This window comes from Pseudaminobacter sp. Soil_N_29 (assembly GCF_057656055.1).
Window position 1 is genome coordinate 117,256 of sequence record NZ_JBDGLC010000011.1, and the last position, 55,105, is coordinate 172,360.

Sequence of the window (55,105 nt, forward strand, 5' to 3'; positions counted from 1 at the left end):
CGAGCGGCAATACCGGTGTGCAGATGGGCGGCTGGTTCCGCAAGGAGATCAACACGGTTGCCGATCTTCAGGGCCTCAAGTTCCGCGTCGGCGGCTTCGCCGGCAAGGTTCTTGAGCGGCTTGGCGTGGTTCCCCAGCAGCTCGCCGGTGGCGACATCTACCCGGCGCTCGAGAAGGGCACCATCGACGCCGCGGAATTCGTCGGACCGTTCGACGATGAGAAGCTCGGCTTCGTGAAGGTCGCGCCCTATTACTACTACCCCGGCTGGTGGGAAGGCGGCCCGACGGTCCACAGCCTGTTCAACAAGGACAAGTTCAACGAGTTGCCGAAGCAGTACCAGTCGGTGCTGAAGGTGGCCGCCCAGGCGACCGACGCGAACATGCTCTCCGCCTATGACTACCTCAACACGGCGGCTCTGAAGCGTCTCGTCGCTGCCGGTGCGTTGCTTCGGCCGTTCAGCCAGGAAATTCTGGCGGCCTCCTTCGATGCGGCAAACCAGACCTATGCCGAGATCGAAGCCAACAACGCTCCGTTCAAGAAAATCTGGGATTCGATCAAGGATTTCCGGAAGGACTATTACCTCAACATGCAGGTTGCCGAATACAACTATGACACCTTCATGATGGTCCAGCAGCGCAACGGCAAGCTCTGAGCCATTGCCCAAAAGCAGATGAGGGGGAACCCGGAGCTTGCGCCCCGGGTTTTTTCTTGGCCACGGCTGTAGAGCCCGGCTCGACGGCCGGGCTTTGTCGTCTGGTCAGTTGAAGCTCGGCGGCTGCGACAGGTCGCTTACTGGCGCTTCCGGGGCAACCAGCGGCGCCGGACCAGGCGAAGCGCCTTCGCCGGGCGCGCCGAGTGGCGGCAGGCCGAGACCGCCTCCGTCCAAGCCGGGCATGGCTGGCATCTCGATCTTGACGTCGTCCGGGTTAATCGTCGGGCCCTTGTAGTGCATCACCATCTGCGGGAAGGCGATGACGAGGGCAACCATGAGAACCTGGATGCCCACGAAGGGAACCGCGCCCCAATAGATCTGGCCGGTGGTGACCGGCTCGATGCGCTTGCCGGTGATCTTGTCGAGATAGGGCACGCGCGCCGCCACCGAGCGCAGGTAGAACAGCGCAAAGCCGAAGGGCGGATGCATGAAGCTGGTCTGCATGTTGACGCCCAGCAGCACGCCGAACCAGATCAGGTCTATGCCGAGCTTGTCGGCCGCCGGGGCCAGCAGCGGCACGATGATGAAGGCCAGCTCGAAGAAATCGAGGAAGAAGGCCAACAGGAAGACCAGTATGTTGACGGCGACGAGGAAGCCCACCTCTCCGCCCGGCAGCGACGTCAGCAGATGCTCGACCCAGAGATGGCCGTTGACGCCATAGAAGGTGAGCGAAAAGACGCGCGCGCCGATGAGGATGAAGATGACGAAGGACGACAGCCGGGTGGTCGAGGCAAGCGCGTGGCGAACCACGTCGAGCGTGAGGCGCTTCTTGGCGGCCGCCAAGACGAGCGCGCCGACGGCGCCCATGGCGCCGCCTTCCGTCGGCGTGGCGATGCCGAGGAAGATGGTGCCCAGTACCAGGAAGATCAGCGCCAGCGGGGGAATCAGCACGATGATGACCTGTTGGGCGAGCCTGGACATCATGTTGAGCCCCATGGCCCGGTCTGCAATCGCCACGGTATAGATGAGGGTGATGCCGGCCACGGCGCCCCAGATGTCCGCGTCCACGCCGAGGCTGGGTGTCAGCGCGACGTGAGCCGCGTAGGCCACCGCGGTCGCGACCGCGAGTGCGACTGCAAGCGATGTGACGCCATGGCCGAGCGTGCGGGCTTCCAGAGGCAGCGCCGGCATCGACTTGGGCCGCATGATCGACATGACCACGACGTAGCAGATGTAGATGCCGGTCAGCACCAGGCCGGGGAGCAGCGCGCCCTTGTACATGTCGCCCACCGAACGGCCGAGCTGGTCGGCCAGCACGATCAGCACCAGCGACGGCGGGATGATCTGCGCCAGCGTGCCGGATGCTGCTATGACGCCGGAGGCGAGCCGCCGGTCATAGCCATAGCGCAGCATGATCGGCAGCGAGATCAGCCCCATGGCGATGACCGACGCCGCCACCACTCCGGTAGTGGCCGCCAGCAGCGCGCCGACGAAGATCACCGCATAGGCAAGGCCGCCACGGATCGGACCGAACAGCTGGCCGACGGTGTCGAGCAGATCCTCGGCCATGCCGGACCGCTCGAGGACTATGCCCATGAAAGTAAAGAACGGGATCGCCAGCAGCGTCTCGTTCGACAACACGCCCCAGAGCCGCTCCGGCATGGCGTAGAGCAGGGGCCAGGACAGGTTGATGCTGTTGTCCGAATAGGGGGCGAGCTCCACGCCGATGAAGAAGAACAAGAGCCCGTTGGCAGCCAGCGAAAAGGCGACCGGATAGCCAAGCAGCAGAAAAACGATGAGCGAGCAGAACATGATCGGCGCCATGTTCTCGGCGATGAGGTGCATCATGGGCGCACCTCCTCGGTGAGAGCCTTGCCTTCGAGCTCAGCCTGCTCGTGTGCGGAGATGAAGGGGTTCGGGTCGTCGATGTCGCCGCGCATCACGGCGATCTTCTTGATGATCTCGGAAACGCCCTGGAAACCAAGCTGCACGAAGCCGATCAGCAGCAGCGCCTTGGCCGGCCAGAGGATCAGGCCGCCGGCGCTGGAGGACATTTCTCCGGAGCGGACCGACAGGCTCACATAGGGCACGAAATAGCAGATCATCAGGATGGTGAACGGCATCAGGAAGAAGACGTGCCCGAGCAGATCGATCCAGTGCTGCACCCGGCGCGAGAACATGCCGTAGACCACGTCGATGCGAATGTGCTCGTTCTGCTTGAGCGTATAGGCGGCGGCGAGCAGGAAGGCTGCGCCGAAGAGGTACCATTGCAGCTCCAGCCAGGCATTGGACGAGATATTGAAGGTCTTGCGGATGATGGCGTTGGCGGCGCTGATCAGCACTGCCAAAAGGATGAGCCAGGCGACCCATCGACCTATGACTTCATTGACACGATCTATGGCTCTGGGGAGAGCAAGCAGCGCTGCCATGCGGTTCCTCCTCGGTGGTGCCGTTCGTTTCCCTCCCGACGGCTCCTTGTGCTCATCGGTAAGATGAGCGGCGGCTGCGCGTCAACAACGCGCGGCACAGTTTTCGGGTGGGGCCATGTCGGCTTTGCCGGGAAATCCGGCGTTTCAGGCTCCTACCGTTGAGGAAAACCCTGGAAATCTGGGCGGGAGGATTGCAGCGTGTCCCGGCCGGAAAAACGCAGCACCAGCATGGCCGACAGCAGCAGGAACATCCAGGCGTCGCGCCATTCAATGGGGAAATAGCCGCTCCACAGCGACTCGGCGATGCCGAAGCCGAGGGCGCCGAGCGCGGCGCGTACCGGAGAGCGATAGCCGCCGACAGCGGTGACGAACAGGACCTTCAGGCCGAAGACGAGGCCGCTGCCAAAGCCGATATTGCCGAAATGCAGCGCCGCCAGCATGCCGGCGAGCGCGGCAGTCAGCGCGCCGGCCAGCACCGCGCCGCGAAAGACGAGGCGGGTGTCGACGCCGCACATGGCAGCCGCGGCCGGATCGTCGGAGACGGCGCGCCAGTCGCGCCCGAAGCTCGAGCGACCGAGGACGAAGCCGGACGCTGCCAGCACGACGACGATGATGGCGCAGTCGAGCAGCTGGATGACAGTGAGCGTGGCCTTGTAGCCGCCACCTCCGGCGAAGACTACCGGCATGGAAAGCAGCGGCGGCAGCCAGAAATCATGCGTCTGGGCGGAAATGCGGGCAAGCTCGGTGAGGAACAGCAGCACGCCCAGCGTGGCCACCACGATGGCGTTGGGCGAGCTTTTCGCCAGCGGTTCGAATACGTTGCGCGACAGGACGAAGCCGATAAGCGCCGCATAGGCAAAGGTGGCGGTGATGGCGAAGGCGATCGTCATCGGCAGGGTCATCCACAGCACTTGCCAGCCGAAGACGGCGACGAGGATCATGGTCTGGCCGCCGAAGGCGAAGATCGCCCCGTGCGCAAGGTTGGTGCGGTGGAGCACGCCGTTGACCAGCACATAGCCGAAGGCCAGCAGCGCATAGAGCGCGCCCATGTGCAGGCCGTTCAGGAACTGCTGGAAGAAATAGAGCATGGGCAGCCCGTTCGCCGCACATCGGTGCGGCACGAGCGAAGGTTGCTTCGAAAAATCTAACTTGTCAAAGGTGATTTACCAGTTAGATTTTTGCCATGGCAGTTGCATGGACAAGGCATCGCTTTTCCGGCGGCGTACTGGCGCTCGACGCGGCCAATACGGTTGTGCTGCGTGGCGACCCCGAACGCTGTTTCGACCGCTTTGCGCAGGCTGCCGAGCTGCCCCGCTTCGCTGCGGCGGCAACCGGCTTCCGAGCCGACGAACTGGGTGCGCGGCAGCTCGTTGTCAGTGACGCCGAGGGAGTGCTGCACGAGGTGCTGGCCATCCGCGAGGCGACGGACCGGCTGTTCCGCCATGCGGCGTTGAGCGGCGGCGTGCAGACGGCCCACCTGCCTGAATTCCTGCGCGCCTGCGCCGACGGGCTGGCGGGGCACAAGGAGCATGTCGGAAAGCCGGAAAAGCCATTCGGCGAGCCGGGCAAGCCGCTGGCGCTTGAGGCAGCACTTGCCGTCTCGGCGCTGTCGCTGCTTTCGGCCGACAATCTGCGCCGGCTGCGGATCTGCCCCAACTGCAACTGGCTGTTTCTCGACCGCAGCCGCAATTCGAGCCGCCTGTGGTGCGACATGGCCGTGTGCGGCAACCGCCAGAAGGCCAGGCGCCATTACCGTCGCCGCAAGGAGGAGGTTTCCCATGTTTGAGCATGCGTGCATCCGCCCCGTTCTGGCCTCCATCCTGCTGGCGCCGTTGCTGCTGGGCGCATGCCGCGACACCGGCAAGCTGTTCGAGGTTTCGGGACGGCTGATGGTGTTCAACTACCGCGTCGCGACGGTGAACTATCTGGTGACGCTGAATCCGATCCAGCCCATCGGCGAGGGTCAGATTGCGGTGACGACCTTCGAAAACCCCGCCGGCGGCGCGCCGCTGTTGGTGCGCCAGAAGCTTTTTCCCGAGCACAAGAAGGTGACCATTGAGAGCCCGCCGCTGGAATGCGTGGTGAAGGACCGACCCTACAACGTGTCGATCCGCATCGAGGGGCAGGACGGCGCTTTGCTGCAGGAGATCGAGACCACCATGGTGTCCTCGCAGGACCAGAGCATGCTGCCCGACCGGCCGCTGGTTGTCGGGCCGGGCTACGAGCCCAACCCGGAACTGGCGGGCCATCTGGACGGCAGGCTGCCCGGCGGGCGCGGGGTGACCTGTCCGGGCGCGAGCTGATGGGAGGCTCTGAGAGTGAGCCTGTGATGGGACTTTTCCCTGTGCGTGTGCGCAAGCACGGTCGGGCGCGACCCTTGCGCTTTCACGCCGGAGGTGCTTCGCTTCAATGGACTTTCCGGGAGCGCAGCTCTGGTCCAGTCTGTCAAAACGCTGGCGCCCCGATTCGCCGGCCGCTTCCGCAAAGGAACGCCTGATGACGCTGCACGACGTCGCGCTCGATGACAAATTCGACCTTGGCAAGGAACGCGTCTTCCTTTCCGGGGCGCAGGCTGTGGTGCGGATGCTGCTGATGCAGCGCGAGCGCGACCGCCGTGCGGGGCTGAACACGGCAGGTTTCGTTTCGGGCTATCGCGGCTCGCCGCTGGGCGGGCTCGACATGCAGCTGTGGAAGGCGAGGTCGCAGCTCAAGCAGTCCGACATCGTCTTCGAACCCGGCCTCAACGAGGAACTCGCCGCCACCGCCTGCTGGGGCGCGCAGCAGGCCGAACTGCTGGGCGAGGGCACGCATGACGGGGTGTTTGCGCTCTGGTACGGCAAGGGGCCCGGGGTGGACCGCTCCGGGGACGTGTTCCGCCACGCGAATCTGGCCGGCTCGTCCAGACATGGCGGCGCGCTCGCCCTGATGGGCGACGACCACATGGCCGAATCCTCCACCAATGCGCACGCGACGGAATTCCTGTTCATCGACACCATGATGCCGATCCTCAACCCGGCCGGCGTGCAGGAACTGATCGACTACGGCCTCTACGGCTATGCCATGTCGCGCTTCTCGGGCACCTGGGCGGCCATCAAATGCGTCAAGGACAACATCGAATCGACGGCCTCGGTGGATGCCTCGCTCGACCGGCTGAACATCGTGCTGCCCGAGTTCGACATGCCTCCGGGCGGCCTCAACATCCGCAACGAGCTCGACCAGCTTGGCCAGGAGGCGCGCCTGCACGAATACAAGCGCGCGGCGGCCAGCGCCTTCATCCGCGCCAATAATCTCAATCGCATCGTCTATTCCGGCGGCTCCAAGGCCAGGCTCGGCATCATCACGGTGGGCAAGAGCTATCTCGATGTGCGCCAGGCGCTGGATGACATCGGCGTCGACGAGAAGCGCGCCAACGAGCTGGGTGTGCGGCTGTTCAAGGTAGGTTGCCCCTGGCCGCTCGATCTGGAGCACATCGCCGACTTCGTGCGCGGGCTGGAAACCGTGATCGTGGTGGAGGAAAAGCGCTCGCTGATCGAGGTGCAGGTGCGCGAAAACCTCTACAACACCGCCACCCAGCCCATCGTCATCGGCAAGAAGGACGAGCGCGGCGGCTGGCTGTTCCCGGCCAAGGGCGCGCTCGACCCCAACGACATCGCCATTGCACTGGGCGAGCGCATCCTGAAAGTGATCGGGCCTTCGGAGGAGATCGCCGCCCATGTCAGCCGGCTGCGCCAGTTCCAGGCGATGCTGGCTGACACGAAGGATGTGGGCGGGCGCACGCCGTTCTTCTGCTCGGGCTGCCCGCACAATTCCTCGACCAAGGTGCCGGAGGGCTCGCTCGCTGCCGCGGGCATCGGCTGTCATTTCATGGCGCTGTGGATGGACCGTTCGACGGTGGGCTTTACCGCCATGGGCGGCGAGGGCGCGCAGTGGATCGGCCAGGCGCCGTTTTCCAAGCGCCAGCACATCTTCCAGAATCTCGGCGACGGCACCTACAACCATTCCGGCACGCTGGCGATCCGCTTCGCGGTAGCGGCCGGCGCCAACATCACCTACAAGATCCTCTACAACGACGCCGTGGCCATGACCGGGGGCCAGCCGCATGAGGGCGGGCTGACGGTGGACATGATTGCCCGGCAGGTGCGCGCCGAGGGCATCGACCGCATCGCCGTGGTGACAGATGAGCCGGGCAAATATGCTGGCCGCGTCGAGTTCCCCGCCGGCGCGACCATCCACCACCGCGACGAGCTCGACCGGGTGCAGCGCGAGTTGCGCGAGGTCAAGGGCGTGTCGGTGCTGCTCTACGACCAGACTTGCGCGGCGGAAAAGCGCCGCCGCCGCAAGCGTGGCACCTTCCCCGATCCCGACAAGCGCGTCTTCATCAACGAACTGGTGTGCGAGGGCTGCGGCGACTGCGGCGTGCAGTCCAACTGCGTCTCCATCCAGCCGGTGGAGACCGAGTTCGGCCGCAAGCGCAAGATCGACCAGTCGAGCTGCAACAAAGATTTTTCCTGCGTCAACGGGTTCTGTCCGTCCTTCGTGACGGTGCATGGCGCGAAGATCCGCAAGGCCGAGGGCATCGCCGGAAAGTCCGACCCGCTGGCGGGCGTGCCGCAGCCGAAGCCGTTCCCGCTCGGAAACGGCTGGTCCTCGATCATCGACGGTGTCGGCGGCACCGGCGTGGTGACCGTTGGCGCGATCCTGGGCATGGCGGCGCATTTGGAGGGCAAGGGCTGCGGCATGATCGACATGGCCGGGCTCGCCCAGAAGGGCGGCTCGGTCTTCACCCATGTTCGCATTGCCGAAACGCCGGAAGCCATCAACGCCATCCGCGTTTCGGCCGGCAAGGCCGATTTGATCCTGGGCTGCGACCTGGTCGTCTCCGGCGCCAAGAAGGTGCTGGCGGCGGTGCGCGAGGGGCATACGATTTTCGTCGCCAACACGGCCGAGGTGATGCCGGGCGAATTCACCCGCTCGGCCGATTTTTCCTTGCCGACCGAGCGGCTGAAGAAGGCGATCCGGGACGCCGCGGGCGAGGCGCATGCGCATTTCTTCGACGCCACGCGCGCGGCCACCGCGCTGTTCGGCAATTCGCTCGGCGCCAACATGTTCCTGCTCGGCTTTGCCTATCAGAATGGCGGGCTGCCGCTTTCGGCAGACGCGATCGAAAAGGCAATCGAACTCAACGGACAGGCGGTGGCCATGAACGTCGCCGCCTTCCGCTGGGGCCGGCGTGCGGCGCACGAGCCGGAGTTTGTGCGCGGGCTGGTCGCCCAGCCGGTGAGCGCCGCGAGCGTGGAGCCGGCGCGGACGCTGGACGAGATCATCGCGCGGCGGGTGGATTTTCTCACCGCCTACCAGAACGCGGCTTACGCGAAGCGCTACCGCGACCGCATCGAGGCGTTGCGCGCGGCCGAAACCAAGGCTTCGCCTGGTTCCACCGTCGTCACCGAAGCGGCGGCAAAAAACCTGTTCAAGCTGATGGCGATCAAGGACGAATACGAGGTGGCGCGGCTCTACACCGACGGCTCCTTCGCGCGGCAGCTCTCGGCGCAATTCCAGGGCTACGACCGGTTGGAATTCCACCTTGCGCCGCCGATCCTCGGCCGCCGCGACGCCGACGGCAAGCCGCGCAAGTCGAGTTTTGGGCCGTGGATGATGACGGGCTTTCGGGTGCTCGCTGCCTTGAAACGGCTGCGCGGCACGGCGTTCGACGTTTTCGGCTACACCGCCGAGCGGCGCATGGAGCGCGAGCTGCTGGCGCAATATGAGGGCGACCTGGACCTGATCCGCGGCTCGCTGACGGCTGGCGGGATCGAGGCGGCGACAGCACTCGCCTCGGTGCCGGCGCTGATCCGCGGCTACGGCCATGTCAGGCAGGCGAGTACCGTGAAGGCGGCCGGCGAGAGGGCGCGGCTGCTCGAGCGCCTTGCCGGCGAGCCCGCCGAGCGCAGGCTGCAGGCGGCGGAGTGACAGGGGGAGACGAACCGGGTTTCGTAGAGTGATCGGTTTTTTTTCGCCCAGTTGTCTGGCGCGCGGGGAATAAGTCTTTCTTAAGGCGACTATGGCATTGCTAGGGTCCCGAGCATGGGTTGCAAGCGTGACCAGAAGACGAAAGAACGACATACCTGTTGACGTCTACATCCCATTTGTGGAGACCCTTTTTCGTGACGGTCTCACGCTTGGCATTGGCATTATTGCGCAGGCGCTTCTCGCCATCCTCGTTTATTTCAAGACGCAGGATGCCATTTATTTCGGGATAGCCATTGCCATCGTAACGATCGGCGTGCTGCGGCTAGCTTACGTTCAGAAATATCGTCGGGCGCCATCTCCGCAGGACGTGACAGAGGCGCGCAAACGCGAGAACGCCTATATTTTCTGGGGAGTCATGCACGCCTCAGCCCTGGGCTTCTTTTGTTTCGCCGGCATTTATCTCGCACATGACCAGTTCGCCGAGATTGCCTCGGTTTGCGTGACGCTTGGATCCGTCACCTCGATCGCAGGGCGCAACTACGGGTCGCCACGACTGGTCATGTTCCAGATCGTGGCTGCCACCTGGCCCATCTCGATGGGTTTTTTGCTTCGGGGTGACGCCTATCACATCACCTTGGGCTTGCTGTCGGCACCGTTCTTCTTCGCCATTCGGAAATTCGCGGAAATCGTCCGTGAGGTCCTGTTCGCCGCGCTGAATGAAAAGAAGAAGGCCAATCTGATCGCCCAACGCTTCAACCGCGCTCTCAACACCATGTCGCACGGCCTCGTCATGCTCGGGCCGAGCGGAAAAGTGGTGGTGGCCAACGCGGAAGCGGCGCATCTGATGTCGCTCCAGTCGCCTGACGCGCTGCTCGGGCGTTCCATCCATTCCCTGCTCATGCGCGGCGTGGCAGGCGGCATGTTGGATGCCAAGGAATGCCACTACATCGAAGGGCAGCTGACCAGAGCGCTGCGGGAAGGGCGGGACCGCAAGGTGCTGGTACCCTTCACCAACGGCCAGCACTACGAGTTTTCCGCCCGCGAGGGCAGTCAGGAACTCGGCGTCATCACATTTGAAGACGTCACGCAGCGCGTTGCGGCGGAGGAAAAGATCCGCACCATGGCGCGCTATGACAGCCTGACAGGCCTGCCGAACCGAGCCTATTTCAACGAGATCGTTGCCGAATGCATGGCCTCAGGCGACCGCCGGCGCCTGTGCGCGCTTGCCGTTCTCGACCTCGACGATTTCAAGAGCGTGAACGACACGCTGGGGCATCCGGTGGGCGATGGCCTGATCTATGCCGCGGCGGAACGCCTTGCAGCCATGGCAACGGACGAGATCAAGGTCAGCCGTTTCGGCGGCGACGAATTTATGATCTTCTTCAACCGGGTCGAGGACGAGACCCATTTGTCGGCAATGCTCGATCGCATGTTTGCCGGGATGCAGGGCGATGTGGACGTGGCTGGGCACGTGCTGCGCATCCAGGCCAGCGGTGGGGCAGTCCTCTCGAGCGTCGAGAGCGGCGACGTCGACGCCATGACCGTCAAGGCCGACCTTGCCCTCTACAAGGCCAAGGAACTGGGCAAGAACGGCTGGCGGCTGTTCGAGACGGCAATGGAAGCGGCGTTCCGCGACAAGCAGCTTCTGAAGGCCGATCTGCGCAGCGCCGTGGAGGCTGGCGCCCTGCGGGTCGTGTTCCAACCCATCGTGGCGATGCAGACGATGCGTATCGCGAGCTGCGAGGCGCTGTGCCGCTGGGATCATCCCACTCTCGGCCCGATCTCGCCGGCCGTTTTCATCACGCTGGCCGAAGAGATGGGTATCATCTCGGACATCAGCACCTTCGTGCTGCAGACGGCGTGCCAGGAATGCGCAAAGTGGCCGGAGCCGATCGGCGTTTCGGTCAATCTCTCGGCCAAGGACTTCCGCTCGGGCGACATTGTCGAGAAAGTGCGCGCGGCGCTGGTGCAGTCAGGTCTTTCCGCAAAGCGCCTCGAGGTCGAGGTGACGGAAACCGCGTTGTTGGACGACAAGTCGCTGACGCGCCAGTATATCGAAGGTATCAAGAAGCTCGGCGTGCGCATCGCGCTGGATGATTTCGGCACCGGCTATTCGAGCCTGAGCTACCTTCACAAACTGCCGCTGGACAAGGTCAAGATCGACCGCAGCTTCCTTGTCGACATGACGCGCAGCAAGCGCTCGCTGGAACTGATCAGGGGCATCGTCAACCTGTCGCGCTCCCTCGGCCTTACCGTCACCATAGAAGGGGTGGAAACCTTCGAGCAGCTGAAAATCCTTGCCGACACGATAAAGCCCGACCTCCTGCAAGGCTTCCTGTTCGGCTCGGCTTTGAGCGCCTCCGGCATTGAGACCATGTCCAACACGATCTGGCCATTCGCCAGCGACGTGGGTGTCAGCGGCCGTAGCGCACGCTGCTGAACGGGCCAGCCGAACTCCGATCCTTTGCCGGATTCGTTAACCTTAACAATTGGTAAACCGCTGGTTCTGCATTTTCAGCTTTACTTGACGGCGCCCCCGGCTACCTTGTCGCCAGCGGTGGGAAGACGGGGAAACAATCATGGTCACGCATCTTGCGAAGGCTGGCGGTGCCAGCTCCGGTGAAGCGGATTCGTCGCAGGTGTCGGCGTTCGCACGCAATGTTTCTGCGATGCTGGAGCGGACGGAATACCGCCGTTGCGACAAGGGCGAAGATCTGGAAGACATCTATCGTTTGCGCTATGCGGCTTACCGGCTGAACGATTTGGTGTCGGAGAACCCGGATCACATCGTCCACGACCCCTTCGACGAGCTTCCGAATTGCTACCGCTTCGGCGTGTATATCGATGGCCACCTCGTCAGCACGGTCCGTCTCCATCACGTTTCGGCGGAATGTTCGCAATCTCCGTCTACCTCGGTCTATCCGGACCTTCTGTTGCCGCGGATTGCGGCTGGCGACAGCTTCATCGACCCGAGCCGATTGGCGGCCGATAGGGAATGGTCGCGCATTTATCCGCAGATTCCTTATCTGACGCTGCGCCTTGCCGGGATGGCGTGCTTTCACTTCAACGCGCCATATTGTATTTCCATGATTAGGGAAGATCACACCGCCTTCTACAAGCGAATATATCAATCTCGCCCGATCGGCGAGGCGCGGCAGTATGGCGGCGTCATCAACTGCTTTGCGCTACTTTACCAGGCGGACGTCCTTGCAATTCAAGATGAGACGTTTGCGCGTTTCCCTTTCTTCCGGTCCACGCCGCTCGAGCAGCGCATGCTGTTCGGCAAGCCGGAAAGCGGCGAGCTGGCGCCGCTGACGGTGCTGCCGACCGCCAAATATTTCAGCGACGCAGCTTAGCGGAAGCTGGCGGGGCGTTTCGCGCGGAAACCTTTCCTACGCGCTTGTCGTTATGGCCCTGCAGCCTTGCAGGGCAATTTTCAGGCCCTCGGCTGTGCTTGGATCGAACCACGACTGCGAAAGGAACCGCCATGACGTTATCAACGCCGGCCGTCGCGCCGCTTGTCTCGCTGATCGCCGGCCTGCTCATTCTCATCATGCCGCGCCTGTTGAACTACATCGTCGCCATCTACCTCATCATTGTGGGCTTGCTCGGGCTGTTTCCGCATCTGGTCGGGTGAGGGCAAGCGTTGCGTCGAGGCGAGCAACGCACCCACCAACCGTTGCCCATCGAGAAATCCGAGACAAGGCCGAGGCGCGGCATCACGGCCATTGCCCAAGCCGTTGCTTTTCGCTATGTGCGCATGAAACGATTTCGGAGGGTTTTTTGATGGCAGACCACTTGACGACCGGTCCGGTCGAAACGGGTGCCCAGATGGACTATCGCGAGCACGAGCGTACCTACAGCGCTTTCCTCAGCATCGCAAAGTATGGCACGCTTGTCTGCATCGCCATTCTGATCGCGATGGCATTCGGCTTCTTCACCAGCGCCGGCTTCTTCTCTGCAACGGTTCTGTTCCTTATCGTCTGTGCCGTTGGCGGATATCTTCTCCGCTAATCCCTCCAGACCTTTGTCTTGAAGGTGTGGTCTTGCGCTCCGGCCGAGCTGCGCCTGGTGGTTTTCAGCCGAAAGGGCCATGCCGTGGCGCAAACGATCTTTGTTCCGAAGGAAGTTGATCCCAACGAGCCGCGGGTGGCGGCGTCGCCCGAAACGGTGAAACGCCTGACCGGGCTTGGCTTCGACGTGGTGGTCGAAGCCGGCGCCGGGCTTGGCTCCCGAATCGTCGACGCCGATTTCGAGGCGACCGGGGCGAAGATCGGCAAGGCCGCCGACGCGGCCAGGGCCGACGTGGTGCTGAAGGTGCGCCGTCCGACCGAGGCCGAGCTGAAGGGCTACAAGAAGGGCGCGGCGGTCATCGCCATCATGGACCCTTATGGCAACGACGCCGCGGTTGCGGCGCTGGCCAGGGCCGGGGTCACCGCTTTCGCCATGGAATTCATGCCGCGCATCACCCGCGCGCAGGTGATGGACGTGCTGTCCAGCCAGGCCAACCTCGCCGGCTACCAGGCGGTGATCGACGCAGCCGCCGAATACGACCGCGCGCTGCCGATGATGATGACGGCGGCGGGCACCGTGCCGGCGGCCAAGGTGTTCATCATGGGCGTGGGCGTGGCCGGCCTGCAGGCGATCGCCACGGCGCGCCGCCTCGGCGCCATCGTCACCGCCACCGACGTGCGCCCGGCTGCCAAGGAGCAGGTCGCCTCGCTCGGCGCCAAGTTCCTCGCGGTCGAGGACGAGGAGTTCAAGGCGGCCGAGACGGCCGGCGGCTACGCCAAGGAAATGTCCAAGGAATACCAGGCCAAGCAGGCGGCGCTGACCGCCGAGCACATCGCCAAGCAGGACATCGTCATCACCACGGCGCTCATTCCGGGCCGCCCGGCGCCGAAGCTGGTGTCGAAGGAGATGGTCGCCTCGATGAAGCCGGGCTCGGTGCTGGTCGACCTCGCCGTCGAGCGCGGCGGCAATGTCGAGGGCGCAGTGCCGGGCCAGGTCGTAACCACCGAAAACGGCGTCAAGATCGTCGGGCATCTCAACGTGCCGGGCCGCGTCGCGGCCTCGGCCTCGCTCCTCTACGCCAAGAACCTTTTTGCCTTCCTCGAAACGCTGGTCGACAAGGAGACAAAGCAGCTGGCAATCAACCGCGACGACGAGCTGGTCAAGGCCACCATGCTGACCGATGGCGGTGAGGTGGTGCACCCGGCCTTCGCGGCAGCCGCACAGGCAGCCGCAAGCGCGCCCGAGGCGGCTGAAAAACCGGCTGCCAAACCGGCGGCCAGGAAAACCGCCGCGAAAAAGCCTGCCGCCAAGACGTCGAAGGGGGATGCATGATGGACAAGACCGCGCTCGAACAGGCGCTCGACCAGCTCGACCAGGCGGTCGCGGCGGTGCGTCTCGGAGTTCAGGACCTGGTGAACGCGCAAGGTGCGGCGGAAGCCGCCGGCGCGGCGGCGCATGCCGCATCGGGCGGGGCCATCGACCCGTTCGTGTTCCGCTTTGCCATCTTCGTGCTGGCGATCTTCGTCGGCTACTACGTCGTCTGGTCGGTGACGCCGGCGCTGCACACGCCGCTGATGGCGGTGACCAACGCGATCTCCTCGGTGATCGTGGTGGGCGCGCTGCTGGCGGTCGGCATCGCCGCCTCGGGCCTGGCCACCGGCTTCGGCTTCGTCGCGCTGATGCTGGTGTCGGTCAACATCTTCGGCGGCTTCCTCGTCACCCAGCGCATGCTGGCCATGTACAAGAAGAAGGAAAAGTGACGTGAACGCCAACCTCGCTTCCTTCCTCTATCTGGTCTCCGGCATCCTGTTCATCCTGGCGCTGCGCGGCCTGTCGCACCCGACGACCAGCCGCCAGGGCAACATCTACGGCATGGTCGGCATGGCCATCGCCATTGCCACCACGCTGGCGCTGGCCACGCCCTCCGTCGGCGGCTTTGCGCTCATCGTCGTCGGTCTCGCCATCGGCGGCGGCATCGGCGCCGTGGTGGCGCGCCGCATCCCCATGACCTCGATGCCGCAGCTGGTGGCGGCCTTCCACAGCCTCGTCGGCATGGCCGCCGTGCTGGTGGCTGCCGCCGCCATGTATGCGCCCGAAAGCTTCGGCATCGGTTCGGTTGGCGCCATCCATGGTCAGGCCCTGGTCGAGATGAGCCTGGGCGTGGCCATCGGCGCCATCACCTTCACCGGCTCGGTCATCGCTTTCCTGAAGCTCGACGGGCGCATGTCGGGCAAGCCGATCATGCTGCCGGCACGCCATGTCATCAACATCGTGCTGGGCGCGACGCTTGCGGTGCTGATCGTGCTCCTGGTGGTCACGCAGAGCTATGCCGTGTTCTGGCTGATCGTGGCGCTGTCGCTGGCGCTGGGCGTGCTGCTGATCATCCCGATCGGCGGCGCCGACATGCCGGTGGTCGTGTCGATGCTCAACTCCTATTCCGGCTGGGCGGCTGCCGCGCTGGGCTTCACGCTGGGCAATCTGGCGCTGATCATCACCGGCGCGCTGGTCGGCTCGTCGGGTGCGATCCTGTCCTACATCATGTGCAAGGGCATGAACCGCTCCTTCATCTCGGTCATCCTCGGCGGCTTCGGCGGCGAGACGACGGCGGCGGCGGATGACGGCGTCGAGCGCACGGTCAAGCAGGGCTCGGCCGACGATGCCGCCTATCTGATGATGAACGCGCAGAAGGTCATCATCGTGCCGGGCTACGGCATGGCGGTGGCGCAGGCGCAGCACGCGCTGCGCGAGATGGCCGACAAGCTCAAGGCCAATGGCGTGGACGTGAAATACGCCATCCACCCGGTCGCCGGCCGCATGCCGGGCCACATGAACGTGCTGCTGGCCGAGGCCAACGTGCCCTATGACGAGGTGTTCGAGCTGGAGGACATCAACTCCGAGTTCGCCCAGGCCGACGTGGCCTATGTCATCGGCGCCAACGACGTGACCAACCCGTCGGCGCGCGACGACAAGAACTCGCCGATCTACGGCATGCCGATCCTCGACGTGGACAAGGCGCGCACCTGCCTGTTCGTGAAGCGCTCGCTCGGCTCCGGCTATGCCGGCATCGACAACACGCTGTTCTACAAGGACGGCACCATGATGCTGCTGGGCGATGCCAAGAAGATGACCGAGGAAATCGTCAAGGCGATGGAGCATTAGGTCGGAACTGGAATGGTTTCCGCTTAGATTCTGATTTAAGAAAGAGGGCCGTTTGTGACGGCCCTTTTTTTATTGGTGGTGCGAATCACGGCTTGCCCGATTTGTATATACATGATTGAAATTGGCTAAGCCGGCTCTCCAAGATCGGTAATCAGGCGGAACACGGGCCGTGAGCTCAAAGGATGGGAAATCGGACATGAAACGAATTGTTGCAGCGGCAGCCGCTTTCGGCTGCGTGATGGCGGGCGCGGTCTCGGCACAGGCCGGCGAGACGCTGGACCGCGTGATGAAGAACAAGCTGCTGGTGGAGGTGACGGACCAGGCCTACCAGCCGTTTTCGTTCATGAACGACAAGGGCGAGATGGACGGCTTCGACATCGACGTGTCGAAGGAATTCGCGAAGCGGCTGGGCGTCGACTACAAGGTCGAGACGCCGTCCTGGGCGATCATCACTGCCGGCAACTGGAAGGGCCGCTGGGACATCTGCATCTGCTCGATGACGCCGACTGCCGAGCGCGGCAAGGTGCTCGACTTCGTCAACGAGTATTACGCGGCACCTGCCGTGATCGTGGTCAACAGCGACAACACCGATATCAAGAGCGCAGCCGACCTGAGCGGCAAGAAGATTGGCTCCGAAGCCGGCTCCACCTTCGAGAAATACATCGACAAGCAGCTGGTGATCGAGACGCCGGACGGGCACAAGCAGGACATCGAATTCCCCTTCGATAACGTCACCGCGGTTCCGTACGATTCGGAAGACACCGCTTTCCAGGATCTGGCGCTGGGCAGCGGCAAGCGTCTCGACGCTGTCGTCTCCGGCTACCTGACCGCCAAGGAGCGTGTCGAGAATTCGGGCGGCAAGTTCAAGATCATTGACGGCGAGCTGTTCCACGAGCCGATCTGGGTTGCCGCCGAAAAGGGCGATCCGGAATGGAATGCCAAGATCAAGGAAATCTTCAAGGAAATGGAGGCCGACGGCACGCTGGCCAAGATTTCCGAGAAGTGGATCGGCAAAGACATCTCCAGCAAGCAGTAGCGGCGTGACAAACCAGACTACCGAGATTGCCGAGGGCGGGAAGTTGCTCCCGCCCGAGGTGGTCGACAAGCGGGGCCGCCTGTTCAAGGTTCAGGTGGCCGGTGTATGGACGGCGCTGTTTGCGCTGTTCGTGCTGTTCTTCCTGAGCTTCGGCCTCGACTTCCCCTTCATTGTCGATAAGTTCCCGATGCTGGCCGGTCTGCGGCTGACGAAGGACGGCTTCATCCAGGGAGCGGCGCTTACGCTCTTTGTTTGTTTCTTCGGCATCGCCGCGTCGATCGTGCTCGGGCTGCTCTCGGCGCTGGCCCGGCTTTCCAACAATGCCCTGTTCTATGGCCTGTCGACCTTCTACACCTCGTTCTTCCGCGGCACGCCGCTGCTGGTGCAGATCTTCCTGATCTATCTCGGGCTGCCGCAGATCGGCCCGGTGCCGGATGCCGTGCCGTCCGGCATCATCGCGCTGTCGCTGAACTACGGCGCCTATCTCAGCGAGATCTTCCGCTCCGGCATCCTGTCGGTGCCTGCCGGCCAACACGAGGCAGGCGCATCGCTCGGCCTGCACCGCAGGCAGATCATGTGGAAGATCGTGCTGCCGCAGGCTATGCGCATCGTGATCCCGCCGACGGGCTCGCAATTCATCGCCATGCTGAAGGACTCGTCCCTCATTTCGGTGATGGGCGTGTGGGAAATCATGTTCCTTGCCCAGTCCTTCGGCCGCGCCAGCTATCGCTACATCGAGATGCTGACCACGGCCGCGCTGATCTACTGGTTCCTCTCGTTCCTGTTCGAGATGGTGCAGGCCCGGTTGGAGGCCCATTATGGCAAGGGCTACAAGCGCTAGCTGCTTATGCGACGGCGGGCCTGCTTGCGCCCGCCGTCAGCCGCACGGCGGCAAGAACACCCACCAGCGCCAGCGGCACATAGGCCAGGAACAGCCACGTCGCGACATTTTGGGCTGTCTGCCCCGACAGGCCTTCGGAAAATCCGGCGGCATTGGCGATGATGCCGCAAGAGGCGGCACCCACGGCATAGCCGATGCGCTGCATGGTGGGCACCGCCGAGGAGGCGATGGTGCTGTCGCTGGGATCGGCCGCCGCCACGATGACGCGGGTGACGAATGGCCAGGCAATGCCGAAGCCGCCGCCCTGCAGCAGCGCGCACAGCAGGATAAGCGCGATCGAGCCAGCGGGCACCGCATGGGCGAAGCCGGCGATGCCGGCGGCGATCATGGCGGCGCCGCCGACGATGATCAGCCTCTCGTGGCGGGGCGGCGCATTGGCGACCAGGATGGACAGGACCGACCAGGCGATCGATTCCGCGGCGATGATGTAACCGGCCGTCAGAAGCGAAATGCCGTGCAGGCTGGTGAGCAGCAGCGGTCCGTAGACGGCAAAGGAGCAGGTGGCTACCGAAAACGTCGCCACCATGATCATGCCATTGCCGACCGGGGTGCGTCGGTCGAACGGCCGGCGGGGAAACAGCCGCGACAGGGGCTTGCGGGCATCGAGCACGAAGAATAGCGCAAGCCCGGCGAGGCCCGTTACCAGCAGGAGGGTCGAGCGCAGCATCTCTATGCGCACGCCGGCCAGCGCAATCATCACGACGCTGGCGGCCAGCGCGGCGAGCGCCACGAACGGGAAGGGCGGCAGCGCGCCGGAGATGGCCTGGCGCCGGGTGGCGGCGGGGCCGCGCAGAACGGCAAAGCACGCCAGCGCCATGCCGCCGCCGAGGAAGAAGAAGATGCCGAAGGCCCACCGCCAGGAGACCAACTGCGTGATCAGCGCGCCGACCAGCGGGCCGCTGAACGCCGCCACGCCCCAGATTGCCGACATGACGCCGAATAGCTGCGGCCAGATGCTGCGCGGGAAAAGCCGTTCCACCGAGACGAAGGCCAGCGCCACCAGCGCGCCGCCGCCCAGCCCCTCGACCAGGCGGCCGGCGAGGAACAGGGGCATGGTGTGGGCCATGGCGCACACGGCCGCGCCCGCGGCATAGAGCAGGGCGGCCACTGCCATGTTGCTGCGCAAAGGCACATAGGTGATAAGCCGCCCGGCGGCCGCGCCGGCCACGATGGCACCGACCTCGTAGATCGCCAGCGACCAGCCCACCAGCTCCACGCCGGAAAGTTCGCCGACCATGGCCGGCATGACGGTCGCCACCATGGTCTCGTTGGTGGCGTGCAGCATGATGCCCAGGCAGATGAACATGAAACGGGCGAGGTCGCCGCTCGCCCACAATGCCCGCCAGTCGGCCCGGTTGGTCCCTGCGTTCATGAATGCCCCTCCGAGGCTGGCTGGATGCGGTAGGCGCAGCGGCGCGCGCCCTCGAGTATGTAGTCGACGCGCTCCACGCTGACGTTCGGGCCCAGCACCTGCCGGAACAGGGCAAGCTCGGAGCGGCAGAAGTTGCGGCAGCTACTTGCTGCCGCGCAGATCGGGCAATGGTTTTCGGCAAGCAGCCACGCGCCGTCCGGCAGTTGCTCTGTCTCGGCCATGTAGCCTTCGCGGGCGCGGATGTGAGCGAGGGCGGCGACGCGGGCGCCGAGCCCTTCGCGGTCGGAGAGGGCGGCTTCATAGCGCTGCAGCATCTGGCGCTCGCGGTCGCCGATTAGCCGGTCGAGGCCCTCCTCGCCGAACAGCGCGCGGAGCGAATCGAGCATCTCGACGGTCAGCACTGCATGGCTGTCGGGGAAGCGCTTTTGGGCGAGCTCGGTCAAGCGCCAATAGCGCTCCGGGCGGCCGACACGCCCGGCGCGATCCTCAAAGGCGATCAGGCCGCCCTCCAGCAGCGAAGCGAGATGTTTTCGCGCGCCGGGCGGGGTGATTCCGAGTTCCTGCGCGATCGCGGCCGTGGCTTGCTCGCCGCGAAATTTCAGGAACCGCAGGATGCGGTCATCGCTTGGAGCACTGTCCGGCACGACGCCTCATACGATTAAGAAACCAAACGGTTCTTAAATCGAATGAGGCGCGATCGGCAATGCGGCCCGGCTACTGGATCAAGCGATCCGGCAGCTCTGGCGCAGACGTTCCCGGCGCCATTGTCGGCCACATGGGACCGACGTCGGCCTACTGAGCGCTGACCAACTGCAGCTTCGAGGCAGTGACGGCGGCGTTGACGCCGGTTTGCGCCTGCACGCTGAGCGGTTGCAGGGCAAAGCTGTTCCAAAGCCCGCCGACCAGCAGATTGGCGCCCCCGCCGATGCCGGTGCTGGCTTCGGCCGTTGCGCCGACATAATAGCCGGCTAGTTGTCCCGGCATATAGGCGTCCCAGGTGGGGGCGATGACCCACCAGACCAGCCCACCCCCAGCGGTCAGGCCCACGTCGACGCCAAGCTTGTCGATGCGGCCGCGGTAGGTTTCAACCGGAACGTTCCTGTCGATGCTTTGGAACGTGCAGATCATGTCCTTGCTCGAGCCTATGATGTAGGCCGCCCCACCGCCGATGGCGCAGCTGAGTGTGCCCACTCTGATACCGAGTGCCTGCGCGGGCGTGGTGAAGGTAGGAGCAGCTACGGTGGCGGCCAGCACGGCTGCCGCAATAAGGGAGGTATTCATCGAGTTGATCCCTTCGCTTTGTAAAAATCAATGATCGACAAAACCCGGCAGAATGCCGCCGATTGCGGGGATAACCGGCGACCGCGTGCAAGGTTCCGCGCCGGCGGCACCACGATGAAAAATCCGCGTAAATGCAAACGCCCGGCAGGGGGTCCGCCGGGCGCTCTGAATGGAATGGGCTTGCCGTGGGTGCCGGTCAGCCGCGTGTGCGGGCCAGGCCCTCGATGGCGGGCTTGTAGTTGGGGTCGAGCCGTGCCGCCTGCGAGTAGGAGCGGGCGGCCTTGGCCTTGTCGCCGCGACGCTCGTAGATCAGCGCCTGGTTGGCCCAGCTCTCGGCGATGTTGCCGTCGAGCTTGATGGCCATGTTGAAGTCGGCGAAGGCGTTCTCCTCGTCATTCGTGGCGAGGTAGGAAAGGCCGCGGCCGTTATAGGGCTCGGCCGCCTCGGGAGCCAGCGAGATCGCGGTCGAGAAATCCTCGATCGCGTAGGCGTGCTGCCTCTGCTGCTGATAGATCAGGCCGCGATTGTGGTAGGCGCGGGGGTCGGTGGTGTCGAGCTGGATCGCCTTCTGGAAGTCGTTGAAGGCTTCCTGGACGCGCCCCGCCTTGCGGTAGAGATTGCCGCGGCCGATATAGGCGGCGTCGTAATTGGGATTGAGCTGAACGGCGCGGTTGTAGTCGCTGAGAGCATTGGCCTGGTTGCCCATGAAGCGATGGATCAGGGCGCGGTTGGCATAGGCCTGGTAGAAATTCGGGCGCAGCTGGATGGCGGTGTCGAAGTCTTGCAGGGCTTCGCGATACTTGCCGCCGCGGCCATAGGCCGAGCCGCGCACATTGTAGGCTTCCGGATCCTGTGGGTTGCGCGCGATGACCGCCGAAAGCGAGGCGATGTTCTCGCTGGAGCTCTGCGCCGTGTCGATTTTCGTGAGTTCGCCGGCGGGGCCGCCGGTCTGGCAGGCGGCGAGTGCGAGGCCGGAAAGCACCACTGCGATCGTGGCTGGCCCGCGCCAGAACATCCTGCGGTCGCCGGTCACTGCTTGCATCGCGTCATCCCCCTTCCAGCCGCCGGAGGTGCGCTCCCCTGCGGCAAATCACTGTTCTCAGATTTCAACCAAAACAAAAAGGTGGCGGTGACAGCGTGTCACCCCACCTTCCGCTATCCTTGGAAAAGGACGAAAACTTGGCGAGATCAACGCGCCGGGCGGGCGGCCGGACGCGGCGCCATCGGCAGCAGGCCTTCGCGCTGGGCGCGCTTGCGGGCCAGCTTGCGGGCGCGGCGGACGGCTTCGGCCTTTTCACGGGCGCGCTTTTCGGAAGGCTTCTCGTAGTGGCCGCGCATCTTCATTTCGCGGAAGATGCCCTCACGCTGCATCTTTTTCTTGAGCGCGCGAAGCGCCTGATCAACGTTGTTGTCGCGGACGAGTACCTGCACGGGCGATCCTGTCTTTCGTTTGATTCAATAAAGCGGGGCACGCTACAACTGCTTTCGCAGCGGTCACCACCGCGAATTGGGGCGGCTGATAGCAGAATCAAGGGGGCATGTCGAGAGGGGTAGAGCAAAAGCCCCGAAAAGCCTGCCCAAAAAAGCGCATGCGGAGTGGACAAATCACTCGTCTGTCCACTATGGCCGAGCGGGCGGCAAGGTCAATCGGAATTCTCCGCGAGCCCCGCTGGCGGCTGCCGGCAACGCTGGGCCGCCGCATGGCCCAAAGCGGCATTCGCCGTCGCAAACAGCGCAAAGCTGGTACTGCCTTTTCGCTAGTGCTACACGTCGCCTCTGATTCAGAAACGCTCCCGTTCCGGCATTCACGAGATCAAGTCCATGCGGAAATATTCGGTATTTGCCATCGCGCGCGAAGCCATGCGCGGCCACAAGGGCTGGGAGGAGCAGTGGTCCTCGCCCGAGCCGAAGGCCGAATACGACGTCATCATCATCGGCGCCGGCGGCCACGGCCTGGCCACTGCCTACTACCTGGCCAAGGAGCACGGCATCACCAATGTGGCAGTGCTGGAGAAGGGTTGGCTCGGCGGCGGCAACACCGGCCGCAACACCACCATCATCCGTTCCAACTATCTCTATGATGAGTCGGCCGGCATCTATGACCACGCCGTGAAGCTGTGGGACGGGCTTTCCCAGGACCTCAACTACAACGTCATGTACTCGGCGCGTGGCGTCATGATGCTGGCGCACAATGTGCATGACGTGCAGACGCTCAAGCGCCATGTCCATGCCAACCGGCTGAACGGCGTCGACAACGAATATCTGACGCCCGAGCAGGCCAAGGAATTCTGCCCGCCGCTCAATATCTCCAAGGATGCGCGCTACCCGGTGATGGGCGCCACGCTGCAGCGGCGCGGCGGCACTGCCCGCCACGACGCGGTGGCCTGGGGCTATGCACGCGGCGCCTCGGCACGCGGCGTCCACATCATTCAAAATTGCGAGGTCACCGGCATCAAGCGCGCGGCCAACGGCGCGGTGACCGGCGTCGAGACCTCGCGCGGCTTCATCGGCGCCAAGAAGGTGGGCGTGGTGGCGGCCGGCCACACCTCCGTGCTGATGGACATGGCAGGCGTGCGCATGCCGCTGGAAAGCTATCCGCTGCAGGCGCTGGTGTCGGAACCGGTCAAGCCGGTGTTCCCCTGCGTGGTGATGTCGAACACGGTGCACGCCTATATCTCGCAGTCCGACAAGGGCGAGCTGGTGATCGGCGCCGGCACCGACCAGTACACTTCCTATTCTCAAACGGGTGGGCTCCACATCCTCAACCACACGCTCGACGCCATCTGCGAGATGTTCCCCATCTTCACGCGCATGAAGATGCTGCGCTCCTGGGGCGGCATCGTCGACGTGACGCCCGACCGCTCGCCGATCCTGGCCAAGACCCCGGTGCAGGGGCTCTACGTCAACTGCGGCTGGGGCACCGGCGGCTTCAAGGCGACGCCCGGCTCAGGCCATGTGTTTGCCCACACCATTGCGCGCGACGAGCCGCATCCGATCAATGCGCCGTTCACGCTGGAGCGCTTCCGCACCGGCCGTCTGATCGATGAGGCGGCAGCTGCCGCCGTGGCTCACTGAACACCAAGGGGGACAAAAATGCTTCTCATCCGCTGCCCCTATTGCGAGGAAGAGCGTCCGGAACTCGAGTTCCGCAACGCCGGCGAAGCGCATATCGCGCGCTCGTCCAACATGGCCGAGCTGAGCGACGAGGACTTCGAGAAGTTCTTCTTCATCCGCTCCAATCCGAAGGGCATCACCTTCGAGCGCTGGCGCCATGTGCATGGCTGCGCGCGCTTCTTCAACGCGGTGCGCGACACCGTGACCGACAAGTTCGTCATGACTTACAAGGCCGGAGAGCCCAAGCCGGACCTCGCCAAGATCATGCCGAGCGAGGCGCCGGCGGCCGAGGCCGCGCAGGACGACGCCCAGGAAGACAAAGTCAAGAAGCCGGCGGCGAAGAAAGCCACCGCAAAGAAGGGAGACGCGTGATGGCCGCCACGCACCGCATTGCAGGCCAGGGCCGGCTGACGCCGGCAAGGACCTTGCGTTTCATCTTCGATGGTCAGCATCTCTCGGGCGTTGCCGGCGACACGCTGGCCTCGGCCCTGCTTGCCAACGGCATTCATCTCGTCGGCCGCTCGTTCAAGTATCACCGCCCGCGCGGCATTCTCTCGGCCGGCGCCGAGGAGCCGAACGCGCTGGTCGGCATCGAGCGCGACGCCACCCGCAAGACGCCGAACGTGCGTGCCACGGTGCAAGAGCTTTATGACGGGCTCAACGCCACCTCGCAGAACCGCTGGCCGTCGCTGTCTTTCGACGTCGGCGCGGTGAACGACCTTGCCTCGCCGATGTTCTCGGCCGGCTTCTACTACAAGACCTTCATGTGGCCTAAAGCGGCCTGGAAGAGTTTTTATGAGCCCAAGATCCGCGCCGCGGCCGGTCTCGGCGTGGCGCCGGACCAGCCCGATTCCGACCACTACTCCTCGCGCTTCGAGCACTGTGAGGTGCTGGTGCTGGGCGGTGGTGCGGCCGGCATCGCGGCGGCCCTCGCAGCGGCCGAGACCGGCGTGCGCGTGATCCTGGCCGACGAGCAGGCCGAATTCGGCGGGAGCTTGCGCTTTGAAGCGGGTGCTGCGATCGACGGCACCGACGGCTGGAGCTGGGCGCAGGCTGCCGTGGCGAAGCTTGCAGCCATGGACAATGTGCGTCTGCTGTCGCGCACCACGGCCTTCGGCTACTACGCGCAGAACTTCGTCGGCCTCGTCGAGCGCGTGACCGACCATCTGGCAAATCCCGACCGCGACCTGCCGCGCGAGCGGCTGTGGCAGGTGCGCGCCAAGCGCGTGGTGCTGGCCACCGGCGCCATCGAGCGGCACATGGTGTTTGCCGACAACGACCGCCCGGGCGTGATGCTGGCTTCGGCCGCGCGCACCTATCTCAACCACTACGGCGTTGCGGTGGGCAAAAACGTCGGCGTCTACACTGCCAATGACAGCGCCTATGCGGCGGCCCTCGACCTGAAGAAGGCCGGCGTCAACATCGCCGCTATCGTCGACCTGCGCGACAACCCCTCCGGCCCGCTGGTGGAGGAGGCGCGCGCGCTGGGCATCGAGATCAACCATGGCCGCGCCGTCATCCGCACCGGCGGCCGCCTGCGCGTGTCGTCCATGACCATCCAGCCCAAGAACGGCGGTGGCGAGCGTACCATTCCCGTCGACGCGCTATTGATGTCGGCGGGCTGGACGCCCTCGGTGCACCTGTTCTCGCAGTCGCGCGGCAAGGTCGCTTTCGACGAGGAGACCAAGCGCTTCCTGCCCGGCGCCTACGCCCAGGACTGCGTGTCGGTCGGTGCCTGCAACGGCACCGATGGGCTCGCGGCCAGCGTCGACGAAGCCTATGCGGCTGGCGCGAAGGTGGCGAGGGAAGCCGGCGGCGCCGGCAGGGGCGCCAAGCCCAAGGTCGAGGCGAGCGAAAGTTGGTCGCGCGGCATGCTGGGCGCTGGCCCCGGTGCCGGCCCGGACACCACGGTGAAGGCCTTCGTCGACTTCCAGAACGACGTGACCGCCAAGGACATCCGCCTTGCGGTGCGCGAGGGCATGCACTCCATCGAGCACGTCAAGCGCTTCACCACCAACGGCATGGCGACCGACCAGGGCAAGACCTCCAACATGCACGGCCTGGCGATCGCCGCCGAGACGCTGGACAAGCCGATCCCGCAGGTGGGGCTCACCACCTTCCGCGCGCCCTATACGCCGGTGACCTTCGGCGCAATCGTCAACCACGGGCGCGGCGCGTTGTTCGACCCGACCCGCAAGACGCCGATGCATGGCTGGGCCGAGGCCCATGGCGCGGTGTTCGAGGATGTCGGCCAGTGGAAGCGCGCCTGGTATTTCCCGAAATCCGGCGAGGACATGCACGCGGCCGTCAACCGCGAATGCGTGACCGTGCGCAAGTCGGCCGGCCTGTTCGACGCCTCCACCCTCGGCAAGATCGAGGTGGTCGGCCCGGATGCGGCCAAGTTCATGGAACTGCTCTACACCAATCCGTGGGAGAAGCTCGAAGTCGGCCGCTGCCGCTACGGCATCATGCTGCGCGAGGACGGTTTCATCTATGACGACGGCGTGGTGGGCCGCCTGGCAACTGACCGCTTCCATGTGACCACCACGACCGGCGGCGCCGCCCGCGTGATGAACCACATGGAGGACTATCTCCAGACCGAGTTCCCGCATCTCGACGTGTGGCTGACCTCGATGTCCGAACAGTGGGCGGTGATCGCAGTGCAGGGCCCGAACTCGCGCAAGATCATCGAGCCGCTGGTCGAGGGCATCGACCTGTCGGACGAAGCGATGCCGCATATGTCGGTGCGCGAGGGCAAGATCTGCGGCGTGCCGACGAGGCTGTTCCGCATGTCGTTCACCGGCGAGCGCGGCTTCGAGGTCAATGTGCCGGCTGACTATGGCCAGGCGGTTTGGGAGGCGCTGTGGGCCGAAGGCCAGAAGCACGGCGCCTGCGCCTACGGCACCGAGGCAATGCACGTGCTGCGCGCCGAGAAGGGCTACATCATCGTCGGCCAGGATACCGACGGCACCGTGACGCCGAACGACGCCGGCCTCGACTGGGCGGTGGGCAAGAAGAAGACCGACTTTGTCGGCATTCGCGGCATGGCGCGGCCCGACCTCGTGGGCAAGGGCCGCAAGCAGCTTGTCGGGCTGAAGGCGAAGGACCCGAAGGAGGTGCTGGAGGAAGGCGCGCAAATCGTTGCCGACCCGAAGCAGCCGGTGCCGATGAAGATGATCGGCCATGTCACCTCCAGCTACTGGTCGGAAAACTGCGGCCGGGGCATCGCGCTGGCGCTGGTGACGGACGGACGCGACCGCATCGGCCAGACGCTCCACGTGCCGATGCCCGACCGCACCATCGAGGTGGAAGTGACCGGCACCGTGTTCTTCGACGAGAAGGGAGAGCGCCTCAATGGCTAATGCTGCGACCGCAACAACCGTGGCCATGGCCGCGCGCGCACCGGCACAGGCCGGCCGCGAGTTCTCCGCCAAGGGCGTCAAGCTGGCCGTTCTTGCGCCGGCCGAGCGCATTTCGCTGCGCGCGCCGGCAGCCTCCGTGGCCGCGCTTTCCAAGGCGCTCGGGCTGACGCTGCCCAAGGCGCCGAAGACGTCGGCTACCAAGGACGGCCGCACCGCGCTCTGGCTCGGCCCGGACGAATGGATGGTGATCGACGAGGCCGGCGGCGACCCGCTGGCGGATTGCGCCGGCGTCAAGCAGCTGCATTCGGCGGTCGGCATATCGCACCGCAACGTCGGCATCTCGGTGAGCGGGCCGGCGGCTGCTGCCTGCGTCAATGCCGGCTGCCCGCAGGACCTGTCGCTGGCGGCATTTCCGGTCGGGGCCTGCTCGCGCACCGTGCTCGGCAAGGTCGAGATCGTGCTGCTGCGCACGGCGGAAGATGCGTTCCGGGTGGAGTGCTGGCGTTCGTTCTCGGATTACGTCTTCGCCTTCCTGGCGCAGGCGGCGACCGACGCGGCCGCCTGAGGCGCGGAACCTTAGATACACGGCTGGCGTTTGTCCTCTGAAGCAAGGAGGGTAAGCGCCATGCCGAAACCAACCCAGCAACCGAGTCCCGAAGCCAAGAAATCTCCTGCCGTGCGCTCACTGGAAAAGGAGCAGCGCGCGCAAGAGGAGACGAAGGAAGAAAAGCTCGAGGAAGGCCTGGAAGACACGTTCCCGGCCAGCGATCCGGTTTCCGTCATTTCGACTTCTATTCCCGGCGGGCCGAAGCCTAAGAAATAGCCGGCCCATCTTCCCCGCGAAAAAAAGCATGAAAGCCCCGGCGCATCACTTGCGGCCGGGGCTTCTTGGTCCTCGCTGCGCCTAGTCGATGGCGTGGAGGTCGATGCCCTTTGTTTCCTTCACGAAGATCATGCCTATGATGAAGGTCATCGCCGCAACCACGATTGGATACCAGAGGCCGTAGTAGATATCGCCCTTGTAGGCGCTCATGGCGAAGACGGTCGCCGGCAGCAGGCCGCCGAACCAGCCATTGCCGATGTGGTAGGGCAGCGACATGCCGGTGTAGCGGATGCGGGTCGGGAACATCTCGACCAGGATCGCGGCGATGGGGCCGTAGACCATGGTGACATAGATCACGAGGATGAACAGGATGCCGATGATCATCGGCCAGTTCACCGCCGCAGGATTTGCAACCATCTTGAAGGCGCCGCTGGCGGGTATGGCGTAAACTGCCATTTCGGTCGCGCCGCCGGCTTCTTCGGGCGTCAGCGCCTTGCTGGCGATCAGATCGGCCACGGGCACCATCGTCTTCTCGCCGGCACGGATGGCAGCCGCGTCGAGCTTCAGTTCCGGATTGGCGGCCACGAAGGCGTCGAGCTTTGCCTCGGGCACCTTCGACGTCTCGCGCATCAGCGGATAGCCGGCGTCATGCAGGGCGGTGTTCACCCCCTTGGCGAAGGCCGCCTGCTTGGCCTTGGCCTGATCGCCGGCGGCGATCGCATCGTAGGATTCGATCGTCTCGTTGCCGATCCTGACCACGGCCGGAGTACCGGGGGCCGCAGTTGCAACCACGTCGTAAGGCACAGAGTTGTTGGTGAGGAACGCCGTGGCAATGTCGCAGGACGTGGTGAACTTTGCCGTGCCGGTGGGGTTGAACTGGAACTTGCAGTCGCCGGGTGCTGCGGTCACGTGCGCCTTCACATTCTGCTGAGCAGTGGCCAGAGCCGGGTTCGCGGCCCAGGTCATTGCCTTGAACAGCGGGAAATAGGTGACGACGGCCAGCGCCAGCCCGGCCATGATGATCGGCTTGCGGCCGATCTTGTCGGACAGCCAGCCGAAGACCACGAAGAAGATGGAGCCGATGGCTAGTGCGATCGCGATCATGACGTTGACCGAGAAGGCGTCGACCTTGAGCACGTTCTGCAGGAAGAACAGCGCGTAGAACTGGCCGCAATACCAGACCACGGCCTGGCCGGCGGTGAGGCCGAACAGCGCCAGCAGCGCGATTTTGGCGTTCTTCCACTGGCCGAAGGCTTCTTTCAGCGGCGCCTTGGAACCTCTACCCTCCTGCTTCATGCGCTTGAAGGCAGGGGACTCGCTCAGCGACAGGCGAATCCACACCGAGATGCCGAGCAGCACCACTGAAACGATGAACGGAATGCGCCAGCCCCAGGCCTTGAAGACGTCCGGCCCGAGCCAGCTTTGCACCACCAGGATGACGATGAGCGACAGGAACAGGCCGAGCGTGGCGGTGGTCTGGATCCATGAGGTGTAATAGCCGCGCCGGTCGTTGGGCGCGTGTTCGGCCACATAGGTCGCCGCCCCGCCATATTCGCCCCCGAGCGCCAGCCCCTGCAGCATGCGCAGCGCGATCAGGATGACCGGCGCGGCGAAGCCGATGGACGCCGAGCCCGGCAAGAGGCCGACCAGGAAGGTGGACGACCCCATGATCAGAATGGTGATGAGGAAGGTGTATTTACGGCCGACAAGGTCGCCGATGCGGCCGAACACCAGCGCGCCGAAGGGGCGCACCAGGAAGCCGGCGGCAAACGCCAGCAGCGCGAAGATGTTGCGCGTGGCCTCCGGATACTCGCTGAAGAAGGCGGCGCCGATGAAGACCGCCAGCGAGCCGTAGAGATAGAAGTCATACCATTCGAAGACGGTGCCCAGAGAGGAAGCGAAGATGACCTTCTTCTCCTCGCGGGTCATGCCGCGCGGGGACGATCCCGCACTCGCGGTGACAGCCATTGTGTGTCCTCCCGGACGGTTCACCGTGGCTGCTCCCCGCACGCAAGGGAGAGCGGCCTCGGGTTAGCAAGACGATTTTACGCCTGCCATGGGAGGAGGGATAGCAATGCTTTGGTTTTACAACCTCGATCTAATGACGGGAGCGCGCTGCGGGCACGAATGGCGGCAGCGATCACCCCTGCGCCGGGGCTGCATCGTCTTGGGGCGCCACGAAAGTAAGCGTCAGCCAGCGGGCCGTCAGCGCTGGCTTCTTCGAGTTTTCGATCTCGATGGTCACGTCGTGGCTGATCTGGATCCAGCCGGACGGGCGCACCTTCACGTCGGCGAGGAAGAAGCGGGTGCGGATACGCGAACCGGTCTTCACCGGCGCGACGAATTTGAGGTTTTCGAATCCCGCATTGATGCCCATGTCGCCGCCCTCGACGCGGGGGATGGTGTCGTAGGTCATGGCGGAGAGCAGCGACAGCGTCAGGAAACCGTGCGCAATGGTGCCGCCGAAGGGCGTTTCTCGCGCCGCGCGCTCCGGGTCGCAATGAATGAACTGATGGTCGTCGGTCGCATCGGCGAACTGGTCGATCATCGTCTGGGTGACCGTGCGCCAGGGTGAAACGCCGACCTCGGTGCCGACGCCGGACAGGAGCTGGTCGATGGTAATCGTCTTCAAGAAACTCGCCTCTTCAAGTCGGGGGCAGGGCGTTTCGTGCCCAAAGCGCAGCACAGATACAGTTTTGCGCCGTCATTGTCATCCGGGCGTGGGGAGCAGCCGGGTGTGGGCACGCACCGGACTTCGAAGAGCGACATCGCGGCGGCCTCGCCTTCGCGCCCGTCGCCCCTATTCTTTCCGCCACCCGGCAAATTCGCCTCCAAGGGAGCTTCGCCATGGCCATTCCTTCCGAAATGAATGCGCTGCTCGTGACCAATGACGGCTACGCGGCCACGCCCTCGGGCACGTTGCTCGAAGCGATGGAGCCCTACGTCGAGGCCGGCCGCATCGCGGTGCCGCAGCCGAGGGCGACGCAAGTGCTGATCAAGGTGGGGCTCGCCGCGATCAATCCGTCTGACGTGATGTTCATCAAGGGGCAGTACGGCCAGCCGCGCGTGAAGGGCAGGCCGGCGGGCTTCGAGGGCGTCGGCACGGTGGTGGCCACGGGCGAAGACCCGGCGGCGCAGCAGATGGCGGGCAAGCGCGTGGCGTTTGCCGCCGGCACCGGCAGTTGGGGCTCGTGGGCCGACTACGCGATGACCGACGCCGCCGCCTGCATCCCGCTGATCGACGGCGTGCGCGACGAGGACGGCGCGGCGCTGATCGTCAACCCGCTCACCGCGCTTGCCATGTTCGACATCGTGCGCGAGGAGGGCCAGAAGGCCTTCGTGCTCACCGCCGGCGCCAGCCAACTGTCGAAGCTGATCATGGGCGTGGCCAAGGACGAAAGGTTTCGCCCCATTGCGATCGTGCGGCGCGACGAGCAGATCCCGCTTCTGAAGGAAGCCGGGGCGGCGCATGTGCTCAACGCCACGGCGGCGGATTTCGTCGCGACGCTGGCGGCGGTGATGAAGGAGGAGCAGCCGCGCATCTTCCTCGACGCCGTGACCGGGCCGCTCGCGGGCGCGATCTTCGACGCCATGCCGAAGCGGGCGCGCTGGATCGTCTATGGCAGGATGGACCCGTCGACCACGCCCATTCCGCAGCCCGGCCAACTCATCTTCATGCTCAAGCGCATCGAGGGTTTTTGGCTGACCGACTGGATGCGCCGCATGCCGTTCGAGCGCAAGGCGCAGGCGGTGATGGAAGCGCAGAAACGTTTCGCCGATGGGCGCTGGTCGACCGACGTGACGGCTGTGGTGCCGCTTGCCGAGGCGATAAAGCGGGTGCCGGAGGAACTCGCCAAGCCGAACGGCAAGGTGTTCATCCGGCCGTGAAGGGTTTTCCCTCCCCCTTGAGGCGAGGGTGGACAACCGCCGAAGGCGATTGGACGGGTGGGGTCGTAGCTGTAGCGCGCGGCCTGAACCTACCCCCTCCCGCCTCGCTTCGCTAAGCACACTCCCCTCAAGGGAGGGAGGACGCTTACTCAGCCGGCTCGGTATTGGCGTAGGCGGCTTCCTGGAGCTCGCGCTTCAGGCGTGCCTCTTCCTCGACCTTCGGGGTGACGAAGCGGCCGAGAAGCAGATAGGCGACCGGGGTGAGGAACAGGGTCGAGGCCGTGGCGAGGCCGAGGCCGCCGACGATGACCCAGCCCAGCGCAATGCGCGCTTCCGCGCCGGCACCGGAGGCCAGCACCAGCGGCAGGCCGCCGAGCACGGTGCAGATCATGGTCATCATCACCGGGCGCAGGCGGATGTTGGCGGCCTGTTCGATCGCCTCGCGCACGCCCATGCCGCGGTCGCGCAACTGGTTGGCGAACTCCACGATCAGGATGCCGTTCTTGGCCATGATGCCGACGAGCATGACGAGGCCAATCTGGCTGTAGGCGTTGAGGCTGGTGCCGGTCAGCAGCAGGGCGAACACCGCGCAGGCGAGGCCGAGCGGGACGGTGGCCATGATGATGACGGCGCTGACGAAACTTTCGAACTGCGCCGCCAGCACCAAGAGGATGATGACCAGCGCAAAGCCGAACACGATCGTCATGCCGCTTGTGCTTTCGCCGAGCGTAGCGGCTTCCGCCAGCGGCACGAGTCGGCTGCCGGGCGGCAGCAGCGGCGCGGCGATCTGCTGGGCGCGTTTCAGCGCATCGCCCAGCGCGAAGTCGGGCGCGAGACTTGTGGTGATCGCCACCGAACGCATCTGCTGCTCGCGCGACAAGGACGGCGGCACGGCGCGCTCGGTGAGCCTGGCGATGGTGGCCATAGGCACGTAGCGGCCGTCGCCTGTCCTGACAAAGATGTTTTCCAGGTCGGTCGGATCGTTGATCGGGTTGGTGGTGGAAACCAGCTTCACGTCGAAGCTGCGATCGTCGATGAACACCTTGCCGATCTGGCGGCCGTCGAGCACAGCCTGGATAGCTTCGGAGAGGCCGCTGATGTCGATGCCGAGGTCGGAGGCGCGCTCGCGGTCGAGCTCGACCGAAAGCTGCGGCTGGGTGGCGTCGGTCGTCAGGCGCGGCTGCTGGAAGCCGGGCTCCTTTTCCATCTCGGCGATGATCTTTCCCGCCGCCGCGCCGAGGTCGGCATAGCTGTTGCCGACGATTGCGAATTGCAGACCGCTGCCGGCACCGCGAATGCCCAGGCTGTTGGGCGCGATGGGGAAGGCGCGCACGCCGGGCACCTGGGTGAGCAGGCCGCCGATCTGCGTTGCGATCTGCTGCTGCGTGCGCTCCCGCTTCTCCCACGGGGCCAGCGAGATGACCATGAAGCCGCTGTTGAACGAGCCGCCCTGGCCGGCGCTTGCGAAGGTGCTCTCGATCTCGCCTGAATCGCGCAGCGGCTGTAGCAGTTGCTCGATGCGGCTGACCTGCCGCGTGGTGTATTCGAGGCTGACACCCTGCGGCGCGGAGATGCGCAGCATTATCATGGAGCGGTCTTCCGGCGGCGTCAGTTCCTGGCGGATCAAGCCGAAGGCGCCATAGGCCGCGCCGGCGAAGAGTATAGAAGCGATTACTACCAGCGCCGGCGCATTGAGGCAGGCGGCGAGGCAGCGACGGTAGAGGCCGGCAAGCATGGTGCCGACGCGACCGGCAACGCCGCTCTGGGCATGTTCGCCGGAGTGGCCGGCAAGCATGCGCGAGGCAAGCATCGGGCACAGCGACAGTGCGACCACGGCCGACAGCGATACCGAGATGGCGAGCACGAAACCGAACTCGCGGAACAGGCCGCCGGTCTGGCCGGGCAGGAACGAGAGCGGGATGAACACCGCCGCAAGCGTCGCCGTGGTGGCGACCACCGCGAAGAACACTTCCTGCGTGCCGAGCACGGCTGCGGCACGCGGTCCGATGCCTTCGTTGCGGCGGCGCACGATGTTTTCCAGCACCACGATGGCATCGTCGACGACGAGGCCGGTGGCCAGCACCAGCGCCAGCAGGGTGAGGATGTTGATTGAGAAGCCGGCAAGATAGATCGCCGCGATCGTGCCGATCAGCGCCACCGGCATGGCCAGGCCCGGAATGAGCGTGGCGCGCCAGTCGAGCAGGAACAGGTAGATGATGAGCAGGACGATCGAGACTGAAAGGATCAGCGCGATCTGCACCTCGTGCACCGCGCCCTTGACGAAGCTGGCGTCGTCGCTGGTGACGCGGATGGACATGCCCTGCGGCAAGGTCTGCTGGATCTTTTCTGCCGCCGCGCGCACGCCGTCGGAAATGTCGAGCGTGTTGGACTGCGCCTGACGGATGATGCCAAGCCCGATGCCGGTCTTGCCGTCGGAGCGCAGCGAGGAGACGCCGATATCGGGTCCGAGCGTGACGCTGGCGACATCGCCAAGGCGCGTGTTTTCGCCGAGCACCAGGTTCTCGAATGCTTCCGGTGTTGTCACCGAGGCGGTGGTGCGCACGATGATGCTCTGGGCATTGGTGCTCAGCGCGCCCGAGGGCGTGTCGAGCGCGATCGAGCCCAGCGCGTTGCGGATGTCGGCAACGGTTAGGCCAACGCTGGCGAGCCTGGTCTGGTCGACGTCGATGCGGAAGATCTTTTCGCGGTCGCCGTAGACCTGCACATCGGCCACGCCCGGCACCGCGGAGAGGGCATCGACGATCTGGTCTTCCACCAGGATCGTCATGTCCTCCACCGACATGGTGTCGGAGGTGACCGCCAGCCGCATCACCGCGTCGGCATTGGCGTCGGCCTTGACGATGCGCGGGGTGTCGGCGTCGTCCGGCAACTGGTTGGCGACCCGCCCGACGGCATCGCGCATGTCGGAGGCGGCGACGTCAAGGTTGACACCGTCGCCGAACTCGACGGTGACGCGGCTGCGGCCGTAGGAGGAACTTGACGAGATCGACTTGACGCCGCTGACGCGTGAGACCGCGCCTTCGAGCACGGCAGTTAGTTCGCGGTCGATGGTTTCGGCCGCCGCACCCGAATAGTTGGTGGTGATGGTGATGACCGGCCGGTCGACGTCCGGCAGTTCGCGCACTTCCACGCCGAAGAAGGCGGCGAGGCCGGCGACGATGATGAGTACGTTGAGAACGAAGGCGAGGACCGGGCGGCGCACGAAAAGCGCCGTCGAGCCTTTTTCCTCGCCCCCCTTGTGCAATTCCGTCATGCCCCCTCTCCGGTTCACGAGCCGCTGCCGGCGGCGGAGGTGTCGGCGGGTGCGGAAGCCGGCGCGCGGGCGATGAGCAGTTCGGCGCCCTCGCGCACCACATGGATGCCTTCGGTCACCACCTCGTCGCCCGGCTTCAGGTCGGCTTCGACCAGCACGGCCTCGGAATTGCGCTGCACGACACGCACCGGCGTGCGCCGGGCCTTGCCGTCGCGGATTGCCCAGACGAAGGCGCCGTCCGTGCCCCACTGGATCGCCAGCGGATCGACCGAGGGGTAAGTGTCGCCGGGAAAGCCCATGGCGACCTGGAACGACATGCCGGCGCGCAGGGCATCATCGGAATTGTCGATGCGGGCCTGAACGCGCAGCGTGCGGCTTTTCTCGTCAAGGCGGCTGTCGACGGCGCTGACCGTGCCGGCAAAGGACCGGCCGGGGTTCGATATCGGCGTGGCTTCAAGCTTCTGGCCGACGGAGACTGCGCCGGCAAATCGTTCCGGCACCCAGAAGTCGATGACGATGGCCGTGCGGTCGTCGATGGTGGCGACAGTGGTCTGCTGCGTCACGTAATTTCCGGCCTCGATCGGCAGGATGCCGATGAAGCCCGAAATCGGGGCGACAATGGAGCGGCGCTCGAGCTTGAGCTCGGCGTCACGCTGGGCGAGTTCGGCATTGTGCAGTGCGACTTCGGCATCGGTGACCTGCACCAGGCTCGCAGTATTGGAGTTGCGCAGCGCCCGCGTGCGCTCGAGCTTGGCCTTGGCGTCTGAAACCGCCAGCCTGGTGCGCTCCACCGCGATTTCCTCGGCCTGGGAATCGAGCCGCGCGATGACCGTGCCGGCTTCGACCAGCGCACCCGAGGCGACGGCCACCTCCGTCATGCGCCCGGCCTCGTCCGGCGTGACCGCCACCGAGGCGTTTGCGCGGCCGGTGCCGATAGCCTGAAGCCTGTCGTTGATGGTGGCCGAAGCCACGGTCGCGCTCACCACGGCCGTCTGCGGCCCGCCGCGGCCGGCTCCGCGCGCGCCGCCGCCGGCGACCGCGCCATCGGCGCGTGGCGTGGCGGCGTCCGCCCACTCAATGCCCCAGCGCGCCAGCATTTCGGGCGCGCCCGGAAAGAAACGCACCCAGGCCGCCGCGGCAACGAGAAGGAGAACAAGGGCAAAAGCGATTTGTTTCCAGGCAGCCATCGGCACTCCAGGGGTCCCACACAACAATGTCTTTGGCGCCGCTCGCGCCTTCTCGGAAGGCGTGACGGCGAGGATTTTAGACGCAAAGCAGCGCAAAGTCAGTAGCGCGCCTTTATGACGGGTCGCTTGCCCCGGCGCACCTTAAATATCGGTAATTATTGGCGGTGCCTGGCCACGATCACGCGCGTAAGCCCTGCTTCGAGCGGCTTACCGGGCTCAGCGCAGTTCTTCCATCTCGCGGATGCGCCGGGCGCTTTCCGCTTCCAGCGCGCGCGTCAGCTCTCCGATCAGCGCCTCCGCAAACACGAATAGCGCCGCCGACGAATCCCAGGAAGAGGGCACCGCGGTTCGCCCGGCGATGACATAACGGGCGAAGCGGGCAATCGGCGACAGCCACTGGTCGGTGACGAGAACGATCTCGACGCCGCGGGCATGCGCCTTCTCGGCCAGCCGGATCAGGCTGTCCTGGTAACGGCGGATGTCGAAGATCAGCAGCACGTCGCGCTTGCCCATGTCGATCAGGCGGTCGCGCCATGTGCTTTCCTGGCCGGTGAGGTGGAACACATTGGGGCGCACGATGGTGAGGTGGGCGGTCATGTATTGCGCCACCGGGTCGGTGAAGCGGCCGCCGATCAGGAAGATCTTGGCGCGTGGGTTGGCCAGCCGGGCGACGATTTCGCCCATTTGCCTTTCCGACACGTGGCGGAAGGTTTCGCGGATGTTGGTCAGCGTGGCTTCCAGCACCGGCGAGGTCTTGCCGCGATCGGGCGCCGGCTCCAGCACCGTGCGCGACAGCGGCGACTGAAGCTGCGCGGCCAGCTCGTCCTGCAGGGCCGCCTGGAATTCCGGATAGTTGTGAAAGCCAAGCCGCGCCACGAAGCGCAGGATGGTGGGGGAGCTGACGCCCGCATGCTGCGAGAAATCCGCGACCGTCTTCAGGCCGATCAACGGATAGTTGGCGACCAGCGTCTGTGCCGCACGGCGTTCGCCGGCCGGCATGGTGTCCATGCGCTCGGAAATCAGTTCAGCGATGCTCGATGCCATGTCGCCCCCTTCGGCCCGGTCGGAGGGGTTTTCGCCCGCTCGCGCTCCGTTGGTGCAGCCGCTGCACAAACCCATTTGACAAAGTCCGGGAATATGTATGAAATCATCCACAAAGACGCAAAGAAATAAAATCCGTAACATACGATACGGCGTCTTGGGGGACTAAAAGCAATGGGAACTGCGCCGTCCGCAGTGCATGAAGCATCCGCTTCCGTCCGGGTTAGCCGGCGGCAGGGCGCCAGCCCCTATCTGCTGGTCTGCGATCATGCCTCGAATTTCATTCCGGCCCGATTCGGCACGCTCGGCCTCGACGAAGCCGACCTGACGCGTCACATCGCCTGGGATCCCGGCGCGCTGCCCGTGATCCGCCGCATGGCCGACGCGCTGGACGCGACGCTGGTGGAATCCTGCGTTTCGCGCCTCGTCATCGACTGCAACCGGCCGCTCGACGCGCCGGACCTGATCTCGCCTGTTAGCGAGGCGACGGCGGTGCCCGGCAATGCCGATCTTTCCGAGGCCGACCGGCAGGAGCGCATCGCCCTGTCCTGGCGGCCGTTTCACGATGCGATTGCCGATGTAGTTGCCGAGAGGCTGGCCGAGGGGCGCGAGACGCGGCTTGTCTCGGTCCATTCCTTCACGCCGGTCTACAAGGGCGTGGACCGCCCCTGGCACATCGGCATCATCCATGACGATGACGACAGGCTGGCCGGCCCGATGATCGGCGCGCTGCGCGGCGTGGTCGGCCTGGAGGTGGGCGTAAACGAGCCCTATTCGCCGGCCGACCGTGTCTATTTCACGCTGGAGCGGCACGGCCGCGCGCGCGGGCTCGCCTGCGCCATGATCGAGATCCGCAACGACGAAATCGGCGACGAGAGCGGCCAACGCAGATGGGCCGAGCTTCTGTCGGCCATCCTGGCCGGCGTCAATCCGGGCCAGCCGAATTTCGCCAACACGACAAGGTCCGCATGATGAGCGTAGCGACAGAAAGAGAGCCGGTCAGGAAGAGCCGGCTGGTCCAGGCGGTGAGACTTTACGTGCGGTATGTCGATGCCGTGAGCCACGGGGTGGGGCGCTTCGCCATGTATCTCATCTTCCCGATGGGCGCGATCCTGCTCTATTCGACCATCATGCGCGTGATCTTCGGCTATCCGATCAACTGGATCATGGAGATGTCGCAGTTCATGCTCTCGGCCTACTACCTGCTGGGCGGAGCCTATTCCCTGCAGCTCGACGCGCATGTCCGCATGGATCTGTTTTACGGCATGATGTCGCCGCGCCGGCGCGCCATCATGGATGCCTTCACCGTTCTGGCCGTGATCTTCTACCTCGTGGTCCTGTTCCGGGCCGGGGTTTCCTCGACCGAATATTCCATCACCTACAGCCAGAAGAACTACACCGCCTGGGCGCCGCTGCTGTGGCCTATCAAGGCCCTGATGACGTTCGGCATCTTTCTGATGCTGCTGCAAACCATCGCCACCTTCTTCAAGGACGTGGCCGAAGCACGTGGGAAGTCGCTGGCATGAGTTCCGAATTCATCACCATCTTCATGTTCGCGTCGATGCTGATCCTGATGGCCACCGGCCAGCGTGTGTTCGGCGTCATCGGCGCGGTCGGCGCGGCGGCCGCACTCTGGATGTGGGGTGACGGCGCTGCCGAAATGCCGTTCAACGCGGCCTTCCAGGTGCTCAACTGGTATCCGCTGATCACCGTGCCGTTTTTCGTCTTCATGGGCTACATGCTGTCGGAGTCGGGCATCGCCAACAATCTCTACCGCATGTTCCACGTCTGGTTCGGCCAGGTGCGCGGCGGCCTCGCGCTCGGCACAATGGGCCTGATGATCGTCATCTCGATGGTCAATGGCCTGTCGGTTGCCGGCATGGCCATCGGAGCCACGGTAGCGCTGCCGGAACTGCTGCGGCGCGGCTACGACAAGGTGATGATCACCGGCGTCATCCAGGGCGGGTCGTCGCTCGGCATCATGGGGCCGCCCAGCGTCGTGCTGATCCTCTACGCGATGATCGCGCGCCAGCCGGTGCTGCAATTGTGGCTGGCAGGCATCGGCCCCTTCATCCTGATGGCGGTTATCTTCACGGCCTACATCTATCTTCGCTGCCGCTTCCAGCCCGAAATGGGCCCGGCCTTGCCCGCCGCGGAACGCGAACAGATCACGACGCGCGAAAAGCTCGTGCTGCTGCGCGCCGGCCTGCTGCCCTTCGGCCTTTTCGCAGCCATCATGGGCCTGTTCCTCACCGGCACCACCAGCCTGGTCGAAACCTCGATGGTCGGTGCATTGCTGGCGCTGCTGTCGGCATGGTTCACCGGCAGGCTCAATCGCCGCGTCATGGAAGAAACCACGCGCAACACGCTGGCCGTTTCCGCCATGTTCCTCTGGATCATCCTGGGCGCGCTCTGCTTCAGCGCCGTCTATGACGGCCTGGGCGCAATCAAGGCGATTGAAAACCTGCTGCTGCACACCTGGGACCTGAGCCCCTGGGGCGTGCTGGCGATGATGCTGTTTTCCTTCATCATCCTGGGGATGTTCCTCGACGACACCGCCATGCTGGTCATCGTCGCACCGCTCTATATCCCGCTCGTCAAGGCGCTCGGGTTCGACCTGATCTGGTTCGGCATCCTCTACACCATCACCTGCCAGATCGCCTACATCGTGCCGCCCTTCGGCTACAACCTGTTCCTGATGCGGGCGATGGCCCCGCCTGAAATCACCATCGTCGACATCTATCGCTCGATCATCCCCTTCTTCTTCATGATGGTGCTGACCATGATCATCATCATGATCTTTCCCGACATCGCGATGTGGCTGCCTGATGTCTACATGGGGAAGAGATGAGATGCGGGATGCTTCGAGGTTTCCAGAATAAGAACGGGGGCTGGCGAATACAAACGCGCCCAACCCCGCCTCGTGGATGAGATTTTACTGTATCTGTTAACGGGAGGAATGAAATGTCGGACAACAAGCCTATCAGCAAGCGCGATTTCCTGCGCAAATCGATCTTGACCGGCGCCGGTGCGGTGGGCGCAACCACGCTCGCAACGCCCTATGTCAAGGCCCAGGCCCCGATCAAGTGGCGTCTGCAGACCTATGCCGGCCCGGCCCTGGCCGAGCATGTGTGCAAGCCGGCCATCGACGCCTTCAACAAGGCGGCCAATGGCGAAATGGTGATCGAGCTCTATACCTCCGACCAGCTGGTGCCGCAGGGCGAGCTGTTCCGCGCCGTGCAGGCCGGCACGATCGACGCCGCCCAGAGCGACGACGATTCCATGGCTTCGCCGGTGGATGTCGCCGTGTTCGGCGCCTACTTCCCCTTCGCCTCGCGCTACAGCCTCGACGTGCCGGTGCTGTGGAACTGGTACGGGCTGAAGGAGATCTGGGAAGAGGCCTATGGCGAAATCCCGGGCGTGACCTGGCTCAGCGCCGGTGCGTGGGACCCTTGCAACTTCGCCACCACCAAGCCGATCCGCTCGGTGGCGGACCTGAAGGGCCTGCGCGTCTTCACCTTCCCGACGGGTGGCCAGTTCATCTCGCGTCTCGGCGTCGTGCCCGTCACGCTGCCGTGGGAAGACATCGAGGTGGCGCTGCAGACCGGCGAGCTCGACGGCATCGCCTGGTGCGGCGCGACCGAGACCTACACGGTCGGCTGGGCGAACGTCACCAAGTACTACCTCACCAACAACATCTCGGGTGCCTGGTCGGGTTCGTTCTTCGCCAACACCGAGAAGTGGAATGCGGTTCCTGACCACCTGAAGGAACTGTTCCGGCTGGCGATGGATTCCTCGCACTACTACCGCCAGCACTGGTACTGGTGGGGCGAAGCCCACTACCGCACCACGGGCGGCAAGCTTGAACTGACGACCATTCCCGAGAACGAGTGGAAGGAAGTCGAGGACATGGCGCAGGCATTCTGGGACGAGGTCGCCGCCAAGAGCCCGCGCAACGCCAAGGTGGTCGAGATCCTCAAGAAATACCAGGAGACCATGCGCGGCGCAGGCGCACCCTATCGCTACGGCTGAGCAGAGCCAGTCTTGTGAAGTCGAACAGCCCGGCCGTGCGGCGGCCGGGCTCACCTGTTGAAACAGCGATGCGCCGACTGCGGCGGAGTGGAAAATGGCCGGAAATCTTACATTCGATCAGTTGAAGAAAGCGGTTGCCGACGGGGAGATCGACACGGTGCTGGTATGCGCCGTCGACATGCAGGGAAGGCTGATCGGCAAGCGGTTTCTGGCCAGCTTCTTCGTGCAGTCGGGCTATGAAGAGACGCACGCCTGCAACTATCTGCTGGCCGACGACATCGACATGGAGCCGGTGCCCGGCTACAAGGCGGCAAGCTGGTCGAAGGGCTATGGCGATTTCGTCATGAAGCCCGACATGTCGACGCTGCGCCGCGTTCCCTGGCTGGAGAAGACGGCGCTGGTGATCAGCGACGTGCAGTCCCATCACGGCCATGAAGACCTGCCGCATTCGCCGCGCGGCATACTGCGCAAGCAGCTGCGCCGGCTGGAGCAGCGCGGCTTCCTGGCCTATTTCGCCTCCGAGCTGGAATTCTATCTCTTTGACGAGACCTACAAGACCGCACGCGAAAAGCACTGGCGCAGCCTCGACACCGCCTCTCCCTATATCGGTGATTACCTGATCGGCATCACGACAAAGGAAGAGGGCTACATGCGCCGGCTGCGCAACGAAATGGAGGCGGCCGGAATTCCGATCGAGAACTCCAAGGGCGAGTGGGGCCCCGGCCAGGAAGAAATCAACTTCCGCTATGGCGAGGCGCTGGAAACCGCAGACCGGCATGTGATCCTGAAGAATGGCGCCAAGGAGATCGCCGACCAGATGGGCAAGTCGGTGTGCTTCATGGCCAAGTACAACTACGACCTGGCCGGCAATTCCAGCCACATTCACAACTCGCTGTGGAGCGCCGACGGCAAGACTCCGCTGTTCCTCGACAAGAACGGGCCCCATGGCCTGTCGGAACTCGGCCGGCAATGGTCGGCTGGTCAGCTCAAATATGCCAAGGAATATACCTACTTCCTGGCTCCCTACATCAACTCATACAAGCGCTTCCAGGCCGGCACCTTCGCGCCGACCAAGATCATGTGGAGCGATGACAACCGAACCGCGGGCTTCCGGCTGTGCGGCCAGGGCACCAAGGCCGTGCGCATGGAGTGCCGCATCGGCGGCGCCGATCTCAACCCCTACCTCGCCTTCGCGGCGCTGATCGCGGCGGGACTGGCTGGTATCGACGAGAGACTGGAACTGGAGAAGCCCTTCGTGGGCGACGCCTACCAGGCGGCCGAGCTGCCCGAGATTCCGAAGACCCTGCGCGGCGCTGCCGAAACGCTGGAGAAATCGACCATGCTGCGCGAGGCCTGGGGCGAAGATGCGATCGACCACTATGTGCACACCGCGCGCTGGGAGCAGATGGAATATGACCGCCGCATCACCGACTGGGAACTGCACAGGGGCTTCGAGCGGTATTAATGTCGGCGCGATCGCGGGCGCGGCGTGTGGCCCGCGCCCTGCCGGAACGACCAATTGCATTTCGCATGAAGAAGGACTGAAACCATGACCGAGACGGTCAAGCTCAAATCCCCCATCGACGGCTCGATCTATGCCGAGCGACCCGTCGCCAGCGACCAGGCGATCAACGCCGCGGTCGAGCGGGCCCGCGCCGCGCAGGCCGCCTGGGCGCAGACCTCCATCGCCGAGCGCGGCAAGTACATGCTCGCCTTCCTCGAGGCGCTGGTGGCGATGAGCGACGAGATCGTGCCGGAAATCGCCTGGCAGATGGGTCGCCCCACCCGCTACGGCGGCGAGTTCGGCGGCGTCAAGGATCGCACCAACTACATGGTCGAGATCGCCGAGCGGGCGCTCAAGCCGGTCATGGCGTCGGACCCGAAGGAGGGCTTCCGCCGCTATGTGAAGCGCGAGCCGCTTGGCGTGGTGATGGTCATCGCACCCTGGAACTATCCTTATCTCACGGCGGTCAACACCATCGTGCCGGCGCTGATGGCGGGCTCGACCGTCATTCTCAAGCACGCCGCGCAGACGCTGCTGGTGGGCGAGCGCTTCCAGCAGGCCTTCGACAAGATTGGTCTGCCCAAGGGCGTGTTCCAGAACATCGTGCTCAACCACGCCCAGACCGAGAAGCTGCTCGGCTCGGGCAAGATCGACCATGTCAACTTCACCGGCTCGGTGGCCGGCGGCAGGGCGATCGAGAAGGCGGCGGCCGGCACCTTCATGACCATGGGCCTCGAGCTCGGCGGCAAGGACCCGGCCTATGTGCTGCCCGACGCCAAGCTCGACCACGCCATCGCCAATCTGGTCGACGGCGCCTTCTACAATTCCGGCCAGTGCTGCTGCGGCATCGAGCGCATCTATGTGCACGAGAAGGTCTATGACGACTTCGTCGACGGTTTCGTTGCGCTGACCAAGGACTATGTGGTGGGCAACCCGCTCGACCAGGCCACCACCATGGGGCCGATGGCGCAGTCGCGCTTTGCCGACTTCATCCGCGAGCAGAAGGCGGAAGCCCTGCGCAAGGGTGCCTCCGCGCACGTCAACATGAAGGTCGACCAGGACGTCGCCGGGTCGCCCTATCTGGCGCCGGAAGTGCTGACCAATGTTGACCACCAGATGAGCGTGATGCGCGAGGAGAGCTTTGGCCCCATCGTCGGCATCATGAAGGTGCGCGGCGACGAGGATGCCATCGCGCTGATGAACGACAGCCCATACGGCCTGACCGCCTCGGTCTGGACCAGCGACATCGAGCATGCCGTCTCGATCGGCGACCGCGTCGAGACCGGCACGGTGTTCATGAACCGCTGCGACTATCTCGACCCGGCGCTGGTGTGGACGGGCGTGAAGGACACCGGCAAGGGCGCGGCGCTGTCGGCCATCGGCTACGACAACTTGACCCGTCCGAAGTCCTATCACCTGCGCGAGAAGATCTAGTTCGCGGCACAGAACATGTTTTTGACCCCCACTCCGTCTCGCTGCGCTCGACACCTCTGTCCCGGGGTGGACCGGCGAAGCCGGGACGGAGTGGGGGTGCTTCTAACTTTCGGAAAGCAAAAATGACCAATCTCGTTTCCAAATGGAATTATCCCACCACCGTCCGTTTCGGCGCCGGCCGCATCTCGGAACTGCCCGACGCGCTGGCCGCGACCGGCATCAAGCGGCCTCTATTCGTGACCGACCCGGGGCTGGCCAAGCTGCCGGTGGTGGCGTCCACGCTGAAGATCCTCGACGACGCCAAGATTCCTTACGGCGTCTTCTCCGACGTGAAGCCCAACCCGGTGGAATCCAACCTCACCGCCGGCATCGTGGTGTTCAAGGAAGGCAAGCATGACGGCGTCATCGCCTTCGGCGGCGGCTCGGCGCTGGACCTCGGCAAGCTGATCGCCTTCCAGGCCGGCCAGACCCGGCCGGTGTGGGATTTTGAGGACATCGGCGACTGGTGGGCGCGTGCGGACGCCGACGCCATCGCCCCGATCATCGCCGTGCCGACGACGGCCGGCACCGGCTCGGAAGTCGGCCGCGCCGGCGTGGTCACGCATGAGGCGACGCACACCAAGAAGGTGATCTTCCATCCCAAGATGCTGCCGGCGATCGTGATCGCCGATCCGGAACTGACTACCGGCATGCCGCCCTTCATCACCGCGGGCACCGGCATGGACGCGCTGGCGCACTGCCTGGAAGCCTATTGCGCGCCGGGCTACCACCCGATGGCCGATGGCATCGCGGTCGAGGGCATCCGGCTGGTGTTCGAGAACCTGCCCAAGGCCTTCGCCGACGGCAAGGACCTGACCGCGCGTGCGCACATGATGAGCGCTGCCGCCATGGGCGCCACGGCCTTCCAGAAGGGGCTGGGCGCTATCCATTCCATGTCGCACCCGATCGGCGCGCTCTACGACACCCACCACGGCATGACCAACGCCGTCTTCATGCCCTATGTGCTGGCCTTCAACCGCGACGCGATCGAGGACCGCATCGTGCGGCTGACCGGCTACCTGGGCATGGAGGGCGGCTTCGACGGCTTCGCAAGCGCAGTGCTGAAGCTGCGCGAGGAACTGAAGGTGCCGCACACCCTTCCGGAACTGATCAAGGGCCTCGACATGGACAAGGCGCGCAAGGACCTGATCGCCGACATGGCGGTGGTGGACCCGACGGCCGGCGGCAACCCGGTGAAGCTCACCAAGGAGGCCGCGCTGATGCTGCTGGACAACGCCATCGAAGGAACTCTCCAGGGTTAGAGGGGGAGGGGGCTGGCAATCGAAAAATCATTAGCCGGAAAAACAAATGGCACGATTGCCAGCCCCGTGGAAAAGTAGTTAGATTTTGGCGCTCGGGGGAGGAGACCGGGTGCAGGTTTCACAAAACTGTCATTGAGCGCAGATAACCGCATCGCAGGCGTCGCAGGGCGTCAGTTCAACGGAGAGAGACATGTTCAAGTTCACGGGGAAAATTCTTTCCCTCACCGCCGCGGCCCTCATGGTGACCACGGCCGTCGGCTCGGCGCAGTCGATGGACGAGTTGGTCAAGGCCGCCAAGGAAGAGGGACAGCTCACCACCATCGCGCTGCCGCATGACTGGTGCGGCTACGGCGAAGTGATCGCCGGCTTCAAGGCGAAGTATCCTGAAATCACCGTCAACGAGCTCAACCCCGACGCCGGTTCGAGCGACGAGGTCGAGGCCATCAAGGCCAACAAGGACAACAAGGGCCCGCAGGCTCCGGACGTCATCGACGTCGGTCTCTCCTACGGTCCGCAGGCCAAGGCCGACGGCCTGATCCAGCCCTACAAGGTCTCGACCTGGGATTCGATCCCCGACAGCGCCAAGGACGCCGACGGCTACTGGTACGGCGACTATTACGGCGTGCTTTCCTTCATGGTGAACAAGGATCTGGTGCAGAACGTGCCGGAAGATTGGGCCGACCTGCTGAAGGACGAATACGCCAACTCGGTCGCTCTCGCGGGCGATCCGCGCGCCTCGAACCAGGCCATCCAGGGCGTTTACGCGGCGGGTCTCGGTGCCGGCGGCACTGACGCCGCTTCGGCTGCCGAGAAGGGTCTCGCCTTCTTCAAGGAACTGAACGCCAAGGGCAACTTCGTGCCGGTCATCGGCAAGCCCGCCACGCTGGCCCAGGGTCAGACGCCGATCCTGATCAACTGGGACTACAACGCGCTTTCCGGCCGCGACAACCTGAACAACAACCCTCCGGTCGAGGTCATCGTTCCGAAGTCGGGCGTTGTTGCCGGCGTCTACGTGCAGGCGATCAGCGCCTACGCGCCGCATCCGAACGCCGCCAAGCTGTGGATGGAATATCTCTATTCCGACGAAGGTCAGCTCGGCTGGCTGAAGGGCTACTGCCACCCGATCCGCTTCAACGACCTTGCCAAGAACGGCAAGATCCCGCAGGAACTGCTTGACAAGCTGCCGCCGGCCGCTGCCTACGAGGCCGCGGTGTTCCCGACGCTTGACGACCAGGCCAAGGCGAAGGAAGCAATCACCAAGAACTGGGATTCGGTGGTCGGCGCCAACGTCCAGTAAGAAACTCAATTCCGGGCGGTCGACAGGCCGCCCGGAACCATTCCGGATTTCGGCCGCATGAGCGAAACCACCTACCCCGATCCAGCTGCTGCCCGGCAGGCCGTGCCGCCGGCGCGTGCGGAAGGCATGCGGCTTCCGTTGCACTGGCTGGGCGTCGCACCCTTTTTCATTTTCGCACTGATGTTCCTGATCCTGCCGACCTTCTATCTGGTCGTCGGTGCCTTCCAGAACGATCAGGGCGAATTCACCCTTGCCAACATGGCTGCGCTGTTCCAGCCCTCGATCCTGGCCGCCTACTGGATTTCGATCCGCATCAGCCTGGCCTCGGCCGTGCTCGGCGCTCTCGCCGGTCTTGCCATTGCCGTGGCCATCGTCCGTGGCGGCCTGCCGAAGTGGGTGCGCTCGACCACGATGACGTTCTCGGGCGTCGCCTCCAATTTTGCCGGCGTGCCGCTGGCTTTCGCCTTTCTCGCCACGCTCGGCCGGCTCGGCCTCGTCACCGTGCTGTTGCGCACCTGGTTCGACATCAACATCTATGCGCTCGGCTTTAATATCCTGTCCTTCGCCGGCCTGACGCTGACCTATCTGTTCTTCCAGATTCCGTTGATGGTCGTCATCATCACGCCGGCCATCGACGGGCTGAAGAAGGAATGGGGCGAGGCCGCCGCGACGCTTGGTGCCACCCAGTTCCAGTACTGGCGTATGGTGGTCATCCCCGTGCTGTGGCCGAGCTTCCTGGGCACCGTCATCCTGCTGTTCGCCAACGCCTTCGGCGCTATCGCGACGGCCTACGCGCTGACCGGCTCCTCGCTCAACATCGTGCCGATCCTGCTCTATGCGCAGATCCGCGGCGACGTGCTGCACAATCCGCATCTGGGCTACGCGCTGGCCTTCGGCATGATCTTCGTCACCGGCCTCGCCAACATCTTCTACATCTGGTTCCGCGTCCGCAGCGAGAGGTGGCTCAAATGAAGGCCGGCCGTTTCTGGGCATGGCTCACCTTCGCTCTCGGGGCCGCCTATTTCTTCATCCCGCTGATCGCGACGCTGGAGTTTTCGCTGCGCATGCGCCGCGGCGAATATTCCTTCGACGCCTATCGGGTGGTGCTTGGCGACGTGCGTTTCCAGGAAACCTTCCTGTACTCGACGGTGATCGCCTGCCTGACGATCGTCATCGGCGTGCTCCTGGTGGTGCCGACGGCCTACTGGATTCGGCTGCGCATGCCGTGGATCAGGCCGGTTGTCGAGTTCATCACGCTTTTGCCGCTGATCATCCCGGCAATCGTTATCGTCTTCGGCTACATCCGCATGTATGGCTCGAACTCGCCCTTGCCGTTCCTGGCGACCACGCGGGGCACCGACTTCCTGCTGATGATCGGCTATGCCACGCTGGCGCTGCCCTACATGTACCGCGCCGTCGATACCGGCCTGCGCACCATCGACGTGCGAACCCTGACGGAAGCCGCGCAGGTGCATGGCGCAGGCTGGACCACGATCATCGCCCGCATCATCCTGCCCAACGTGCTGATCGCGGTGCTCTCAGGCGCCTTCCTGACCTTCGCGATCGTGATCGGCGAGTTCACCATGGCGAGCCTGCTCAACAGGCCGGCCTTCGGTCCCTACCTGCAGAATATCGGCGCCAACCGCGCCTATGAGCCTGCGGCGCTGGCGGTGATCGCCTTCGCCATCACCTGGGGCTGCATGTCGGTGATCCAGGTATTGTCCCGCTTCGCGCCGAAATCGGCCAACAACCCGAATTGAACGAAAGAAACGACGCGATGTCCGAAACATTTCTCAGCATCCAGGGAGTTCGCAAGTCGTTCGGCCAGACCACCGTGGTCAAGGATTTCAACCTCGACGTGGCGCGCGGCGAGTTCGTTTCCTTTCTCGGCCCCTCAGGCTGCGGCAAGACCACCATGCTGCGCACGGTGGCCGGCTTCGAGGAGCCGACCGCCGGCCGTATCATGATCGGCGGCAAGGACGTCACCAAGCTGAAGCCCAACCAGCGCAATATCGGCATGGTGTTCCAGGCTTACGCGCTGTTCCCCAACCTGACGGTGGCGCAGAACATCGCCTTCGGGCTCAAGGTGGCCGGTGCGCCCAAGGCAGAGATCGAGCAGCGGGTGGAGGAGATGCTCGGCATCATCAAGCTGCCCGACTACGGCAGCCGCTATCCCTACCAGCTCTCCGGCGGCCAGCAGCAGCGCGTGGCGCTCGCCCGCGCGCTGGCGCCCAAGCCGAAACTGCTGCTGCTTGACGAGCCTCTGTCGGCGCTCGACGCCAAGGTGCGCATCTCGCTGCGCGAGGAAATCCGCGCGATCCAGAAGAAGCTCGACATCACCACCATCTTCGTGACCCACGACCAGGAAGAGGCGCTGTCGATGTCGGACCGCATCGTGGTCATGCATGACGGCAAGGTGGAGCAGGTCGGCACGCCGTTCGAGATCTACAACCGGCCGGCGACGCGCTTCGTCGCCAACTTCGTCGGCACGCTGAACGTGCTCGACGGAACCGTCATCGACCCCGCCACGGCCACCGTCAGGATCAACGATCGCGATATCTCGCTCGACAAGGGTTCGATCAACGGCGCCAAGGCGGGCGACGTGCTGTCGCTGGCGCTTCGGCCCGAAGCGATCGTTCTGGGCAAGCAGGAAGGGCGCGACACCAGCCTGGGCGGGCACATCGCCGACGTCAGCTTCCTCGGGTCGGTCATCCGCGTGCGTGTGGGGCTGGGCAAAAATGCCGTGTCTCTCGACACGTTCAACAGCCCCGCCAGCCCGCCGCCGGTGGTAGGCGAAAAGGCCGAGATCAGCTTCTCGTCGAGCGACTTGCTGGTTCTTCACTAACCTGCTGGTTCTTTACTAAGCGCAATCACGCCGGCCGGCCCAAAGGCACGGCCGGACATGATCGTAAGTGTGGATCGGTGATCAGTGGCCGCCGCCTCCACCACCGTGGCCGCCACTTCCGCCGGAATGGCCGCCGTGGCCACCGCCACCATAGCCGCCGCCTCCGCCACCACCATAGCCGCCACCGGCGTGGCCACCCATGCCATGGCTGCCATGGCCACCCATCCCGCCGTGGCCGCCCATGCCGTGGCTGCCGTGATGGCCGTGATTGTTTTTACCGTGGTCATGATGGCCATGATTGTGGCGGTTGCGTTCATGGCGGAAGCCAACGACATTGTTGCGAGGATTGAGAAGGTTATTTCCACCGCCCACCAGCGGTCCGTAGTAGCCGGGAGCGGTTATGCCATAAACATTGGAGCCGGTTGTACATCCAGCTACTAGGGCTAGTACACTCAACGATATTGAAGCGAGCAAAGAACGCATAGTCGTAATCTCCGTTCAGAGTATTCCGTGTGCGCTAAGCCTCCGCCAACTTCGCCTAAAGATGTGCCTGGGTTCGCTACTCGACCAGTAAATTTGAAGTCACTTTCCAGAGAGCCAGAGTTGTCTGGAAATTCCCTTCGGGCTTTGCATGGCCCGGAAGATCTCATCACCGCACGCACCGCAGAGATACGGCTGCCCCGGGTGAAAAGATGGCTCGTGGACTGCGGGGAAGGCCCCAGCCAGAAGGGCAGGGGCCGATATTCGAAACTATTCGTTGATTGTGTAGGAGCCGAGTTCGCACAGGTCCTGCGTGTCGGTGGTGGTGTCGAGCTCGGAATCTTCCGAGAACTCGAACTTCATGTCGTATGTGCAGACGGTGCGGCCGTCGGCGATTGTCACCGTGGCGCTTTCACCCGGGTTCAGCACCTCCTGGCCGAGGACATCTTCCTCCCAATCGTTCACGCCCGTGGGCGAGGTGTGGAACTGGGTCAAAACAGAGTTGGTGCCGTTGGTAAGCGTGAAAACAAGATCTTCCGCCTGCGCCACGCACGCGGAAGCCAAGCAGGCCGCGAACGTTGCAGCAGAAATGGTATGCAATCTAAACTTCATGATGCTTTTTCCTGCCCGAAATTGAGCAAGGCTGTGTAACAAGGCAAGGCACGGTTTGAAATAGGCGCGCATCCGCATCAGTCAGCTATTCTTCGGATAGGGGCGACGCGATACCTCTGCACTGCTCCGGCGCGAGTAGTTCAAGCCGCACCGCAGTTGTCTTGTTCAAACAGGAAGCTTCAGCCTAGGTGAGGCGGCCATTCCGATCAGGAAGGGTGGCGCGAGGGTGGCCGCCACCCGTCGCGCCGGAAAGACGAATGGGCCTATGGCCCCATGATCCTGTGAATCGGCCTACACGTTCTTCGCCGCCAGGAACATCAGCGCATAGGCCGCCTTGCGCCTGTCCCATCCGGCTGCTTCTGCTTTGTCGAGCAGTTGCAGAAGCACCGGCTCCAGCACCTGCTTGCATTCGGTCTCATATGCAAATTGGGTCGGCGGGTGGCGCGGCGGCGCGATCCCCGCGAAAGTTTCCGTTTTCGTCATGAAAGCACCTGGAACTGTGCCGCACCGGATGACGGTGCAGCTTTGCAATTCTCGCGCGAGTAGTGCCCGCCCGGAGGCGGGCACAGGATCATGCGTCAGAAGTCCATGCCGCCTCCGGCGGGCATTGCGGGCGCGGCCTCCTTTTTCGGCTTCTCGGCGATCATGGCCTCGGTGGTGACCAGCAGGCCCGCAACGGAGGCGGCGTCCTGCAATGCGGTGCGTACGACCTTTACCGGGTCGATCACGCCCTGCCCGTAGAGGTCGCCGAATTCGTCGGTCTGGGCGTTCCAGCCATAGCCGAACTCGTTCTTCTCGCGCAGCTTGCCGACAATGATGGAGCCTTCGGCCCCGGCATTCTCCGCAATCTGGCGCACCGGCGCCTCGATAGCGCGACGCACGATATCGACACCGTGCTTCTGGTCCGGATTTTCTACGTTCACGCCCTCAAGCGCGCTTGCGGCCCGCAGCAGCGCCACGCCACCGCCCGGCAGCACGCCTTCCTCCACCGCCGCGCGCGTGGCGTGCAGCGCGTCGTCCACACGGTCCTTCTTTTCCTTGACCTCGATCTCGGTCGCGCCGCCCACGCGGATCACGGCGACGCCGCCGGCGAGCTTGGCCAGGCGCTCCTGCAGCTTTTCGCGGTCGTAGTCGGAGGTGGTTTCCTCGATCTGGGCCTTGATCTGCGTGACACGGGCCTGGATTTCGCTCTTGGAGCCGGCGCCATCGATGATGGTGGTGTTTTCCTTCTCGATCACGACCTTCTTGGCGCGGCCGAGCATGTTGAGCGTGACGTTCTCGAGCTTGATGCCCAGATCCTCGCTGATCGCCGTGCCGCCGGTAAGGATGGCGATGTCCTCCAGCATGGCCTTGCGGCGGTCGCCGAAGCCGGGCGCCTTCACCGCCGCGACCTTCAGGCCGCCGCGCAGCTTGTTGACCACCAGCGTGGCAAGCGCCTCGCCCTCGACATCCTCGGCGATGATGAGCAGCGGCTTGCCCGACTGCACCACCGCTTCGAGCACCGGAAGCATGGCCTGCAGGTTGGAAAGCTTCTTCTCATGGATCAGCACATAGGGCTCATCCAGCTCGACGCGCATCTTGTCCTGGTTGGTGATGAAGTAGGGCGAGAGATAGCCACGGTCGAACTGCATGCCCTCGACCACCTCGAGTTCGGTGTCGGCGGTCTTGGCTTCCTCGACGGTGATCACGCCCTCATTGCCGACCTTCTGCATCGCTTCGGCCAGGAAGCGGCCGATCTCGGCATCGCCATTAGCCGAAATGGTGCCGACCTGGGCGATCTCGTCGTTGTTGGTCACCTTGCGGGCATTGGCCTTCAGCTCGGCCACCACGGCCTCGACCGCCTTGTCGATGCCGCGCTTCAGGTCCATCGGGTTCATGCCCGAGGCCACGGCCTTGGCGCCTTCCTTGACGATGGCCTGGGCGAGGACGGTCGCCGTCGTGGTGCCGTCGCCGGCCAGGTCGCTGGTCTTGGAGGCGACCTCGCGCACCATCTGCGCGCCCATGTTCTCGAACTTGTCCTCGAGTTCGATTTCCTTGGCGACGCTCACGCCGTCCTTGGTGATGCGCGGCGCGCCGAAAGACTTGTCGATGACGACGTTGCGGCCCTTGGGGCCAAGCGTCACCTTCACCGCATTGGCCAGGATGTCGACGCCGCGCAGCATCTTCTCGCGGGCTTCGGAATGGAACTTCACTTCCTTGGCAGCCATTGGATCACTCCTTCGATAGGCAGTTTCGTTGACTGGTGGCGCAAGAAGCCGTCAGGCGGCCTTCTTGGCTGTTGAGGCGGATTCGATCACGCCCATCACGTCGCTTTCCTTCATGATGAGAAGGTCCTCGCCATCGAGCTTGATCTCGGTGCCGGACCATTTGCCGAAGAGAATCCGGTCGCCGGCCTTTACGTCGAGCGGCAGGACCTGGCCGCTCTCTGCACGCGCGCCGGAACCGACGGCGATGACCTCGCCCTCCTGCGGCTTTTCCTTGGCTGTGTCGGGAATGATGATGCCGCCGGCAGTCTTCTCTTCGGCCTCGATACGGCGGACCAGGATGCGGTCGTGCAATGGACGGAACTTCATGTCGTTCTCCTCAAGGACAAACAGTTTCGAAAGCTCCTCCGCTCCGATCCGTTAGGCGTCGGAGCGGGGCGCGCGACCCTCTCCGGCATCGCGCGATATCGAGCTAGTTCCGGGGTTTTGACGTTTCAAGAGGATGGCGCAAAAATTTTGGCACTCGCTGCCTTGGTGTGCTAGCGCCATGAAAATACGGGCCTATTGGGCGATACATCGGCGGCGATGCTGGCTTCGCAACTCGCGCCGCGCAACAGCCCTGTGCCCCACGGCTGGGGAAGTTCCCGGCCGCCCGATCGGCCTTAAACTCCAGTTAACCTGTGGATATGTACGCTGCCGTTCGTCCGGTATCGTACACAGGCGATGCGGGGCAGATGAACCGCGTGGCAAACGGCAGCGGTGTGGGGCAGCAAGAAACCTCTCGCGCACGGAACAATGCTGCACGGGCAGGTCGGCCAAAGGGGAGTTTGGCGGCCGCAAAGGGGGAATTCGCATGGCAGTCATCGTCGGATGCGTCCTGGCATCATTCAGAACCATGCGGGCTGATCCTGAAGCAGCGCAAAGCAATTCAATGCAAGGATTGGAAAACCATATTTGCCGAAATCTTCTGAAGAGCGTGCCGTTCCGCGAATCTTCCGGCGCATGTCGCAATTCGTCAACCACCTCGCGCCTAAGCGCTTCAGGGTCTCGGCCTCTGTGCTGAGCGGTCGGCTTCCAGACGGCGCCGGCAGGCAGGAAAGCAATTGAGTTTTGTCACGTCCACGGCAAGGAAATACCCAATGAGTTCCATCGCATTCGACACAGAACTTCCCCGCCGGGCCGGAAAGTCGCGGCGGCGATGGAGCTTCTCGCTGGCCGATCTCAACATCGTCCGCAAGCTGGCGCTGGGTTTTTCGGCGATCTTCATCGTCAGCATCGTCGTGGCGCTGCTCGTGATGCGGTCGCTCGGCACGATTGAAACCGCCAGCAGTGAATATGAATCGGCAAACCGCCTTCTGACCGAGCTCAGCAAGGCCGAGGCGCTTCATCTCGACAGGCTCAACCTCGCGCGTCTTTACGCGTTGTCGCCGAACAACGATGTGCGGACCCGCTACGGCGATGCCACCAAGCTGCTCGAGGAGCATGTCGCCAACGCCAAGGCCGAGGCGGAAGGCAATGAGAGCCTGCTGGCGGCGATAGGGAAATTCCATACGGCCACCCGGAAGTGGCGTCTCGATGTCGGCGATCCGATCGTGAAGCTGGCGGCCGATCCGAACATGCTGCCGCGCGCGCGTGACCTTGCGGCGTCGGAGCACACCATCGACACCGAGACGGCTGCGCGCACCGCGGTTGCGGATGTGCAGACCCAGATCTCCGACTGGCTGCAGGATGTGCGGCGGCTCAAGGATGAAGCCGTCATTTTCGCCGAACGGCTCCAGCTTGGCGGTGCCGGTCTGACGGTCGGGTTCCTGGTTGTGATTGCGTGGTGGCTGTCGCGGCAGATCGCGCGGCCGGTGAGCCAGATGACGGCGGCGATGCGGGCGCTGGCTTCG

49 protein-coding genes (1 of these 49 cut by a window edge) are annotated in these 55,105 nt (G+C 64.3%); 32 read left to right on the forward strand and 17 right to left on the reverse strand.

Going from position 1 to position 55,105, the window contains the following annotated elements; translation table 11 throughout:
• A protein-coding gene (locus tag AC3A4H_RS21795) for a TRAP transporter substrate-binding protein (protein WP_487768587.1) crosses the window boundary here: on the forward strand, positions 1–653 show its 3' portion. It extends 457 nt beyond the left edge of the window; the window shows 653 of its 1,110 coding nt (coding positions 458–1,110); the start codon falls outside the window, past its left edge; its stop codon occupies positions 651–653.
• 105 nt (positions 654–758) lie between these two features.
• On the opposite strand, the gene AC3A4H_RS21800 is transcribed toward AC3A4H_RS21795, so the two are convergent.
• The 3 genes from AC3A4H_RS21800 to AC3A4H_RS21810 form a co-directional block, all read right to left on the reverse strand.
• The gene (locus AC3A4H_RS21800) at positions 759–2,501 is read right to left on the reverse strand and encodes a TRAP transporter large permease (RefSeq protein WP_487768588.1); all 1,743 of its coding nucleotides are present in this window, start codon (positions 2,499–2,501) and stop codon (positions 759–761) included.
• Positions 2,498–3,082 (reverse strand): TRAP transporter small permease subunit, encoded by a 585-nt coding sequence (locus AC3A4H_RS21805; protein ID WP_487768589.1) that lies wholly within the window; start codon positions 3,080–3,082, stop codon positions 2,498–2,500. The genes AC3A4H_RS21800 and AC3A4H_RS21805 overlap by 4 nt, the downstream gene beginning before the upstream one ends.
• 152 nt (positions 3,083–3,234) lie before the next feature.
• Positions 3,235–4,170, reverse strand: coding sequence for a branched-chain amino acid ABC transporter permease (locus AC3A4H_RS21810; RefSeq protein WP_487768590.1), 936 nt, complete (start codon positions 4,168–4,170; stop codon positions 3,235–3,237).
• Positions 4,171–4,265: 95 nt separating this feature from the next.
• Here AC3A4H_RS21810 and AC3A4H_RS21815 point away from each other — a divergent pair, with 95 nt between their 5' ends.
• The 12 genes from AC3A4H_RS21815 to AC3A4H_RS21870 all read left to right on the forward strand — a co-directional run bounded on the left by AC3A4H_RS21815 (position 4,266) and on the right by AC3A4H_RS21870 (position 18,102).
• Positions 4,266–4,868, forward strand: a complete 603-nt coding sequence (locus AC3A4H_RS21815; protein ID WP_487768591.1) for a CGNR zinc finger domain-containing protein — start codon at positions 4,266–4,268, stop codon at positions 4,866–4,868.
• Positions 4,861–5,385: a hypothetical protein gene (locus AC3A4H_RS21820; RefSeq protein WP_487768592.1), complete on the forward strand. Its 525-nt coding sequence runs from the start codon at positions 4,861–4,863 to the stop codon at positions 5,383–5,385. The genes AC3A4H_RS21815 and AC3A4H_RS21820 overlap by 8 nt, the downstream gene beginning before the upstream one ends.
• Before the next feature lie 106 nt (positions 5,386–5,491).
• Positions 5,492–9,052: an indolepyruvate ferredoxin oxidoreductase family protein gene (locus tag AC3A4H_RS21825; protein WP_487768593.1), complete on the forward strand. Its 3,561-nt coding sequence runs from the start codon at positions 5,492–5,494 to the stop codon at positions 9,050–9,052.
• Positions 9,053–9,143: 91 nt separating this feature from the next.
• Positions 9,144–11,492, forward strand: a complete 2,349-nt coding sequence (locus AC3A4H_RS21830; protein WP_487768594.1) for a putative bifunctional diguanylate cyclase/phosphodiesterase — start codon at positions 9,144–9,146, stop codon at positions 11,490–11,492.
• 139 nt (positions 11,493–11,631) lie between these two features.
• Positions 11,632–12,408 (forward strand): N-acyl amino acid synthase FeeM domain-containing protein, encoded by a 777-nt coding sequence (locus AC3A4H_RS21835; protein ID WP_487768595.1) that lies wholly within the window; start codon positions 11,632–11,634, stop codon positions 12,406–12,408.
• Positions 12,409–12,539: 131 nt separating this feature from the next.
• Entirely contained in the window at positions 12,540–12,689 is a 150-nt protein-coding gene (locus AC3A4H_RS21840) for a DUF3096 domain-containing protein (RefSeq protein WP_487768596.1), read from the forward strand.
• Between the two features lie 149 nt (positions 12,690–12,838).
• Positions 12,839–13,066, forward strand: coding sequence for an aa3-type cytochrome c oxidase subunit IV (locus AC3A4H_RS21845; protein WP_348780659.1), 228 nt, complete (start codon positions 12,839–12,841; stop codon positions 13,064–13,066).
• A gap of 84 nt (positions 13,067–13,150) precedes the next feature.
• Complete coding sequence (locus AC3A4H_RS21850) at positions 13,151–14,398, forward strand: Re/Si-specific NAD(P)(+) transhydrogenase subunit alpha (protein WP_487768629.1); 1,248 nt, start codon at positions 13,151–13,153, stop codon at positions 14,396–14,398.
• Positions 14,398–14,826, forward strand: a complete 429-nt coding sequence (locus tag AC3A4H_RS21855; RefSeq protein ID WP_348780765.1) for a proton-translocating transhydrogenase family protein — start codon at positions 14,398–14,400, stop codon at positions 14,824–14,826. Before AC3A4H_RS21850 ends, AC3A4H_RS21855 begins: the two co-directional genes overlap by 1 nt.
• Before the next feature lies 1 nt (position 14,827).
• On the forward strand, positions 14,828–16,225 hold the full coding sequence (locus AC3A4H_RS21860; RefSeq protein ID WP_487768597.1) for an NAD(P)(+) transhydrogenase (Re/Si-specific) subunit beta: 1,398 nt from the start codon (positions 14,828–14,830) through the stop codon (positions 16,223–16,225).
• Positions 16,226–16,421: 196 nt separating this feature from the next.
• Positions 16,422–17,261, forward strand: a complete 840-nt coding sequence (locus AC3A4H_RS21865; protein ID WP_348780657.1) for a transporter substrate-binding domain-containing protein — start codon at positions 16,422–16,424, stop codon at positions 17,259–17,261.
• A 4-nt stretch (positions 17,262–17,265) separates the two neighbouring features.
• On the forward strand, positions 17,266–18,102 hold the full coding sequence (locus tag AC3A4H_RS21870; RefSeq protein WP_487768598.1) for an amino acid ABC transporter permease: 837 nt from the start codon (positions 17,266–17,268) through the stop codon (positions 18,100–18,102).
• Positions 18,103–18,106: 4 nt separating this feature from the next.
• Here the strand turns inward: AC3A4H_RS21870 and AC3A4H_RS21875 are convergent, their stop codons facing one another.
• The 5 genes from AC3A4H_RS21875 to rpsU all read right to left on the reverse strand — a co-directional run bounded on the left by AC3A4H_RS21875 (position 18,107) and on the right by rpsU (position 22,246).
• Complete coding sequence (locus AC3A4H_RS21875; protein ID WP_487768599.1) at positions 18,107–19,534, reverse strand: MFS transporter; 1,428 nt, start codon at positions 19,532–19,534, stop codon at positions 18,107–18,109.
• Complete coding sequence (locus tag AC3A4H_RS21880; protein ID WP_487768600.1) at positions 19,531–20,178, reverse strand: helix-turn-helix transcriptional regulator; 648 nt, start codon at positions 20,176–20,178, stop codon at positions 19,531–19,533. The genes AC3A4H_RS21875 and AC3A4H_RS21880 overlap by 4 nt, the downstream gene beginning before the upstream one ends.
• Positions 20,179–20,326: 148 nt before the next feature.
• Positions 20,327–20,815, reverse strand: coding sequence for a DUF992 domain-containing protein (locus AC3A4H_RS21885; RefSeq protein WP_487768601.1), 489 nt, complete (start codon positions 20,813–20,815; stop codon positions 20,327–20,329).
• A 196-nt stretch (positions 20,816–21,011) separates the two neighbouring features.
• Positions 21,012–21,857 carry a tetratricopeptide repeat protein gene (locus AC3A4H_RS21890; RefSeq protein ID WP_487768602.1) on the reverse strand — a complete coding sequence of 282 codons (846 nt, stop codon included), beginning with the start codon at positions 21,855–21,857 and terminating at the stop codon, positions 21,012–21,014.
• A 146-nt stretch (positions 21,858–22,003) separates the two neighbouring features.
• Complete coding sequence (rpsU, locus tag AC3A4H_RS21895; RefSeq protein ID WP_348780651.1) at positions 22,004–22,246, reverse strand: 30S ribosomal protein S21; 243 nt, start codon at positions 22,244–22,246, stop codon at positions 22,004–22,006.
• Between the two features lie 390 nt (positions 22,247–22,636).
• On the opposite strand from rpsU, the gene AC3A4H_RS21900 reads away from it, so the two are divergent.
• The 5 genes from AC3A4H_RS21900 to AC3A4H_RS21920 are packed head-to-tail and all read left to right on the forward strand — an operon-like array spanning position 22,637 to position 28,114.
• Positions 22,637–23,890 carry a sarcosine oxidase subunit beta gene (locus AC3A4H_RS21900; RefSeq protein ID WP_487768603.1) on the forward strand — a complete coding sequence of 418 codons (1,254 nt, stop codon included), beginning with the start codon at positions 22,637–22,639 and terminating at the stop codon, positions 23,888–23,890.
• Between the two features lie 18 nt (positions 23,891–23,908).
• Entirely contained in the window at positions 23,909–24,301 is a 393-nt protein-coding gene (locus AC3A4H_RS21905; RefSeq protein ID WP_487768604.1) for a sarcosine oxidase subunit delta, read from the forward strand.
• A complete protein-coding gene (locus AC3A4H_RS21910) occupies positions 24,301–27,291 on the forward strand; it encodes a sarcosine oxidase subunit alpha (RefSeq protein ID WP_487768605.1) in 2,991 nt (996 codons plus the stop codon). Before AC3A4H_RS21905 ends, AC3A4H_RS21910 begins: the two co-directional genes overlap by 1 nt.
• Entirely contained in the window at positions 27,284–27,856 is a 573-nt protein-coding gene (locus tag AC3A4H_RS21915) for a sarcosine oxidase subunit gamma (RefSeq protein WP_487768606.1), read from the forward strand. The genes AC3A4H_RS21910 and AC3A4H_RS21915 overlap by 8 nt, the downstream gene beginning before the upstream one ends.
• A gap of 60 nt (positions 27,857–27,916) precedes the next feature.
• Positions 27,917–28,114, forward strand: a complete 198-nt coding sequence (locus tag AC3A4H_RS21920) for a hypothetical protein (RefSeq protein ID WP_348780646.1) — start codon at positions 27,917–27,919, stop codon at positions 28,112–28,114.
• An 81-nt stretch (positions 28,115–28,195) separates the two neighbouring features.
• Here AC3A4H_RS21920 and AC3A4H_RS21925 read toward each other — a convergent pair whose 3' ends face one another.
• Complete coding sequence (locus tag AC3A4H_RS21925; RefSeq protein ID WP_487768607.1) at positions 28,196–30,082, reverse strand: MFS transporter; 1,887 nt, start codon at positions 30,080–30,082, stop codon at positions 28,196–28,198.
• A gap of 172 nt (positions 30,083–30,254) precedes the next feature.
• Positions 30,255–30,719, reverse strand: a complete 465-nt coding sequence (locus tag AC3A4H_RS21930) for a MaoC family dehydratase (protein ID WP_487768630.1) — start codon at positions 30,717–30,719, stop codon at positions 30,255–30,257.
• Positions 30,720–30,961: 242 nt separating this feature from the next.
• Here AC3A4H_RS21930 and AC3A4H_RS21935 point away from each other — a divergent pair, with 242 nt between their 5' ends.
• Positions 30,962–32,002 carry a zinc-binding dehydrogenase gene (locus AC3A4H_RS21935; protein ID WP_487768608.1) on the forward strand — a complete coding sequence of 347 codons (1,041 nt, stop codon included), beginning with the start codon at positions 30,962–30,964 and terminating at the stop codon, positions 32,000–32,002.
• 145 nt (positions 32,003–32,147) lie between these two features.
• On the opposite strand, the gene AC3A4H_RS21940 is transcribed toward AC3A4H_RS21935, so the two are convergent.
• The 3 genes from AC3A4H_RS21940 to AC3A4H_RS21950 form a co-directional block, all read right to left on the reverse strand.
• Positions 32,148–35,276, reverse strand: a complete 3,129-nt coding sequence (locus AC3A4H_RS21940) for an efflux RND transporter permease subunit (protein WP_487768609.1) — start codon at positions 35,274–35,276, stop codon at positions 32,148–32,150.
• Positions 35,277–35,290: 14 nt separating this feature from the next.
• Entirely contained in the window at positions 35,291–36,463 is a 1,173-nt protein-coding gene (locus AC3A4H_RS21945; RefSeq protein ID WP_487768610.1) for an efflux RND transporter periplasmic adaptor subunit, read from the reverse strand.
• A gap of 216 nt (positions 36,464–36,679) precedes the next feature.
• Positions 36,680–37,507, reverse strand: coding sequence for a MurR/RpiR family transcriptional regulator (locus AC3A4H_RS21950; RefSeq protein WP_348780640.1), 828 nt, complete (start codon positions 37,505–37,507; stop codon positions 36,680–36,682).
• A gap of 171 nt (positions 37,508–37,678) precedes the next feature.
• Here AC3A4H_RS21950 and AC3A4H_RS21955 point away from each other — a divergent pair, with 171 nt between their 5' ends.
• From AC3A4H_RS21955 to AC3A4H_RS22010, 12 genes are all read left to right on the forward strand, one after another.
• Positions 37,679–38,476, forward strand: a complete 798-nt coding sequence (locus AC3A4H_RS21955) for an N-formylglutamate amidohydrolase (protein ID WP_487768611.1) — start codon at positions 37,679–37,681, stop codon at positions 38,474–38,476.
• Positions 38,476–39,030, forward strand: a complete 555-nt coding sequence (locus AC3A4H_RS21960; protein ID WP_487768631.1) for a TRAP transporter small permease subunit — start codon at positions 38,476–38,478, stop codon at positions 39,028–39,030. Before AC3A4H_RS21955 ends, AC3A4H_RS21960 begins: the two co-directional genes overlap by 1 nt.
• The gene (locus AC3A4H_RS21965; RefSeq protein ID WP_348780637.1) at positions 39,027–40,355 is read left to right on the forward strand and encodes a TRAP transporter large permease; all 1,329 of its coding nucleotides are present in this window, start codon (positions 39,027–39,029) and stop codon (positions 40,353–40,355) included. The genes AC3A4H_RS21960 and AC3A4H_RS21965 overlap by 4 nt, the downstream gene beginning before the upstream one ends.
• A 113-nt stretch (positions 40,356–40,468) precedes the next feature.
• Complete coding sequence (locus tag AC3A4H_RS21970) at positions 40,469–41,536, forward strand: TRAP transporter substrate-binding protein (RefSeq protein ID WP_487768612.1); 1,068 nt, start codon at positions 40,469–40,471, stop codon at positions 41,534–41,536.
• 94 nt (positions 41,537–41,630) lie between these two features.
• Entirely contained in the window at positions 41,631–43,001 is a 1,371-nt protein-coding gene (locus AC3A4H_RS21975; RefSeq protein ID WP_487768613.1) for a glutamine synthetase family protein, read from the forward strand.
• A gap of 84 nt (positions 43,002–43,085) precedes the next feature.
• Positions 43,086–44,474, forward strand: coding sequence for an aldehyde dehydrogenase family protein (locus AC3A4H_RS21980; protein ID WP_487768614.1), 1,389 nt, complete (start codon positions 43,086–43,088; stop codon positions 44,472–44,474).
• Between the two features lie 122 nt (positions 44,475–44,596).
• Entirely contained in the window at positions 44,597–45,775 is a 1,179-nt protein-coding gene (locus AC3A4H_RS21985) for an iron-containing alcohol dehydrogenase (RefSeq protein ID WP_487768615.1), read from the forward strand.
• A 190-nt stretch (positions 45,776–45,965) separates the two neighbouring features.
• On the forward strand, positions 45,966–47,072 hold the full coding sequence (locus tag AC3A4H_RS21990; RefSeq protein ID WP_487768616.1) for an ABC transporter substrate-binding protein: 1,107 nt from the start codon (positions 45,966–45,968) through the stop codon (positions 47,070–47,072).
• Between the two features lie 126 nt (positions 47,073–47,198).
• Positions 47,199–48,044 (forward strand): ABC transporter permease, encoded by an 846-nt coding sequence (locus tag AC3A4H_RS21995; protein ID WP_487768632.1) that lies wholly within the window; start codon positions 47,199–47,201, stop codon positions 48,042–48,044.
• Positions 48,041–48,832 carry an ABC transporter permease gene (locus tag AC3A4H_RS22000; RefSeq protein WP_348780631.1) on the forward strand — a complete coding sequence of 264 codons (792 nt, stop codon included), beginning with the start codon at positions 48,041–48,043 and terminating at the stop codon, positions 48,830–48,832. The genes AC3A4H_RS21995 and AC3A4H_RS22000 overlap by 4 nt, the downstream gene beginning before the upstream one ends.
• 17 nt (positions 48,833–48,849) lie before the next feature.
• Entirely contained in the window at positions 48,850–49,917 is a 1,068-nt protein-coding gene (locus tag AC3A4H_RS22005; RefSeq protein WP_487768617.1) for an ABC transporter ATP-binding protein, read from the forward strand.
• Positions 49,918–50,052: 135 nt separating this feature from the next.
• Positions 50,053–50,358, forward strand: a complete 306-nt coding sequence (locus AC3A4H_RS22010) for a hypothetical protein (protein ID WP_487768618.1) — start codon at positions 50,053–50,055, stop codon at positions 50,356–50,358.
• Positions 50,359–50,667: 309 nt separating this feature from the next.
• Here AC3A4H_RS22010 and AC3A4H_RS22015 read toward each other — a convergent pair whose 3' ends face one another.
• The 4 genes from AC3A4H_RS22015 to groES form a co-directional block, all read right to left on the reverse strand.
• Positions 50,668–51,009, reverse strand: a complete 342-nt coding sequence (locus AC3A4H_RS22015) for a hypothetical protein (RefSeq protein WP_487768619.1) — start codon at positions 51,007–51,009, stop codon at positions 50,668–50,670.
• Positions 51,010–51,300: 291 nt separating this feature from the next.
• A complete protein-coding gene (locus AC3A4H_RS22020; protein WP_487768620.1) occupies positions 51,301–51,492 on the reverse strand; it encodes a hypothetical protein in 192 nt (63 codons plus the stop codon).
• 95 nt (positions 51,493–51,587) lie between these two features.
• On the reverse strand, positions 51,588–53,216 hold the full coding sequence (groL, locus tag AC3A4H_RS22025) for a chaperonin GroEL (RefSeq protein WP_487768621.1): 1,629 nt from the start codon (positions 53,214–53,216) through the stop codon (positions 51,588–51,590).
• Between the two features lie 51 nt (positions 53,217–53,267).
• Complete coding sequence (groES, locus tag AC3A4H_RS22030) at positions 53,268–53,582, reverse strand: co-chaperone GroES (protein ID WP_487768622.1); 315 nt, start codon at positions 53,580–53,582, stop codon at positions 53,268–53,270.
• 770 nt (positions 53,583–54,352) lie between these two features.
• Here groES and AC3A4H_RS22035 point away from each other — a divergent pair.
• Positions 54,353–55,105 (forward strand): CHASE3 domain-containing protein (locus AC3A4H_RS22035; protein WP_487768623.1); only part of this gene is annotated, 753 nt, incomplete at its 3' end.

Coding starts and splice junctions, on each gene's coding strand:
- AC3A4H_RS21800 (WP_487768588.1), bottom strand. CDS start 2,501: ATGATGCACCTCATCGCCGAGAACATGGCGCCGATCATGTTCTGCTCG.
- AC3A4H_RS21805 (WP_487768589.1), bottom strand. CDS start 3,082: ATGGCAGCGCTGCTTGCTCTCCCCAGAGCCATAGATCGTGTCAATGAA.
- AC3A4H_RS21810 (WP_487768590.1), bottom strand. CDS start 4,170: ATGCTCTATTTCTTCCAGCAGTTCCTGAACGGCCTGCACATGGGCGCG.
- AC3A4H_RS21815 (WP_487768591.1), top strand. CDS start 4,266: ATGGCAGTTGCATGGACAAGGCATCGCTTTTCCGGCGGCGTACTGGCG.
- AC3A4H_RS21820 (WP_487768592.1), top strand. CDS start 4,861: ATGTTTGAGCATGCGTGCATCCGCCCCGTTCTGGCCTCCATCCTGCTG.
- AC3A4H_RS21825 (WP_487768593.1), top strand. CDS start 5,492: ATGGACTTTCCGGGAGCGCAGCTCTGGTCCAGTCTGTCAAAACGCTGG.
- AC3A4H_RS21830 (WP_487768594.1), top strand. CDS start 9,144: ATGGCATTGCTAGGGTCCCGAGCATGGGTTGCAAGCGTGACCAGAAGA.
- AC3A4H_RS21835 (WP_487768595.1), top strand. CDS start 11,632: ATGGTCACGCATCTTGCGAAGGCTGGCGGTGCCAGCTCCGGTGAAGCG.
- AC3A4H_RS21840 (WP_487768596.1), top strand. CDS start 12,540: ATGACGTTATCAACGCCGGCCGTCGCGCCGCTTGTCTCGCTGATCGCC.
- AC3A4H_RS21845 (WP_348780659.1), top strand. CDS start 12,839: ATGGCAGACCACTTGACGACCGGTCCGGTCGAAACGGGTGCCCAGATG.
- AC3A4H_RS21855 (WP_348780765.1), top strand. CDS start 14,398: ATGGACAAGACCGCGCTCGAACAGGCGCTCGACCAGCTCGACCAGGCG.
- AC3A4H_RS21865 (WP_348780657.1), top strand. CDS start 16,422: ATGAAACGAATTGTTGCAGCGGCAGCCGCTTTCGGCTGCGTGATGGCG.
- AC3A4H_RS21875 (WP_487768599.1), bottom strand. CDS start 19,534: ATGAACGCAGGGACCAACCGGGCCGACTGGCGGGCATTGTGGGCGAGC.
- AC3A4H_RS21885 (WP_487768601.1), bottom strand. CDS start 20,815: ATGAATACCTCCCTTATTGCGGCAGCCGTGCTGGCCGCCACCGTAGCT.
- AC3A4H_RS21890 (WP_487768602.1), bottom strand. CDS start 21,857: ATGCAAGCAGTGACCGGCGACCGCAGGATGTTCTGGCGCGGGCCAGCC.
- AC3A4H_RS21900 (WP_487768603.1), top strand. CDS start 22,637: ATGCGGAAATATTCGGTATTTGCCATCGCGCGCGAAGCCATGCGCGGC.
- AC3A4H_RS21905 (WP_487768604.1), top strand. CDS start 23,909: ATGCTTCTCATCCGCTGCCCCTATTGCGAGGAAGAGCGTCCGGAACTC.
- AC3A4H_RS21910 (WP_487768605.1), top strand. CDS start 24,301: ATGGCCGCCACGCACCGCATTGCAGGCCAGGGCCGGCTGACGCCGGCA.
- AC3A4H_RS21915 (WP_487768606.1), top strand. CDS start 27,284: ATGGCTAATGCTGCGACCGCAACAACCGTGGCCATGGCCGCGCGCGCA.
- AC3A4H_RS21920 (WP_348780646.1), top strand. CDS start 27,917: ATGCCGAAACCAACCCAGCAACCGAGTCCCGAAGCCAAGAAATCTCCT.
- AC3A4H_RS21925 (WP_487768607.1), bottom strand. CDS start 30,082: ATGGCTGTCACCGCGAGTGCGGGATCGTCCCCGCGCGGCATGACCCGC.
- AC3A4H_RS21935 (WP_487768608.1), top strand. CDS start 30,962: ATGGCCATTCCTTCCGAAATGAATGCGCTGCTCGTGACCAATGACGGC.
- AC3A4H_RS21940 (WP_487768609.1), bottom strand. CDS start 35,276: ATGACGGAATTGCACAAGGGGGGCGAGGAAAAAGGCTCGACGGCGCTT.
- AC3A4H_RS21945 (WP_487768610.1), bottom strand. CDS start 36,463: ATGGCTGCCTGGAAACAAATCGCTTTTGCCCTTGTTCTCCTTCTCGTT.
- AC3A4H_RS21950 (WP_348780640.1), bottom strand. CDS start 37,507: ATGGCATCGAGCATCGCTGAACTGATTTCCGAGCGCATGGACACCATG.
- AC3A4H_RS21955 (WP_487768611.1), top strand. CDS start 37,679: ATGGGAACTGCGCCGTCCGCAGTGCATGAAGCATCCGCTTCCGTCCGG.
- AC3A4H_RS21960 (WP_487768631.1), top strand. CDS start 38,476: ATGAGCGTAGCGACAGAAAGAGAGCCGGTCAGGAAGAGCCGGCTGGTC.
- AC3A4H_RS21965 (WP_348780637.1), top strand. CDS start 39,027: ATGAGTTCCGAATTCATCACCATCTTCATGTTCGCGTCGATGCTGATC.
- AC3A4H_RS21970 (WP_487768612.1), top strand. CDS start 40,469: ATGTCGGACAACAAGCCTATCAGCAAGCGCGATTTCCTGCGCAAATCG.
- AC3A4H_RS21975 (WP_487768613.1), top strand. CDS start 41,631: ATGGCCGGAAATCTTACATTCGATCAGTTGAAGAAAGCGGTTGCCGAC.
- AC3A4H_RS21980 (WP_487768614.1), top strand. CDS start 43,086: ATGACCGAGACGGTCAAGCTCAAATCCCCCATCGACGGCTCGATCTAT.
- AC3A4H_RS21985 (WP_487768615.1), top strand. CDS start 44,597: ATGACCAATCTCGTTTCCAAATGGAATTATCCCACCACCGTCCGTTTC.
- AC3A4H_RS21990 (WP_487768616.1), top strand. CDS start 45,966: ATGTTCAAGTTCACGGGGAAAATTCTTTCCCTCACCGCCGCGGCCCTC.
- AC3A4H_RS21995 (WP_487768632.1), top strand. CDS start 47,199: ATGCGGCTTCCGTTGCACTGGCTGGGCGTCGCACCCTTTTTCATTTTC.
- AC3A4H_RS22000 (WP_348780631.1), top strand. CDS start 48,041: ATGAAGGCCGGCCGTTTCTGGGCATGGCTCACCTTCGCTCTCGGGGCC.
- AC3A4H_RS22005 (WP_487768617.1), top strand. CDS start 48,850: ATGTCCGAAACATTTCTCAGCATCCAGGGAGTTCGCAAGTCGTTCGGC.
- AC3A4H_RS22015 (WP_487768619.1), bottom strand. CDS start 51,009: ATGAAGTTTAGATTGCATACCATTTCTGCTGCAACGTTCGCGGCCTGC.
- AC3A4H_RS22020 (WP_487768620.1), bottom strand. CDS start 51,492: ATGACGAAAACGGAAACTTTCGCGGGGATCGCGCCGCCGCGCCACCCG.
- groL (WP_487768621.1), bottom strand. CDS start 53,216: ATGGCTGCCAAGGAAGTGAAGTTCCATTCCGAAGCCCGCGAGAAGATG.
- groES (WP_487768622.1), bottom strand. CDS start 53,582: ATGAAGTTCCGTCCATTGCACGACCGCATCCTGGTCCGCCGTATCGAG.